This is a genomic window from Virgibacillus halodenitrificans JCM 12304, assembly GCF_001310895.1.
In the GTDB taxonomy this organism is placed as follows: domain Bacteria; phylum Bacillota; class Bacilli; order Bacillales; family Amphibacillaceae; genus Virgibacillus_Q; species Virgibacillus_Q halodenitrificans.
The window spans coordinates 1-55,712 of the sequence record NZ_BAZS01000005.1 but is presented as its reverse complement, the minus strand read 5'-3'; the positions used below and the strand labels follow the sequence as shown (position 1 = coordinate 55,712).

Below are 55,712 nucleotides of genomic sequence, written 5' to 3'. Positions count from 1 at the left end.
GGTTGAATTAGCAGCATTGAATTGCTGCTTCCAACCAATCGAATTATTTATGTTCATTAAGGTATACCACAGTACAACGGAACCTGATGGCATCGGATGTATAGTTACCCAATCCCGAAATGCATTTAATTCTTTTATAAAATTCATTGTCAATGTTCTCCTTTTCATTATTTTGGTTGTTGCTTAATTCTTGTTTTCTTTAGCTTGAATCCATTGCTGAATAGTAGAAGGTGAAAATAAAATCTTTCCACCAACTTTAAAATGAGGTATTTCTTTTCGCTTGGCCATCCGGTATAACGTGTCCTTGTGAATCCCAAGATATGCTGCCATTTCCTTCACACATACTGGTTTATTTTCCATGAACTCACCCCCTCTTTTGGTTTCTTCATATCTATAATCGTAGCAGCGGCTAAAAAGGGGGCATTTCAGATAAATTTTTGTTTTTTTAGGATTGGATGTGGCGGTTGTGGGAGGGCTCCCGTATTGTCGTGGGTTCTCTCATTTGGGTGGGCTTGTCTCTCATATTAGCGCAGGCTCTCTCATTTCAATAACGGCGTTTTGCAAAAATAAATGTTTGCTTTCATAACACCTTTTCATTCCCTTCCTGGATAAAAACCTTTATACTTATCTGGATAATATAATTTGTTCTCTGTAGTAATGACAGGAGAGGAGCGCTTAATAGGTGCTACTCTCCTTTAGTATCTGTTTTGGCCTTTCAGAGAGCAGTTTTTTAATATAGGTATGGAGAGGGTTTTTGGATGAAGGATAATCATACACCAAAAAAATACGAATATTTATCAGAGGATCCCAATGTAAAAACTTTGCCGATTATGCTTTCGCTAATTATTGGTGCTTTTTTTGCAATACTAAATGAGACGTTGTTAAATATTGCGCTAACAACATTAATGGAGGAATTTCATATTTCACTGCCTACTGTGCAGTGGATGGCGACTGGTTTTATGTTGGTAATGGGAATTGTTATACCTGTGTCTGCCTTGTTGCTGCAGTGGTTTACCACCCGCCAGCTTTTCCTGGGAACGATGACCGTTTTTTCTATCGGCACAGCGATCAGTGCAATGGCGCCCAGCTTTTCAATCCTATTGGTTGGTCGGTTGATTCAAGCTGTAGGAACGGGTTTGCTCATGCCAATTATTTTTAATGTGTTTTTATTAATTTACCCTCCACATAAACGGGGGAAAATCATGGGAATCGTTGGCCTTGTAATTATGTTTGCTCCGGCAATTGGTCCTACCTTATCAGGGGTGATCGTGGAGTACTTAGGCTGGCGCTATTTATTTATTACCGTGCTTCCATTTGCAGTTTTTTCAATTGCATTTGCTTACAAGTTCTTAATTAATGTTTCTGAAGTGACTAAGCCGAAAATTGATGTTCTTTCCTTAGTATTTTCTACGATCGGTTTCGGTTCGATTATCTATGGTTTTAGTGCTGCTGGGGAAAGTGATGCAGGTTTTCTTAGCCCTGGAGTGCTCATCCCAATTACCTTAGGAATTGTGGGGATCATTTTATTTTCGGTTAGACAGCTTAAGTTGGAAGAGCCAGTAATGAATTTAAGAGTGTTCAAATATCCGATGTATACCCATGCGGTTATTATGTTTTTGATTATCATCATGTCCATGTTCGCTTCTGAGATCATTTTACCGATCTATATGCAGGGACCGCTTGCGTTAACTGCTGCTACCGCTGGCTTAATCTTACTGCCAGGTAGTATATTGAATGGGATCATGTCACCATTTATGGGGCATTTATTCGATAAGTTCGGACCGCGGTGGTTGATGATTCCAGCAACTTTCGTATTGAGTGGTACGGTATTTATGTTTAGCCGGTTAGATGTGGATACACCAATATGGGTGGTGATTACCGGGTATATTCTGTTAATGCTTTCTGTATCTGCAATAATGATGCCTGCTGAAACGAACGGGTTAAATCAATTGCCCAAGCATCTGTATCCACATGGAACTGCGGTAATGACAACATTGCAGCCAGTTGCCGGAGCCATTGGTGTTTCTGTATTTATAAGCATCATGAATGCAAGGCAGCTTCACTTCTTGGGGCAAGCAAGTAATCCGCAAGATCCTGCAACCATTAAGCAGGCGATGGTTGCTGGTGTCGAGTTGGTCTACTTCATCGCATTTGCCATTTCAATTCTTGCTGTTATTCTGGCATTTGTCGTATATCGGGCTGTGCCACCTAAGCAGGAGGATGAGTTACAAGAGCAAGGCTAATCAATGATTTTGAAATAATTTAGTTAAAAAACCCCCGCCTATGCAGTATATGGGCGGGGTTTTTTTAGTTTATTTGATACCTTCATTCCATGTTATTTTTCCTTCCGATTATTTTCCCTCAGCTTAAATAAAAGCTCCAACACAAGAATAATGAGTGCCACTCCTCCCCCAACGACAATGCTGTTTGTCTGATCTAAACCAATAAGCAAGCCAATGAAGTAAAAAGCCCCTACTCGAGTTAACAATATAATGGCATGATCGAAACTGGTTTTTCCTACAAGATATTTCACAATCGCTTCAATGATACTATCAATTGTAAATAGATAGATAAGCACACCAATAGAAAAGAAAATGATATCAGTGATATCTACATGGAGGCTAAACATCGTATCCACCACATTCGCAGAACCCACGAGCGCAAATAATATAATTGCAAAAAGTACTGTAGGTGCCAATGCAAGCAATGCGGAAACCGTAGTAACCATGACTAACCCCATATTCTCTTCTTCTTTTTCCTTTCTGTTACTACGATAAATGAAGATAAACATCAGCAAAAAAGTTACGATGTATAAAATAAATAGCGTCTGTACAATTGGCATTTTAATCATCCTTTTAAAACATTTAAAGCAATCATTCTATGTTCTCTGTTCTGTTGAATTTTGAAAACAGTAGTATGTATGGTTACGAATTACCAGATAAAAAGTTTCAGCCTGCACACTCAATTTAGTTAATGGACACCCATAATTATTCCAATTTTTGTTAAACTAGAGACGTGTTACCAAAGAAATTGGAAGCTAGTACATAACGGGGAGGGGACCTCATGCGCGGTTATTCGAAGAGAAGTTACATATGGAAATATACAAAGATATTTATTTTTGCTACTGCAGGCCAAAGCCTCGTTCACTTACTATACCAGCATCAACCAACAGCAGATTTAATCGGAGAGATACTTACTGCATCGTTAATCACCACAGGCTTATGGTGGTTAATGGATATGAAGCCTTCTGAAGAGAAGAAAGAATATGAGTGAGGCTGAGTGATAATTTAGCTTTAATAAGGCTCGCTTATTTTCGAATTTAATAGAAGCTTGACTGTGCCTGAATTTTTATTGGACACTTATGAGGCGGATCTGCGCTATTTTGTCCATTAGACTGCTTCTATTGGACAATTTTCATGCTGAGCAGCGCTAGTTTGTCCATTAGACCGCTTCTATTGGACACTTCTGATACGAATCAGCGCTATTCTGTCCATTAGACCGCTTCTATTGGACAGTTTTCATACGAAACAACGCTATTCTGTCCATTAGACCACTTCTATTGGACACTTTTCATACGGAACAGCGCTATTTTGTCTATTAGACCGCTTCTATTGGACACTTTTCATGCGGAGCAGCGCTAGTCTGTCCGTTAGACGCGCCCCACACAAAAAAACGGACAGTCCAAGACTGTCCGCGATCTTTTACTAGTTGCCATTATTTATTCAAACAACATTTTTTATATTTTTTCCCGCTTCCGCATGGGCATGGATCATTTCGGCCTACTTTTACTTGCGCTTCCGCAGGATTTGAATGACCTTCATAATTAGGTAATTGGCGTAGAATTGATCTGTCAACATTTGATAATTCAATTGGCATGTGCCCCTTCAAATCCCATTGCCTTGTGTGATTCATGAGCCGAGATACTTTGTCAATCATTGCTTGCAATTGTTTTTTGCTATCAGCTTCGAAAATATCGTTGAAATAGTGTATAACCTCATTAGGACCTACGCCTTCCTGAATAAAATCTACTCCATCTGCAACAATCGTTTCTGCTTCATCTCGATCCACTTCGAAATTTTTTAAAATATGTGCTACCAATTGCTTGTACATTTGGTTTTTTTCTACATAACCTGGCTCAGCTGCTTGCAAAACCTGCTTTTTTGTAAATGGATAATATGGGACGTCTTTTCTCATTTCATGCTCCCGTAGGACACTTTCCGGGTCCTCTACTCTCCAATAGGATAATCCGGATGTACCAAGCTGCAGCTCATCATAATATTCGTTAGCATCAAAAATAACCTCAAGGTAGTCGTCAATATGAATTGATTCACCTGTATATTCTTTTAGCATTTCAGCAAGATGATAAATTTTCAACGTTCCATAAAAATAGAGTAGACCATGGGTAAGCTGGATCCATTCTGTATTTCTTTTTATAGCTGCTTTTATTTGAAAGTTTGTTTGCAATGATTTTATTTGTTCGATTATATCTGTTGGCACCGCGAGTATCTTTTTCCCATTATTCGTTCCAGTAAAGACAAATCCAGTAGCACGCAAATAACTATACTGCTCAGGTTCCAGTTCAGGTGCTGGAATGAAACCTCCATTTTTAGCTATTGTTTGTAATAGCTGAAATCGCTCCTTGTCCCAAATCTGACAAACCTCCTGCAGGCTTTCTGGAATCGTTTCATCCAACAAGTCTATAAGGTCAGCCTTCTTTAAGCTGCTTGCATTTTTTATATTCAAAAACTTTCTTATTTCTGTAAGCTCATCTTTAGAATAGTTGGCAAGTCCTTCTTTTAATATTTGTTTAGAATTTATTTCTTTCCACTGCTTATCTTCGTTCATAACTACCACCTCAATTACTGATCTACCTGCTATTATACATGAATTAGCGGATATTTTACAGTTAGGCTGTGTACTGACAACAATTGTAAAGTTTCATTTGCCAGCTATGTTACCATATAGATAATAAAACGGGGGGATTTATGATGAGCGGAACTTCTTTACTTGCAATGATAGTTGGTATTTTTGCCACTTGGATCATTCCTATCGTGCTGCTGGTTTTGGTAGTTTATTTAGTTAAGAAGGTAAACAGGCTGGAGAAAAAGCTACAAAAGCTTGATAGCAGGAAGCATGAAGATAATTTATAAAGATAGATGATGAGGAATCTGGTAACTCGGTTATTTTAATATTTGCGTGCTATAGGGTAATGTTTGTAAAAAACGGCTTCAGTAATTTCCTAAATCTCGTATATTCACAACACGAACTCGCCTTTTTGTGTTGTTTTTATTAGGCAAACCAATTTTCTTCTTGTAAAATGATACTCATCTTGTTTTTCCAAAAACTGTTTATGAGTAGTTTCTATGGAAAGCAACATACATCTCAAAATATCGGAGTGGAGAAAAAGTGATTTCATTCTTTTTAACCTTAAAGCGTTTATTGTCAGCAGTTTTCCGTCTAATGAAGGAACGCGTGTTTAAATCCTTATTAGCTACCTTAGCAATAATATTATTATCCGGGACACTGTTCTACAGTCGAATCGAAGGCTGGTCCTTCTTGGATGCCTTCTATTACGCATTTGTCAGCTTGATTCCAACAAGTGTAACTACCGGCTTGGTTCCAGAAGCTGCCATTAGTAAATGGTTTACGATGATCTACCTTGTTGTAGGTGTTGGCGTCATGCTGATGATTATTGTGATGATCGGATTTGCTGTCGTGAAATTTGAACTATCAGAAGAAAAAAGAGCTGAATTGAAAGAATCGAATCGAACTAGAAAAAAAGATTAATAGTTGATTGAGGAGCAGCGCGCGGCATGAACCGACTTATTGTTCGTCGCGCTAGCTTACTCATACTTGGAGCTCTCTCATTTTTGGGAGAGCTTTCTTATTTTGGCGTGTGTGTCTCTCATCTGAGTGCGTGTGTCTCTCATCTGAATGCTAGGCTCTCTTATTTTAACGTGTGTGTCTCTCATTTGGACGCGCGACTCTCTCATTTGGACGCGTGTGTCTCTCATTTGAACACGCGGCTCTCTCATCTGGACGTGTGTGTTTCTCATCTGAACACGCGGCTCTCTCATTTGGACGTGTGTGTTTCTCATTTGAGTACGGGGATCTCTCATTTGAACACGCGACCCTCTCATTTGAGCAATGAGCTCTTTCATTCAGGCACGCGACTCTCTCATTTCAGAACTCCTTCATCCCACCTCCTACAAAATATTCAATTTTCCCTTCCTTCCCATTGACACTTGCTAAGTTTTTCGTTCATATTTAACCTATAAGAAAACGCTCCAGCTTTAGGTTGAGGTGGAGAAAAAATGAAGGAGATTTATATGAAAATACATAGCATAGAAGTTTTTGTAGTTGAATTCCCATTAATCGAGCCTTTTGTCATCAGCTATGCCTCCTATGACAGCATGCCCTCCGTAATAGTTAAGCTAACGACTGAGGACGGTTGGGTAGGTTATGGTGAAGGGGTGGCTGATGAACATGTAACAGGCGAATCTGTGGAAAGTGTATTTCAGATTATAACGAAGACACTTGCTCCACAGCTTATTGGGCAAAATCCGATGAATTTGGAAAAAATACATGATGTCATGAACAAAGCTATCCTAGGCGCTCCAACCGCGAAGGCTGCAATTGATATTGCCTGTTATGATGTTGTTGGAAAAGCACTACATGTGCCTGCATATGTGTTGCTTGGTGGTCGTTATCATGAAAAATTCCCCATCACGCATGTGTTAAGTATTGATACACCAGAAAAAATGGCAGCCAGTGCAGAAGATCGTGTCGCTAAAGGATACACTTCTTTTAAAATGAAGGTTGGCTATGATGTAGCGGACGACGTGGCGCGGATCAAGGCTGTGAGTGACCGTGTTGGAAACAAGGCTGCTATCCGGGTAGACGTGAATCAAGGATGGCAATCGGCTGCTAAGACCTTACAAGCACTTGATGCCCTGAAAAACGTAGCACTAGATTGGCTGGAGCAGCCGGTCGTTGCCGAGGATATCGATGCACTTGCAGAAGTAAAAGCAAAGTCCTCTACACCAATCATGGCAGATGAAGCACTTGTCGGTTTTAAACAGATGCGCGAAATTATTGCGAAACGAGCAGCTGATAAAGTGAACATTAAGCTTATGAAATGTGGTGGCATGTACCCTGCCGCTAAGCTTGCCGCTATGGCAGAAATGGCTGGTATCGATTGCCAGGTTGGTTCCATGGTAGAATCCTCTGTTGGTTCTGCTGCTGGTTTTCATGTAGCCTTTTCAAAAAAAGCAATTAGCAGTGTTGAGCTGACTGGGCCATTAAAATTTTCCAAAGATATCGGTAACCTGCATTACGATGTACCTTTTATTCAATTAAACGAAAAAGCCGGACTTGGTGTTGATGTGAACGAGGATATATTACATGCATTAACTGTCTATTCCAAGGAGGTAAAATAATTGTGGAAGAATCAATAATCGAACACGGAAAGCTGCCAAAAAGCAGGGAACCATTTGAGCTTCGCCATTTAGATATGAAAAATATAAATGAAATTATACAGCTTCAGGAAGTAGTTAAACAGGCTGTGGCACAATCTAATGCCCTTCAACCTCTAAGTAAAGAGGAATTTAAAAATATTTTATCTGGAAATGGTTTTATGATTGGTATCTATGTGAAGGAAAACTTGATTGCCTTTCGTGCTATGCTCATACCGCCAATTGATGATCCAGAGCATCTTGGTTCCGATGCAGGTCTGACAGATGAGGCAAAACGTTCGATGATGTACTCGGAAATTTCGTCGTGCATCCCGAATTTCGCGGGAATGGCCTGCAGACCCAGATGGGAAAGGTTGTTATGGAAAAAATCGATAAGTCTCGCTTTCGGTATGTTGCAACAACCGTTGCCCCATTCAACATTCCCAGTTTGAAGGACAAGCTTGCTTTGGGGATGAAAATCATTGCTTTAAAGGAAAAATATAATGGAAAGCTGCGTTATGTACTTTTTCGTGATTTTAAGGCCAAAAGAGACACTCCAGCCATGCAATCAAAAACCGTTGGCATGGCCCAAACAAAATTACAACAGCAATTACTCCAAGAAGGATATCGTGGTATTTCCATTCAAGCCTCCGATGAAAAAGTTGAAGTGATCTATTCGAAATAGAGTGCTTCGAAGGAATTTTTTCATAGAATAAAATATCAACACAGAGGAAGGCGAGGATCAGAATGAGTAAGCTTCAGGAGCAAGTGATAAATACGTTTCATTACTTGCATGAACATGCGGAAATAAGCTGGGAAGAGACGGAAACAACGAAGTATATTGCATCCATTTTAAAGGATAATGGGTGTGAGGTAACGACGTTTAATGATTGTACAGGAGTTATTGGTTCATATGGAAATTTTAACAGTAATCTTCCGGTTGTAGCCATCCGCGCCGATATGGATGCATTATGGCAGGAAGTGAACGGTACATTCCAGCCAAACCACTCGTGCGGTCATGATGCACATATGGCGATGGTACTTGGATTATTATGGAAGCTGGAGGAAAATCCATCACTCAAAAATAACATCGCGATCAAATTTATTTTTCAACCTGCGGAAGAACAAGGTGCCGGTGCGCTAAAAATGGTGGAAAAAGGGGGAATGGACCAAGTGGATTACTTATTCGGTATACATCTCCGCCCACAGGAAGAAACCGCGATGGGACACGCAACCCCTGTCATTATCCATGGAGCCACAACCGTATATGAAGCAGAGATAACCGGACATGATGCGCATGCAGCAAGACCGCATTTAAATGTTAACGCAATTGAAGTGATTGCAGAAATTGTTAATCTGCTTGGAAATATCCATTTAAATCCACGCATCCCGTATTCAGCTAAAATGACAAATGTACATGCAGGTGGCAAGAGCACGAACATTATCCCAGGCCACGCCATTTTTGCCATTGATATGCGCGCACAGGATAATCAGGTCATGGATGAACTGGAGAAGAAAGTCGAAGAAATACTTGAGGCAATGCATCAGCTTTATGATGTGAAAGTAGCAATTACACATAAAGAAAAAATTCCTGCAGCTGAAACAAATCGGGAAGCAATTCAGATTATGGAAAAAGCAGCTGTTTCTGTATTAGGAAGAGAGCATGTGGATCCCCCACTTGTTACGCCAGGAGGCGATGACTTTCATTTCTACACCATCAAACGACCAGACTTAAAAGCAACCATGCTCGGTCTGGGATGTGACCTAAAGCCAGGGCTGCATCACCCCAACATGACGTTTAATGAAAAAGCCTTAATGAATGGTGTAGCTATTTTATACGCAGCTGTGAAGGAAGTTTATGGCGTTTAGGTGGATGGTGTGGGGTCTCCTATTTGAGTAGGGGCTCTCATTTGAGTGGGTGAGTCTCTCATATCGGCGTGGGGCTCTCTCATTTGAGTGGGTGAGTCTCTCATATTGGCGTGGGGCCTCTCATTTGGGCCCGCCGGTCTCTCATATCACGCCGTCCGCCTCTCATTTGAGTGGGCGCATCTATTATGGATATAATAAGATTATTAAACAGGAATAACACCAAGTTGCTTGGAGGTATACCAATGGAAGAAGCAGTATCACTTAGTACATTAAAAGTTTTAGTTGAAAATAAAATAAAAAAGAAAACCCTTATCAAGGTCATATGGAATGAGGAGCAAAAAATCACTTTACTCATTACACCAAATATGAAAATCAATTCCTTCATTTATGATCAAAAAGAGGGGTACTTATTTTATGATTTAGAAGGAAAGGTAATCGACCGGGATATTCCATGTGTTTTACCTGAGTCAGTAATGGCTGAGGGGAAAGTTTTGTTGAATTCGAAACTACAGATTAACCATCAGCCAATAACAGACGAAGATAAGACTTTTTTAATTAATATGGAAAATGATTTCTGATAACGAACATCATCCGGCCAAGTTCTTTTTAAATAAAGTTTTATAACCACAGTACATTTCTGTGTTCACCAGGAAATCCTGTACTGATACTAGAGGTTTTTTATCTTGTGAAAATGTTCAATAGGACATCCTGTACTGTTTATAACTAGCTTTTTATCTTGTAAAAAATAAGTTTATGCTTTTCTTGGCCAAATAAAATAGCTTATGGAGATGGCATTATCTATGATCACGATAATCCCCCAAACTCTAAGCGTTGCCCAAAGCTCTGTTGTGTCAACATCAGTACCAATATAATAGATCATGAACAGCAGCATTGCTCCCCCAATCATGTATGCCAGCACGTGCTGCAACGACCCCTTCATGCTGTGCTTGGCATAATCCATGCCGATCCTACGTTTTGGCTTCGGCCCTTCTCGCTTCACATAGTAAAGAAATCGTTCGTCAGCCCAGCGGATCATGCTTTTCCCGTACACGATGGAAATAGCAATATAAAGTGGTGCGATACTATGCGCGATAGTTGGTACAGCACCCCGATATATGTCTATACCAGTAACGATAAACAGCACCACATCAACTAAGGGAGTCATAGCTAGCAATAGTAGACCCGCTTTTTTCTGATTAAAAATATATCTTGTCACTAATCCTGCAATGATGAAAACCCAAAAACTAATTTCGCAAACAACAATCAACCATGCTACCAAGTTCACTTTCTAACCTGCCTCTCAGGAAAATTTTGTACATTCGTAATAGTATGTATTCCTTTCCATCATACAATATTTTATTAAAGAAGAGAATATTCCACGACACTCCTTTAAAGCAAAATGGTATCACTACGGTCTTTCCTGTGTTATAAAGGAAATAAAGATCCTCATCCAAAATTTCGTACATTGCTCTTCCACTTGCGCTCTACCATTCTAAGAAAAGAGGTGCCTCATATGCATGTTACCTTTAAATTGTTTTTCATTGTGCTTTGCGGTGTTTTTCTTGCGGCATGCACGGGAATGTCTCTCGGTAGTTCTACGAATAATCATCCAGATCCCAAACCTGCAGAAGAAGGAGATGGTTACATGTTGAAACCTGATGTAAAAAATATTAATGAACACTTAGAATACGAAGGACGCGACCTGAAAAAGATTTATTTTGCTGGTGGTTGCTTCTGGGGTGTGGAAGCATATATGAATCGCATTTACGGGGTATCTCAAGTTGTTTCTGGTTATGCCAATGGTAAGGGTAAAAATCCAAGCTACGAGGATGTCATTAAAGGCGATCAGAATTTTGCTGAAACGGTAGAGGTTACGTATGATCCAGAGCGTGTTTCCTTGGATACGTTGATTGACAGATTGTTCCAGGTCATTGATCCAACCTCTAAAAACAAGCAGGGAAACGATGTCGGGGTTCAATATCGAACAGGTATTTACTTTACTGACCCGGCTGAAGAAAAAGTGGTAAAATCAGCAATCGAGCGCGAACAGGAATATTATAAGGATACCATTGTAACTGAAGCACAGCCACTGGAGAACTTTTATAAGGCAGAAGAATTTCATCAGGATTATTTAGAAAAAAATCCAAATGGTTACTGTCATATAAACTTAAACACTGCAAATCAGTTTGCGATTGATCCAATTGAAATGGATAAAGAAATTGTGGAAAAGCTAAGTAAATAAATAAAAATCAAGGGCATACAATTTATCATTGTTGCCCTTGATTTATGGGTATTATTATATGTTGATTTCACATTAGTGCGGATTGTTTTGCTCTCCGGCGGATTAACCTGGCCTGCAGCCGATTAAAATCCCCTTCAATCACGCGTCCCCAAATCTACTCAACAATCAATTCATGATAATGTGCCCCTGCAATGCTCTCGACAAGTTCGGTATATTCCCTTTCAAAAGCAATAATAAAACACGTTGCCGGACCAGCTGATTTCATGATATCCTCCCCACAGCTAAGATGGCCGGCGGTTCTGTTCGTCCATTTTTGCCAGGTTGCTGCAATGCCTTTAGAGCCAACTGGCGCAACACCTTTTACGACAGCCATATCGCAAAGTTTTTTAAATAAGCGAAGTGGTGCTATTTTGTCAGCATGTTCAACCACTTCATTTCCTACCAACGGCACTCCAATTACAGCAAACCGCACATGCTTAGAGAGTACATCTAGCGCTGCACCAATAGATCGTTTCCCAATCACCGTTAATCCCAGGCCGGATTGCAGTCCAGGAAAATTACTTTCTGTGCTTCCTGTAATCGGTATTGCATCATAATCCAGTTCGTCCATCACCTGTCTTACTCCAAGCTGATAAGCATCCCAGGCTACTTCATCTGTAAAGTTTTGCATGACGACAGCATGCGGTTCGCCTCCGACTGCTAGTAAATCCATCATAGCAACACAGCATGCGTAATGCGCTACCACTGTGTTTGGAACATGAACCGCGTCCATTTCTTTTTCTCCGATCGCCCCACTATTATCAGAAGCAATCACCATTTCTTGTTTTGGTGTTAAAGGCAAAATAATGGCATTACTCATGTTGAGAACTGCTCCTATTCCTCTTTTTTCTTTTTATTGCTGCCACAGAAAACCTTAGCACTTCGGATATATTCTACATCCGGAATTTCCAGACGGGCATTGATAACTCGTGCTACAGCAAAAAAGTAATCTGACAGTCTGTTGACATATTTTAACGGAATTGGAGAAACTCCTTCTTCTGTTTTCATCAAAGTAACAATCATTCGTTCTGCTCTTCGTGCAACAGTGCGGCAAATATGAATGGTGCTGGCTGCATCTGAACCTCCAGGTAAAATGAAACGCTCCAATGCTGGTGCTTCTTCAATAAAGTCATCGATTTTATTTTCCATATACGTAATAGGTTCTTCGGTTAATTTATGCTCTCTTTCCTTTTTAATATTGGAAAGCTCGGAACCACAATCAAACAGTTCGTGTTGGATTTTTTCCAAATCATCGATAATATCCTTAAACATCTTCTGATCTAATTCACAGATCGCTTTGCCAACGAAAGAATTCAATTCGTCAATCGTGCCATATGCTTCCACTCGAATATCATCCTTATCCAGTCTACCTCCAATAACACTTGTCTGACCCTTATCCCCTGATTTTGTATATAATCGCATATATAACACTCCTTTTATTAATTGTATAAAACCTTACTTCAGTTGCTGTGCCACGCCATACCAGATAACATCCATCTTTTCTGCTCTTTCAGCTATATCCTGATACACCCAGCCTACTGCATCCCGCCACAATCTGTCACGTTTTTCTATTGGGACAATGCCTTTGGTAATATCTGTTCCGATGATGATGAGCTTTCGTTTGTCATTTGCCTTTTCCCACTCCAGCCATGCTTGAATCTCTTGGGCCATCTTTTCACGAATCGCTGAAGGCGTTGTCTCTTCATCCAGCAGCCTACCTACCCATTGCTCCACTCCCTCTAGTACGACGACAAGGAGATTCTCTGCTTCTAAAGGGGCTTCCAAACGAGCACTATCATAGGCAGAGCACCAATAGGATGTAATAGGGTAATGCTTTTTCACCCATTTTCGCTTTCCGTTATAGGCACCTCCTGTAACGAAGTGCATTGCTTACCCTCCTTCCAATCCGCCATATTCCAAAAAAGTCTTAATCCACGCTGATGGGCTACATGCCATTCCCAAAAATGTTTCTTTTCACGTGTGAAGGTTGATAATAACAGACGGATCACCCCACCATGTGTTACTAACAGAGTTTCGCGATGCTGTTCCTTATCGATCTGTTCCCTTAAAAGTGTCCAACCTGCCGCAACGCGTTCTTCCAATTCCGCAAAATGCTCTCCCCCAGGTGGCTTCATCTTAAAAGGATGATCGATCCACTCACGATATACTGTTACATGGCAGAGGGTCTCATATGTTTGCATTTCCCATTCACCAAAATGCAGCTCACGGAATGCTTTTCTTTCAAGTGTAGGTACATTTGGCGCGAGGCAGTCTGCTGTTTCCCTGCAACGTCTTAAGTCACTTGTTACACAGAGATCAAACCTCGGTAAAGCATCAGCTATGTCCGTAAGCTTTTGTTTCGCTTCCGTTGTAATCGGTGGATCACTCCAGCCCAAATACCTTTTTTCAAGATTTGCTTGTGTCACACCATGGCGAAAGAGTGTAACAGCAACACCATTATCCATAAAGCCAATTCCATCCCTTCTGAGCTTGCACCCAACGTATCACCAGTGATACCTCCGAAATTGTTCACTAATTTTCCAGCAATGCCATAGCCTAGCAGGACAAGCGTAAGAACCAAAATGCCATAGCCTAAAAGCAATTCTTTAGCATAAAACAGAAGAAACAGACCCATTAATAAAAGAAAGAGAACGTAAGCAAGCCAAATGCCTTTCCTGGCCCCTTGCTTGAAAAAGGAAGCCATTCCTGACTCTCTTGCTGCAGGCAATGCTTGTAGATATGCACCTAATATCATTTTACCAAGAAAAGGAATGAGTATGACCCATACATATATTTTTTCGTTAAAACCAATTAATTCATATAAAACAATAAATCGAACGAACAGAAACACGATGATAGAAAGGACACCAAATGCGCCAACACGTGGATCCTTCATAATCTCTAAGCGTTTTTCTTTTTCCCGAAAAGAAAAGTAGGCATCACTTGTATCGATCCAACCATCTAAATGGATACCCCCAGATAAAGCAATGAGGACGAGCCATAAAACAAGTGCCACTAGTATGTCCGATAAAGGGAGAGTTTGTGCGATGAATAAAAATAGTGCGTAAATACTCCCTTGGATAAGCCCCAGCAACGGAAAACTATATAATGCATACGATAAATGCTTCTGCTCCATTGGTAGCTCTCTGCGTAAGGGGATGGTCGTAAAAAATTGCAAATTAATCCCGATGCCAATAAAGATATCTTTCAGTCTAGTAAGCATGATTTTCACCCAGACTGATTGCTAATAGCTTTTGCCAATCAATATATTTTTCCACTTGAGCAGCAAGTTCCTCATAATCCTCCTCTGCAGCATGCCGGATTTCTGCTCACCATTTGCACCAAGCTCATCTTCCTCCTTGATGTGATGCATTAAACCAGGAATTACCCCAAGTACAGGTAACCCTGTATGTCGTTCGATCCACTCTCTGCCAGAAGAAAAGGTGGTCATATCACCATGAAATTTATTAATAATTAATCCCTTCACTCGTTTCCTTTCTTCAGGTGCCAGCAGCTCCAGTGTGCCTACAATGCTTGCAAAAGCCCCGCCTCTGTCAATATCTGCAACCAAAATAACAGGAACATCAGCCAGCTCGGCAATCGCCATATTCGCAAGGTCCCGGTCCTTTAAATTCATTTCTACAGGACTGCCTGCTCCTTCGATCACCAACAGATCATACTTCTTCTCCAGTTCAGATAGGCCTGTTTGAACGGCTTGTTTTGCACGATCATAATATACCGACTTAAACGTACTTCCTTGAAGCTTTCCTTGAGCTTTTCCCAAAAATAGTACTTCTGTTTCTTGCTGCGGATATGGTTTTAAGACAATTGGATTCATATATACAGAAGGCTCAATTTTAGCCGCCTGTGCCTGCTGAAATTGAGCAATACTCATTTCTATATCCTCTCCCAATGGGATCGTAAAACTGGACATGTTCTGGGCCTTGAAAGGAGCGACAGCATAACCTTTATTTACATATAACCGGCACAGCGCCGTTGCAAGCAAACTTTTCCCTACATTGGATGCTGTTCCTTGAATCATGATTCCTTTCATCTTTTTTCTCCTTTCATGCAGACAGGGATCCCTGCTTCTACGAGATAAGCGCTATCCGCCTCCCCGACAATTTGTTGGTGCAGCTTGCCAAGAATATATTGATAGCGCTGAACAAGCTCGGTGGAGGAAGGAATCTCGTGAACAACCTCATTGGATACGAGAATGATGGCTGCGCCTGTTTTTCGTAAATTGCTTACATCTTTCCAAATTTGCTGAATCACTTGCTCTGCATCTTCCATTTTTCTCAGGAATAAATAATTATTAAGTAGTGTTGTTACACAATCCAGTACCAAAATATCTTTCTTTCCAAATGAAGAAGCAATTTCATACACATCATATGCACATTCCCATGTCTCCCAATATACATCGGAAGCATGCCTGTCCTTCTGATGCCGTAAAATACGCTCCGTCATTTCCTTATCTGATGCCACACCACAAGCAATATAATGGAGTTTTGTGTTTGGTGATTGCAAATGTAGATCTGTTGCGATTTTTTCTGCAAATGAACTTTTGCCACTACGTACGCCGCCGGAAATGAGAATCATTCTTCCTTCTTCCATTGTACGAGAGCCTCCATCAATTGATTGTTTTCTGCTTCCTTCTTCACTGCTGCACGGAGCCAATTCCCCTCCAAACCAGGGAAATTATATGTATGTCTTAATACAAGTCCTTTTTCTAATAAAAAATAATATAAGCTTTCTTGTGATGCAGCTGCTGGATCCTTCAGCAAATAAAAATTTACTGCAGAAGCGCTATGGATATAATCGGATCGCTGAAGAAAATGAAACACTCTATCTCTTTCTTTTGTAATGAAATTGGTCGTATCCTTCACATGTTCCTGCTCCAGAAGGCAAGCAACTCCTGCTTTTAATGCGATACCATTGAGTGCCCAGTGAGGCTGCCGTTTACCGATTTGCTCCACCACTTCCGGATGTCCGACAAGATAGCCGAGACGTAACCCGGCAATATGGTACATCTTTGTAAGCGAACGAAGAACGAGTAAATATGGGGAATTACTGGCTTTCTGAATAGCTGTGGCAGGTGGACTAACAAAATCATAAAAAGCTTCATCCAGGATCAGCAATGTTTTTGCTTCCTCACATGCTTCTATTAGCCAATTCATTACATGTTGATCAAATGCGATTCCGGTCGGATTATTCGGATTACAAAAGAACACTGCGTCTGCAGCTTGTAACTTCTTATGTAGTACTTCTTTATCCAATGTAAAAGCCGGTGGTTTAAGCTGATAATAGGAAATATTACAATCCTCAACGCGGCATGCCGTTTCGTATTCCGAAAAAGCCGGCTGGGCAATAAGAACGTTTTTACCATGAAGAAAACGGGCGATCAATGTAATCAGCTCAGCAGCGCCATTTCCTGGTAACAGGCTTGCAGGCTCTATCTTTTCCTTCCTGGCTATTTGTTGCTTCAATTCGGCAAAATGCGGATCTGGATAATCATACACCGCTTGCAGCCATTCCTGCCAACATGCTTGAATGGAAGCTGGCGTGCCTAATGGATTGGTATTTACACTGAAATCAATAACGTTGTCTGGTGCTTCCATTCCTAGCGCCTCATAAACATGCTGTGTGTTAGCTCCATGTGCTGGTAAGTACAATGCAGCCCCCTCCTATCCATAACAAGATAAAAAACAGCCAAACCGTATGTGTCATGATGCGATTCGTCTGTATAATATGTTCTTTTTGCAGTTGGTGAATGGCTTGTCCCATCCGTTCACGCTCCGATTTTATTCCTTTATAATAATTCACACCACCAAGCTGGACACCGAGAAGGATTGCTACAGCTGCTTCTCCCCAGCCACTGTTTGGGCTTGGATGCTTCTTCGCTTCCTGTCTAAGCTGCGATAATGCCTGTCTTTTTAATAGTATGTTTGAACGATTGGCCATCATCATGCAAAAGCCTGTTAATCTGCTGGGGATCCAGTTTACAACATCATCAAAACGGGCCGAAGCCCAGCCAAAATAAAGATACTGATCATTTTTATACCCAACCATGGAGTCACATGTATTCACTGCACGATACGCCATGGCCAGCGGTGCACCACCAATACATGCCCAAAATAGTGGTGCAGTAATACCATCACTACAGTTTTCTGCCACCGTCTCCACTGTAGCTCTCGTAATTTCACCTTCATCAAGATTCGCTGTGTCTCTGCCAACAATCATAGAGACACGCTGCTTCGCCTTCTCCATGTTGCCATCCTTCAGTGGTTGATAAACACCAAGCGCAGCTTCCTTCAAACCTTTTTGAGCAATCGTTGTAGCAATAAGCATTGCTTCTACGGCGATCCCTAAAATACTATGTATCTGATAAGCAGCCAGGACAATGCCCCATGTAACAAGGAATACGATTACTAAAATAAGTACGAGCAGGACGATTCCCTTTGCTTTCCGATGTTTTCCTTCGTTAAGAAATCGCTCCAGCCGCAAAATAAGCGAGCCAATCATTTTCACCGGATGTGGCCATGTTGGTGGATCGCCAATGAGCCGGTCAATAATCAGGGCAAATGTGATGCTAAGTAAGTTATGCAGAATCATAATTTCCCCTCTTTTTATAATTTTTGAGTGCTTTTTTTGTTTCTGTATACACACTCTTTCCGATCAATTCTCCAAGCTCTGTTGCTGTTCCCGCATAGGGCAAATCTGCACCTGATTGTGTTGCAGCAATCAATATACTGTCTGTTGAGGTTCCCGTAGCAACTGTATTTGTACGTTTATCCCGAATATCCAACTCTTGAAGCACTTTTGCCTTTGCCTCAGTTGCTGTAATCACAGCCTGAATAAATGCTTCTTCAGATAGCTTTCCATTTATAAAAATCCAAGTGTTAATCGTCCCTTGAGGAACAGGAGTAGTAGCTGCCTTTACTGCTGTACTATCCGTCGCGTTACCGACACCTGCTGTTACTACCGTTAACAACGAAAAGTTCTCTTTTTCCCAGCTTCCATAAGCTGCGTCCTTTAATTGAACAGCAGTCATCATACCAACTGTTTGTGATGTATCAAATCCATGCTTTTCCAAGTAGGCATGCATATCCTCATAATGATCTGAACAATCATAGTCCTTGGAAACATGACGATTCACAAACTGCTGATACCAACCAATTCCTGCTCCACATACACCGGAAGAAAGCGTACGTAGCGGTTTCGGAGAACGCAAAGCAATGTGATCCTCCCTGCATTCAAGCATAGAAGCATTGATGATAACCTGATGATTCGTCTTATCCTCATATTTAGGCACAAGATGCATTTGTGGCTTCGCTATCGTTGGATGTGCATGCTTTTTAATATCTGTTCGATAAACATCCTTCAACATCGCTTCGGTCACAACTCCATCCGGTGCGTGTAAAGCCATTGTCTTTCCTTGTGATAATAATAGCAACCGATCACAATACAAGCTTGCCAGATTTACATCATGAAAAATAGAAATAACGGTTAGCTTTTGCTCGATTGCCCTTTGCTTCAGTAAATCCAATAATTCCTTTTGATAGGCTAAATCCAAATGATTTGTCGGTTCATCAAGCAACAGTATTTCCGGTTCCTGGGCCAATGCCTGTGCCAAAAACACCCGTTGCTGCTCACCACCAGAGAGCTCCTGCACCGATTGATCCTGAAAGGAAACAATTTTTGTCTGCTGCATTACTTCCTGAACCACCTGTTCATCAGCTGCTGTCCATGTCTGGAAGAGCCCTTTATGATGTGCATACCTCCCTAACGCTACTGTTTCCTTAACGGTATATGGGAAGGCATGTGAAGTAAGCTGTGGCAGGACAGCCATTTTTTTGGCAAGCTCCTTCCGTGAGAAATCACTTATATGTTGCTCGCCAATTGATATGGAACCCTCTATACAGGGCAGCAATCCACTAATCATTTTTAATAATGTTGTTTTGCCACTTCCATTCGGTCCTAAAATACCGAAGAACTCTCCTTTGCCTACAGAAAAATGAATGTCCTGGACAATCGGTTCTGCATCATACCCTCCTGCAACTTGTTCAAGATGCAACATTACAAACCGCCTCTACTTCCTTTTCGTTGTTTAATTAAAATCATTGCAAATACCGGTGCACCAATCAATGCGGTAATTACACCAATCGGCAACAGACGCGGGGAGATGATCGTCCGGGATACTAAATCAGTTAAAATCAAAAATCCTGATCCCGTAATAATGGATAATGGAAGCAAATGGACATGGTCCGGCCCCCATAAAAGCCGTGTTAAGTGTGGGATCACCAGCCCAACAAAACCAATGGCTCCTGAAACAGCAACAGCAGCACCTGTTAATATCGAACCAGCAGCTAAAATAACCAGCTTTCTTTTTTGTACATCTACACCTAAATGCTGTGCCCGTTCTTCCCCAAACGACATGGCATTCAACTCTTTACTATTGATCATAAGTAAAAGCGCGCCAATGACGAAAAAAGGAATAATTATCCCAACATAGTCCCAGCCCCGCATGGATACACTGCCAAGCAACCAGCCAATAATTGCTTCCAGCTGATCACCTGTAAGCGCAATCATCAAGGAAATAAATGACCCCAGAAAAGAGCTGAATATAATTCCCGTTAAAATAATTGTCTCCACTCGCATCGTTTTTTCCACTTTACGTGCAAAGAACAGCACAATTAAAATCGTAAGCAATGCTGTTGCAATACTGAAAACCGGTAATGTATAGAGTCCTAAGAATGGGAGACTAATGTTAAAAAATATAGTAATAACCGCACCAACAGATGCTCCCGAAGATACCCCGAGAATGTACGGATCTGCTAATGGATTTCGCAGCAAGCCCTGAAAGGCCGCTCCGGCAATTGCAAGAGAGGCTCCTACCAGACCTGCTAATAGCACCCGAGGTAAGCGAATTTGAAAAATGATATTTTCATACATCGGATCCACCTGATCAGAAACCGGAAAATGAAACAGATGGGCTGCTATCACATGCACAATATCCCCCACCGGCACCGTCACACTGCCAACAGATATGGCAGTAATAGCGGCAGCGATCAGGAATAATATGGATACGGTATATGCTACTATATATTTACTCTGCAAAAACGTCCGGATAGACAACCTTCGCAAGCTCCTTTGCACCCTCAACCAAACGTGGGCCTGGGCGGCTAATCAAGTCTGAATGAATATCATATACAGCTTCGTTTTTTATTGCAGTAACACTATCCCATCCATCACGACTCAATACGGACTCCTCGGCATTTTCCTCGTAATGACCATATGTAGTTACAATCACATCTGGATTAAGCTTTACAATCGACTCTGGATCGATTTGTACCCAACCGTCCTGTTCTTTTGCTGCATTTTCTGCATGGATGATCTGCAATAAATTATTGAAAAATGTATTCTTCCCAGCTGTGAAAATTTCCGGGGCAGGAGACACTTCAAAGAAAACAGATTTACGATCTTCCTCACTAATCGTTTTTGCCTTTTCTTCCAGTTTCGCAAACTCGTCTTTCATGTTACCGACAATTTCCTCAGCCTTTTCCGTTGTACCTGTAATCTCGCCTATTTGCTGGATCGATTCATATGTCTGATCAACATTCTGTGCATCTGCAACGACAAATACACTTATTCCTGCATCACGTAACTGCTGCAGTCCCGCCTCTGCATTATGTGCACTGGAAGCATGTGCAAGCACAAGGTCTGGCTTTAGACCAATGATTTTTTCAATATTTAATTCCATGCCACCGATTTTTTCCTTTTCCTGTACGGCTTCCGGATAATTATCATGATCAGATACGCCAACAACCTCTTCATCTAATCCTAGCGCAAAAGCAATTTCCGTGTTACTAGGAATTAATGATACAATATGTTCCGGCTTTTCTTCCAGGGTAACTTCCTTGTCAATTGCATCCGTTAAGGTAACTGGAAAATCACCTTGACCGGTTTCTTCTGTTTGTTCTGTGTTTGTTTCCTCGTCTTTTGCTTTGTTCGAAGCATCGTTGTCACCAGAATCACCTGAGCCACAACCGACCAAAAGCCCGATGGATACGATTAATACAAATAAAAATGATAAAAGCTTTTTCAATCTGTTCTCCTCCTTTAAGTTATATACCTGTGAGAGAAATGATTATGTAAAGGATGTGAACGCGCAAACGATCTTTTCTACCAATGGAAACCCCATATACGGCTCATCTACCAAGTCATTATTTCCTAGGAAATGAAAAAAACATCTCCAGGAAATGAAGATGAATGGTAAAAGAAAAGGTTTTAATTAACATGCATACCTGTTCCTTTACACCCTCCTATTCCTCGTAGGCTGTGGTGCATCGGGGTTGCAGGCAGGTCTCCTGACTTATGGTCATCACTCGCTGTGACCCTTCCCATACTAATGTACAGTGGTAACACACAGCTAGCTCGCAAATACAGTGGCGGGACCGCGTTGGCTTCTCACCAACTTCCCTTTTACGATTTCTAAACAGAAATCACCTGCACCCTATGAATAAAATTGTAACTGCCTTCATTATACATATTTTTGTGGAGTATGTCATTTTATAGTGGAACATTTGGGTGGGCTGGATGGGCGTGCGGGTGGCTCTCTCGATTTGGGCGGGCGAGTCTCTTCATTTGGATGCGTGGGTCTCTCATTTGGGTGCGTGGGTCTCTCATTTGGATGGGCGGGTCCCCAAATCGGCAAAAAAATAAGCCATTAAAGCTATCCATACCTTAATGACCTATCTATCAATATTATTTTTTGCTTTCAAAATCCGATAAATATTTTCTAAATCAGATGCTGTGAAAAGCGTGTTCTCCTCGGCTAGTTGATTCTTGAAAAATGCAGCTAATTCTTCTTTTTCAATACACACATTTACATTTTGATTTTCCGAGTAATTAATTACTTTATTTTCCTCGTCAGATGAATAACTATAATATACAATCGGCGTCACAAAATTGGATTTCTTATTTTCCTTCAGAAGAAGCTTTCTTAATTCCAATGCTGTTCTCATCACTTGAGCAGCTGGATTACCATATGACAATAGCCTTAATTCAAGCTGACTTCTTCCATCGACTTTTCTATTTTTGTTTAACATCTTTTTAATAACAAGGGTTTGTTCTTTCTTTAGTTCATAGCTTGAAAACATGTTATCCAATAAAATAGAAAGTGTTTCATCGTTTTGGTTATTTTTAGTGACACCATGTAATACTGTCCCCGCCCAGTGCTTCGTTTCAATTACGTAAACACCCGTCGGCAGGAGTACTAAATGATCGATTTGCCTTGTATATAAATTCCCGTCTTCCCATATTGGTACAAACAAATTACCACCGATAATCATTTCATTGTACGTAATTACTCCTTCTCCAACCAGCTCATACTTTAATTCCTGTAACAGGTTGTGTGTCTCAACTTCGCCTCTATTAATAGAAAATTCCTGGAGTGTTTCAATATATTTGTCTTTATCATTTAGTTTCTGAACAAAATTATCATTTATTCTTTTAATTTCATCATGATAGTGCTGATATAAGCTACTTTCCAATTTCTCATATTCTGTTTTATGCGATTCATTCGCCTCTTGAATTGTTGCAGCAGTTTCTGAGTGGTTTCTCTCAATTTCTTCCATAAATATTTTATGTTGTTTTTTCTGTCTAAAAAACAAAAACAGACTAAGTCCAATTAATAAAATAATGATGGGTATGTATATTAATTCCAATCCAAAAACTCCTTCCATCTTCATTTTACGACAAATGAAGGAATTTTTCTGCAAAAAAGGTAAAATCATATATAAATAGAATAAAAGTCCTATTATATAAACGATAGATTTAATTTTTCTGTATTAATGTTTAAACTTATATTCGAATATAACTATGCAGTTTCCAGTAGAGATTTATTCATTATTTAATCACAATTCCCTTCTCTTGAAATTCTTTTTTTATTTTTTTCGTTGGTTCTTGTAAATGAATTAAATGTTTATTCTTTTTCATAAAAAAATATTTGTATATAAATTTGACAGCCAAATATGCATTAATTATTGAGAAGAAAGCAAAAACGGCAAGCATCATTATATTCGTTAGGTTTTCAGATTTACTAATTACAATCTGAGCTATTACATAGCCTAATGCAGGAGCAATAACTATTAAACTACTATATTTAACTACGTTTTTCCCCGCTTTTCTTTTGTTATCTCTTATATTAGAATAACTTTTAATATAATAGATGACTAACAGGACTACAATTAAAGTATATATAGTAACAGATGTAACATAAAAATAGGTGGCTCCTATATTTAAATCGTAATAACTCATCTTCAAAAAAGTCACAAGATGGATGATTGAGGCGACTGTTCCCAAAAAACCAGTAAACAAAATAGCTTCAAATTGTACAGTATATGGGTTTTTAAATAATATTCTTAATGCCCAGATATGAATAAAACAGATTAAAGGCATGGTTATAATCCAGATAATATGAACTCGTGGCTACAGTAACGGCAGCAATGCTGTATCTAAAAAGATAATTAAAAATATAGTTATTCCAGGCTTAATATTAAATGTATCAATAAAAGATAACATCTTATTAAATTGTAAAGGTAACTGCTTTCTGCTTAGGTTTTGATCAATTCTCATTTATGCCCTTCCTTCAACGAATTTCTTTTTATAATACGTTACTTAAACTAATTAGCAATGGTTTTGTCTGACTTAACCGTATGAAGATTAAAGCATAAAAAACCTTGAATAGCATTTAGCCAGCCAAGGTTATAAAATTTTTTAGAGCTATATAATTATCTTTTGTGAGATTAATCTCTGTAATCAAACCTTCAATTAGCTGTTGCTATCTCTTTCTTCTATTAATTCTAAAAAAAGATCTTGTAGTTCTCCTTCTGTGTCGTTAGAATCAAGCAGTAATTTGAGTTCAAACGGACAATCATTTAAAGTTGAGCTTCCATCAATTACACCTAGCATGTTAGAAATGGTATCAATCATGGTTTGTTCAATTATTCTCATTAAAGTATCTTTATTTTCATCAGTTAAACTTTCGTAAAAACCAATAGCGTTTTTCCAATATTCATCTGTTTTAGAAGTAACATTCGTTGTTTCATACAAATTTTTGTATAGTTGAAGGTTCTCTTTAACTATAGACTCATAAAGCGATTTAACAAAAATATCATTCATTTTACATGTTTTTTCAGTTACATTATTAAAGTAACTGCACTCCAACTTGCTCAAAAAATTTCACTTTTAGCCTCTCTTCTTTCTCCACATACATAATTAAGGCTTTGTCATCTTTTTTTATACTTGTTACATTATGAAAGTCCCCTGTAAACACAATTAAATCATTAAATGTTAAACTTAGACTAACCATTTGTTGATATACATCCATTGTTAAAATCACCTTAAAGTTTTGTCCATCTTTATATGTATAAATTAACTCCCCATCATCTGTATTGCCTGTGATACTTATTGGCTCACTTAGAAAAAGTTCTAATAGATCATATTCATCATACTTTATAAACATCCTATTCATCCTTTTATTAATTATTTCGGTATAACTGTAATAACATCGCCTACTTCATTTATAATTACTTTGATATCTTGGGTTCCGTGAATAAACGTTCCGCTTCTATTACCTGGTATCTTTTTAGTATTCGCTATAGCATCTTCAATAACTGAAGGTGGAATATCTCTTGGATCTACGTATTTTTTGATAAAGTCACTAAATTCCTTTGTTTGCGGTTTATACCCTAAATCTTCAGCTTTTTTAATTGCTCTATTTGTTAAAGTAGCTTTCACTTCAGGAATGTCAGGTGCCATTCTTTCCAAAGCATGCTGCGAATACTTTCTCTCATTTATTATTCCTCCACCTACTGACATACTCCAACCAATTTCACCCATACCCTTACCAACCTTCCCCACATCCGCTGCTTTCTTCGCTCCTGCTACATCATCCAGTGGTTTCAGTAGTTTGAATGGGGTTGGGAGTAGAAAAAATCCTGATAAAGCACGTTCATTTATCGCTGCTTCACTATTCATAACGGTGGCGATGTCATCCGTAAAATAGTGGTGAGCCATAGTCGCATAACCAGCAAGACCATCTGGTGTACCTGCTAATGAGGAGTTTCCACCAACTACTTTACGTTTGTCCCAAAACGTAATTGGTCCATAATCAGGTTGTTTAACATCGTCAGCGTTGAAGCTGACATCTTTTTCATCCAAATTCTTTAAATACTTAGATATGGCTTCTTCCTCTTGGACAGAGAGCTTATTTTGTTCAGCTAGCTGCTGATACTCTACTGATGTCTCTATCTTATCAAAATTCATGGGGGTCTTACTAACTGAATGACCACGATAGGAGAGAGGAAACATCTTATGCGGGAGCTGCATGGCCATATATGGCGCGATATATGCAAAATTTGACTGAAGCTTTTCAAGTGCGCTCTCCAAAGGATAAATTTTTTCCATCATTTTATTGTGAGTTTCACTTGTCTCTAAAGCAAATCTGTTATACTCCCCAACCTGCACCTCACCACTTTTAAACTTTCCACTCAGCTCTTCTATGTAGTTTTTCATCACCAATAGATCTTTCTCTACTTTTTCAAGTGCTGCGGTTTGGGTGCGGTCCAGTTCATGAAGATTTTCTAATGTATTATTCGTTTTCTGCTTCCCTGTCTGGACAGATTTAACAAGCTCACCTGGGTCAATTTTAGTTAGTGTCACAATGTCTTTCACTTCATCCAGTGCTATATTTGCCTCGTCACTGAGACCTTCAGCCACTCGCTTCACCTTATCCAATCCCTCTTCCACATCATTTTCCAGATATTCTTGCTTTATATAGCCTTCGGAAGATGATTCAAATGTTTGTACACTTTGCTGCATTTGTTCTAGAGTTTTTTCAAAATCAGCTAAGAATTGGTACATATCATCAAAAGTGGAAGTGCCCTGATTAGCGACGTACGAACTGGACTGACTCGGAGGAGATAAAGAAAACACGATGAACGGAGTGAATTGATGTTGCCTTATCGTACGGAGAGGAAGGAAGTTGCGCTAGTCGCTGGGCACTGGAACTGGACGTATCTCTTGCCATAAACATGATGACAGTCATCATAAAACCCTCGAATTGCTTCCCCACCCGTACCTTTTAGAGAATTCTCCAAGGATACAATGCCACGAACTGCTTTTTGGAGCCCTGTGATCTTGTCCTGAAAGGCATCTATTTGTTTTGTTGATGTTGTAATATTATTCTTGAGACTTTCCACATCCAATACTTTCAAGTAAGCTCCCCCCTTTGCCCTCCACTACTTTTGGTGAATGGAAGTAGCTACAGATTCATCCGTTTCCTTCAGGTTTTCCACAGCTTGAACAGTTGCTTGAGCATTATCCAGTAAGAGTGTTTGATAGGATGTGACAAGTTCTTCAAAAGTTTTCTTCATTGCTTCTAATTTATCTACCATTTCAAGTGAATTGTCGCCTTTCATTTCCGCAAACGATACTTCAAATCCTTGGATAGATGTTTTTAATTCCTCCAGCGCTTTTTCAACGGGGGCGCTGGCTAACTTTATTTCTGTGCTCATTCCTTCGTTAACTCCTCTCTCTTCTGCTCAAATAAAGCATCAATATTTGTCTGCAAAGAAGAAACCGTCCGCTCCCATCCGGCGATTTCCTCCTCAATGGCCTTCATTTCACGCTGTAGTTCTCCCATTGTTGCGCTCATCTGTTCATTCGGTATAGCCATATAGCTGACATGGAGCTGCTCTTTACGAAAATTATCAAAAGCTGTCGCTAATTCCCCGTGCCATGTGGTTGTACCCAGCTCGGGTTGCATGCACAAGCTCTTCTTATCCACAAAATCACTTTTACAAGCCGTTAATTTTGTAGCTGTTTGCTGTAGCCGAGCAAGATCCTTTTTTCTTTCCTCTATTCGCTGTTCAAGCAAATGGACGGAACCCTGCAAACTTAAAATTTGGATGCTAATCCATAAAAGAATACTCATTTATTTCTGCCCCCATCCGTGCAATTAGGTATAAATATGCATACATTTTTTCTCAGATACTATTATTATACGTAAAATGGGAAATTTTTCTAAGATTAAAAAGTACCTCTTTTTAGAGAAAATATGTAATTCCACAAGTAAATGTAGTTAGAAAGTCCTAACACTTCTATTTGGATTCTTTGTACCATTTTACTGCCTTTGCTTCTATTTCTTTTACAAAATCATTTTTCCCCTCTATATACCTTTCCATATCAGTGGGAAATTGTGTTGCCAAGTGCTGCTTTAGATTTCCATAGCTTTCGCTTATAGCCGGATTTACTCGCAAGTAATCTCTGAATGCCAGATGTCTTATCGCTTCGGGGCTATCGATTTCAAAAATGTGAACATGATGAGTTCGGTCTTCTCCTCCTTTACGAAAAAACCGGCGCATCGGTATGCCGTATTCTCCCATCGGCTCGTATCCAATACGCTGCATTCCCTCATTATATGTATCTACTAGAGTGATATTCTCTACTACTGGCATGATATCGATAATAGGCTTGGCTTTTAGACCAGGTACAGATGTACTCCCAATATGATAGATATGCACTAACAGATCTCCGAAAATTTGTTGTAGCTTTATTGCTTCTTCATTAAACTTGTCTGCCCATGTTGGATTATAGGGACATACTTGTACTTTTCTCATTGTAATTACTCCTTTTACGCATTAGTTTGTCTCTTATTCTTTTCTATTTTTCTCCGAGTATACATTGTACCTTTTAGTTTCTGTTTTCATTGTATAATATAGTAGTTAAATAATGGAGGTTGGAACATGCGCTATATTATCTTTTTATTAGTTGAAGTCATCATTTTTAGCAGTATTATTCTTGTTCAATTCTTTTTATCTCCATATATTGGTGCACCTTTTTCAGTAATCGATATCATTGCTGGCATTATGATTCTTTTTCTTCTGGGTTTGCTCTTCTATTTCTTAACAATTTTATTTCAGAAAAAAATGCAATCGATACCAATAAAAATAAAAATAGTTCTATCGATCCCATGCTTTCTTCTAACATCATTGGCTCTCGGCATTGGTCTAAGTTTTTTAGGCATCGGCTAATATGAAAGTGATGCTTGGTACATTTGCCCTCCCTTCTGCATAAAATAGGGTGATGAAAATTGTGAAGGGATGATAATATGCATCATTATTATTACACATGTCCATATATGAACTTTACTAATCTACCAATTGATTACACCAGACAATACGGTTATCCTGCCTATCCACACGGTTATGTACCATTCGTACCAAATGACAACTTACCATTAGAGGAAACACGCTTAAAGGATTATGGAAAACAACCGTATGTAATTAATATTGAGGAGGCAGCAAAGAGGAATAATAACTTCCGCACTGCAATTTGGACTGGAGATAACTTACAGGTAACTGTGATGAGTATTCCTGTGGGCGGCGATGTAGGATTAGAAGTCCATCCAGATGTAGATCAGTTTTTACGAATTGAGGAAGGGCAAGGCGTTGTTCAAATGGGCAACACGGAAAGCAACTTGAATTTTCAACGACAGGTTACTGAGGATTATGCTATTATGGTGCCTGCCGGGAAATGGCATAATCTAATAAATACAGGAAACATACCATTAAAGCTGTATACAATATACGCCCCGCCTGAGCACCCATTCGGCACAATCCATCGTACACAAGAAGAGTCGATGGCAGCAGAAAATTACTAATCATCTGATGTAAAAAACATCAATCCTTAGCGATTGATGTTTTTTCATTTTCCCCCTTCAGCTTATGGTAAAATATAACATATAAAGAAATAGAATAACTGTTTAAAGGGGGGGAATTATATGCGCGTGCTGCTGGAGCTTTTCCGTATCATCCTTATTTTTGGCTTGCTTGGTGGATTAATCTGGGAAATAATTAAGAACGTTTACACCCTAAATGAAGCGACCGAATTATACGGTTGGATGGCTGGTTTGGCTATTTATGTGCTTCTATTTATATTATACAGAAATAAATTCCAGTTCTCCGGATGGTATAAAGGAAAAGGCCGGGAAAAGCTTTCGCGAACTGCTACCGGCATTTTATTAGCTTGTGCAGGAATTCTATTTTTACTTCCGTTTGGTTTAGCCTATTATATTGGAATTTGACAAAAGGCTTCGGTAAACGAAGGCACGCAGCTTATAAGTCTATGCCTATTGTGCACTCGCAAACCGAAATATACTCCATCTGCTGCGTTTCGTAAAAGCTGTCTCATTTCGACGTGCTTATGGTAAGCTTTCACATACAATTCCATCCCCATCCCGACCATCTAAACGATGCGGATCTTTTGCGGGGCCACCTGCTGCTTCAAAGAAATCTTGCGCTTGTTGCTGTGTATCAAAATCTCCACAATCTCGGTCTGGTCCGTTTGGATCATATTTCAAAGTACTTGAAGAAGAACCTTTTTCTCCCTCATTGGCTTCATTTTCAGACGCTTTTTCCTCTGTAGAACTGCTATTATTATTCCCAGAAGAATCTTTTTCTGTGCCTCTTCCATAATAAAAGCCATCATCACGGACATAGCCATCACGCGACCATATCCCTTTTTCTTTATTTTTAGCTCTGTTTTGTGCCTTCATATATTCTTGATAATATGTATATGGTGGGTCATATACATAAGCAAGCCTTGCCAGACCTTCCTCCAGCAGCATTTGATTGAACATTTTCCCGTCCACCCAAATGTAAGCTAAAAGCCGACCATATTTATCCCGCTTCGGCCCATCGTACTCTACTTCGATTTGCTTACCAGAAAGCTCTTGCTTGGCAAAGCTGCTCGCCTCGGGGCCAAATGGTTGTACTGGCTTGGATGGGTGTTTGGTTTCCGGTGTATCGACAAGTAAAAGACGCACTGTTTCTTCCTGTCCATTTAATTTTATTTTAACCGTATCCCCATCTACTACTCTCGTCACCTGAGCGTCTGGTCCGTGATCTGCCTGTTTTTGTGGTGTTGCCGTCTTCTTAGCTGACTGCTCTTGCTCCTCTGCTGCAGATTCGTTTTCTTGCTTCACTGACTGCTTTTCTTTAGATGCTTCCTTCTCCTCGTTCTGTGCTGTATCTTGCTCAGATGTAGGTTTTTCTTTCTGTTCTAAGTTCGCTATTTCTTTCTCAGCAGCTTTTTCCGCTTCCAGTTCGTTATTTTCTGCTTTATCAGTCTCCTGCTCTTGAACCTCAGCCTGTTCACTACCAGCAGGAAAAGGCATTGCTCCTGCTGCAATAAGAGAAACGACGAGCACAAGAATTGCCACCTTGCGATTTACGATATGTAGAAGCTTTACATTACCTTTAAATAATGCGATCACTGCTGCCACAAAAGCGATCATCATAATGACTTGTGCACCGTTCCATAATGAATCAACAAGTGACCCTTGAAGCACTACGGGCAATACGCCCAATAGTAAAAAAATATATCCAATACTTGCAATCACTTTCTTCCATGTCGTGTCAGACCGAAAACCTGGCACTTGTTTTATAAAATTCTTCACGTTATGTCCCCCTAAATAATGAAAATATAAATGCTCTCTGATGAAATTGGAGTATCATATGTGATTAGTTTACCAGAAATTACTTTCAACGTGTCCATCGATTACTTTAACAGTTTGCAGTAAACCCTATTTTTTCTTATTCCGTTTATTTTTCAACTTGCAATTCTGTTTTTAACAAGGTAATATATAATTGTGAAATAATTCACAAACCAATCGCTTAAGGGAGGAACTATTTATGAAAGCTGCTGTAGTGAGTGCTAAAAACAAAGGTCGGTTGGAAATTAAGGAAATTGAATTACCGAAGCTAGCACCAGGGCAAGCCCTTGTAGATGTAGAATACTGTGGTGTGTGTCATACTGACTTACACGTTGCGAAAGGCGATTTTGGAGAAGTTCCCGGACGTGTACCAGGCCATGAAGGTATTGGTATTGTTAAAGAAGTTGCAGATGATGTAACAAGCATTAAAGTAGGCGACCGGGTCAGTATTGCTTGGTTTTATAAAGGATGCGGAACATGTGAGTATTGTTTAACTGGTCGAGAAACATTTTGTAGAGATGTTAAAAATGCCGGCTTTACTGTCGACGGAGCCATGGCTGAACAATGTATTGTCGAGGCTGATTATGCTGTAAAAGTTCCAGAAGGATTGGACCCTGCGCAAGCAAGTAGTATAACTTGTGCTGGTGTTACTTGCTATAAAGCAATTAAGGTTGCTGATATAAAACCAGGTCAATGGATTGCGATCTATGGTTGTGGTGGTTTAGGAAACCTAGCGATCCAGTATGCTAAAAATGTATTTAACGCAAAGGTAATTGCTGTTGATATTAATGATGATAAGTTAGAGTTAGCTAAAGAAATAGGTTCAGATCTTGTTTGCAATCCGCTTACAGATGGAGATGCAGGTGATTGGATTCAGGAAAAAGTCGGTGGAGCACATGCTGCAGTTGTAACCGCCGTTTCCAAGGTTGCTTTTAACCAAGCTGTTAATTCTGTCCGTGCTACATCCAAAGTGGTTGCCGTAGGTCTTCCACCTGAAACAATGGACTTGGAAATTGTAAAAACGGTATTAGATGGTATCCAGGTAGTAGGATCTCTTGTAGGGACAAGAAAAGATTTACAAGAGGCATTCCAATTTGGGGCTGAAGGGAAGGTCATTCCTATTGTAGAAACCAGATGCCTGCATGAGGTTAATGATATTTTTGAAGAAATGGAACAAGGTAAAATTCAAGGAAGAATGGTTATTGATATGCACAAGAAATAAACGATAGACTAAAGGAACCTGCTGTGTTCAGGTTCCTTTAATCTATCGTTGATCACTCACCGTCACTTTCGACCAAATTGAGGTCCAGTCCTTTTCTCTTATTCTTTTCTCATAAATAGCCATACGCTCTTTTGTCTCTAGAAAATATGGAGTTGGGTTTACTTCCATCTTCAGTACGTCAGTGAGCCCCCAGGGTGCAGCCAAGACAACCTCATTTTCCTCATCCAGCTTCAGTCCAAGTGCCGTTACTGTTTCGGGAAATTTAGAAATAGCATCCTCAGCAGAAGTATAGGCAGGAATCTGATTCACCATATGCATTCTTGCTTCATTTTTAACCGACCAAGGAATATGGGGCATCAAACTAATTAATTTTTCCTCCAGCTGCTTTTCTATCTGCTCATCCAACTGGTTTGGATTAAAATAAATAACATCTACATCCGCGGTACGTGTTGGTTCATCATACCCACTTAATGCATCCCAAATTTTTGCTCGAATGTAGCCAGCACAAACCCACCAATCCGGTAAATTTAATGTCTTTACCACCTGCAGTATTTCCTTCACTTCTCTATCTGAATTCAATAAATGTACAATATCCTCTTTGGATTTTAGCATTTGCTTCCCCTTTTCCTAAACTGACTAATAAAGCCATACCTCAAAGCCTTTACTATTTATTATTATAAGTACCGCAACCAAGAAGATAATATAAACCCCTATCATGCTGATTGTGTAAACATATTGCCTTTGATTACTAGCATACTTCCACTCCATAAATGCCCGCAGGCCCTCAGAGAGAAAAATCAGTAAAAATATAAGCGTCCATGGTGCCAAGTACCAAAAATCACTCATGTCTCGGCTCACATTTATAAATAAGGAGACAACCATTAGACTAAAAACAACAATACGGAGAGTCCAATCCCATTTTTTATGTTGTTCATTTAGATGATTATGAGAAAAACTCTTTCGCTTCTCTACTTTAAAGACTTTCCGCATGAGTCTATCAATACCAGCGAGGAATAACCCGATTAAAATCATGAATAGAATAAACTTCCACCAATCAAATTCAATGTATTCCATTATCCTCCTCCTTCACAGTTTTATATTGAGCCGAGACACGCGGAGCGCTAACCGCGACATAGTGAGCTCTAATCGAGACACACGATGCTCTTGCCGAGACATATCCCATTCAAAACGAGACTGTCTATCCAGCAACCGCGACACAGTAACGGCTAACCGAGACAACGCCTTTACCAACCGCGACAAAATAGTCTCCAACCGAGACACCGACTCCCCCATCCGAGTCAGAGCCTCCCACCAACTTCCCTATCTTTCGGCAGCTACAGGCATATATTTTGTGAAATAAGCACCTAGCATGAGGAAGATAACGGTGAGCGTCCAATTCACTATCCCCATAAAATTGACCCAATAAGCGAGCAAATTTGTAATTGCAATAAGATAGAAGCTTATAGGTGTGAGCAGCGTCTTCCAACCGATAATACCATTTTTCTTTCTCTTGTGAATCAGATAATTAATAGAAATTAAAAGAGCAATAAGTAAAATAACAGACAAAATGGTTGGCACTTGAAAATCCCTCCTTTTTAACAGACTTAAACATCATTGGCTTTCATCTTAATTAACCCGTTACTACAGCATATTTTTTCACTTTATCTTCTTTATCAAAATCAATGACTAACCATTCACTATCAATAGAAATTAGCCCTCGCTCGTTTCCAAGATGATAAACGATATTATTATCATTTTTAAAATACTCTGTAATAGTCGGCTCCCCTAGAAGGGTGACAACTTCTTCCCTTGTTTTTCCATCGATCTCATGGTCAGTTAATAAATCGTCCACCATGTACACTCTTTTTCCCGTGTCGTCCTGCATCCATTTTTCAGAAGTGAAGTGCGTCTCACCTTCATTAACACCGAGCATGATCATATAGATTAGAACAGGAGCACTTCCAATGAGGGCAATTCCCGCAAAGGTGCTTTTTTGCTTCCTTCTTCTGTTTTGCTCTGTTTTCTTCCATAAAGACCACTGAAATAAAAGGAAAGCAATAAATGGAAGCATAATAAAACTTATACTAACTACATTGTACGTTGAATGCATAAGATGAATGAAAAGAATATATCCAACCTGCAGAAGAAGATAGAATCCCCCATAAAAATAAAAAATTCGCCATAACTGGTTTGGCTTTTGTTGCATAATCATCCCCCCAATACTTCTTTATTAAAAAAAAGTAAAGCACAGGCTCATCTCTCTTCCTAATCAAACACAGCTGCTTTGTTTGGGTCCTTCGAAAATTCAAACAGCATCTTAATCTGCTTTTCTGTATTTCTACCTGTTGAAAGAGTTGGCAGGTCGTCTTCAGCAAAGAATTTCACATCTTTTGTTTCTATTCCTGTTTCAGCCTTACCTCCAGCTAATTCACAATGCATAAAAATTTTGTAATAATGATAAGGTTGGACTGGGTGGTCATGTTTATTCATATCCAGTAAAGCAACTAATTTCCTCGCATGTGTTTCGTAGCCTGACTCTTCCTTTATTTCTTTCACTACATTTTCAGCTGGTGAAATACCTACATCACAAAAACCACCAGGCAATGACCATTTATTATCCACTTTTTCCTTTACTAGCAAAATTTTATTATCCTTAAAAACAGCCCCGCGAATATCCACTTTAGGAGTTTGATAGCCTGTTTCATTTGTAAATAGTTCTTTAATCTTTTCCATTTCCAGGTCCGTATACTCTTCTATAATTTCGGCACTGATCTCTCTTAACTCTTCATACCTCTCAATATCATATATATCCTTTGAAAAAGTTAATCCAGCTTGAGAGAGGGATTGAATCCGTTTCGCCCATTCCAGCCATTTATCACTCATATCAATCACCTTTTTCTACAAAATGTAAAAACTTCCAGTAAATAAAACATTCCCATTCGGATTGCCCGAAAATTATTAGTCCCACTTACTCTCTAATTCTCTCTCAATTTCTTCGTTACTTATCTTGTCTCCCTCTTCCTCTTCTTTAATATGAAAATGATTGGCGATCCCAGCCAATTGGTCCCTTAAGCTTAGCAATAAATAAATCCCATAAAATAGACACCCGGCGATAATTCCAAATGCAATAATTCCACCAGGTAATCCCAGCATAAATAAAATAAGGCCCAGAAGCGTGCTTACTAAAATAGACACTATTAATTTCATATGTATAACCTCCTTACTACACTCGCCACAGTCTACTAACCCTACGATAAAAAAACAAGCCCTATAGTATTTAGCTAGAGTTGGAATAACGAGATCGTCAAGTTGATTTTTCACTCTTATGCCAAAAAATCACAAACGAACTTTTCTTTCTTGTCTGTATTCCTTCCATGCTTTTATTATTTGATACCCATCGGAAGACATACCACTGTAAGCCTTATACCAGGTGGGATAAATAATTGGGACCGCTGTACAAAGGAATTGCCATGCATTCACAATTGCTATTGCTGTTACGAAATTTTTAAGTTGATATGGAAAGTCAAAAAACAGCAAAAAAATGGAAGCAAAAACAATCAAAAGGGACATAGCAGGACCTCCGGCAGAAATAGCGATTCGCTGCATAGCATTTAACTTGTTATAGTTTTTAATAGAACAAAAGCCAAAATATGCCCACTTAATATGGAAATCCATCCTACCAATATGAAACGTCTTTGTATTACTCGGCTCAATTGGACCGAGAAAAACCATTGCCCGCTCTTTTGAAATCAGTATGCCACCTATTCCATGTCCAATCTCGTGAAGCAACGTCGTTAATGGTAGCACCACTATCCAGAATATAACTATTAGTACGATCTCTATAGCTTCAAATCCCATCATGCTTCCTCCCCTCAATCCTCCACATTCCATCAAACAGCAAATACGTAACAAATCAGATGAAACGACAATATCTCAAGGAAATAAAATTCTCCCCTTCTTCATTTCCGTACCCTCGTTTTTCATATTGGAAGGTAAACCCTTTTGCTTCATAAAAAGGGATACCCATTGTATTTCCTTTTTGGACGGAAACCCATTGCTTACTGGCTCCAAAACTTTTCTGTTGCGCAGTAATCGCATTCAATATTTGCGTGCCCATTCCTTCATTTTTCCTATCGGGATCCATATATAATACATAGACCTCTCCAGTAGCCTTATCAATCATGCCTCCACCACCAGCGCCTAACACCTTGTCACCATTGACAGCGACAAAATAGCCACCCCAATATCTGTTAGTTTCCTTCACTTCTTTTAAAATGCGATTTGTATTATAAAACTCGTCCACGATTCTATGTATGTAACCCTCAGGGTGTGAAGAACCATACGTTGCCCAGTAACCATCCGTACATACTTTTGCTATCCCGTCAACATGGCTTTCGTTTGCTTTTATAACTTCTATTTCCACTTTTTCCACTTCCTTCTATCAATAGTTGGGAAGCCATCTACCACACCCTGCTTATTTTGCATTCAGAAAATAAACCAGGTTGTCTGTCCACTCCTCGAATTCATAGATAAATCCTTTTCTAGTACATTCAAATTCCATTCCTGCACTTTCCGCTAATTTGATGGATGGTTTGTTATCAATATTTATATGTGCTTCTATACGATGAAAATGGAGTTCTTTAAACGCAAGTCTCAATGCTTCTTTAACTGCTTCCTTACCATAGCCGTTTCTCCAATATTGGTTATGAATGGTGTAACCGAGAAGCCCCCATTGGAATTCGTCTCTCATTAGGGTACTTAGCTCAACCTTACCAATATGCTTGTGATCAGATTTTCGAAAGACACCAAAAACATAAGCCTCATCTCGATCAGCTAATTGTTGAAGCTTGGCAATTACATCTTCATTAAATTTTTGTGGCGTCCAACCATGCATATCCATCTTATTTCCATCGTATTTATGCTGGGAAGGAAGTCTGTTTCGAAAACCTTCCATCCAGCGTTCATAATCCTGGTTTTGAAGTGGTCGAATTATCAATCTATCTGTTTCTGATTTAATATTGTGTATTTCTGGCTTCAATAAAACATCTCCCTAGTGTGAATTTCTCTATAATTCCCCTTTTAAAATTTCCTTTTTTCAACAAAACTAATTTAAAAACCCTTTTATATCCGCTAAAAGAGATGCATCGCTCCAATGTACGTAATGGCCACTTTTCACTGGGCGATAAATGATTGGCAATCGATCATTTCTTTGAATCTTTTTTATGTATTTACATGTATTTTCTTGCTCCTCCATATCAACACCTGTAAATGTGGCATATGCCAAATAGGTAGGTACCTTAATATGTTTAAGCAATCTCGGAATATTAAGATTGTAGTAACCAAACAGAAGATTTAATCCATCTGTCGTCATGTTTACGTTTTCTTTCAGAGCTTTTCTCACATAAGAACTTTCATCAATAGCAACCAGCTCACAAAACTGTTTCACACGTTTATCAAAATCTTCATCTTCCTCATTTGAACTTGCAAACAATGGTCTCAGTAGTTTTAGAAATGAATTTCCAAATAGTGCCGCCATGACGTTTAATACAGGAAAGGAATAGGCAAAAACACCAAATTCTGTCTTAGGGATTCTTGGCATAGGCTTGTGACCTTGATCAAGCAGAACAAGCTTCTTTATTTTTTCCGGATAATGTTTTGCGAAGGCTAACAAAATTCCTCCTCCTAAGGAATGACCTATAAAGCTTGCTTTATCAATATTTTTTTGATCCAAATACGCTTTTAACCATTTTGCCATAGCTAGTGAAGTGACTCTACCTTGTATCCCGAGTCCCCTGCCAAACCCTGGCAAGTCCAACATATGGGTCTCGAAATTATCTTGCAGATAGTCAGCGATAATAAGCCCTTCATTCCCTGTAAAACCAGCTGCAGGAAGAAAAATCAATTTATCTCCCTTTCCTATTATTTCTGAATAATAATCATACAAAATAGCATTTTCCATCCTTATCTGACCACCTATTTAACAGTAATTTCCCTAATTTTTTAACCTACTTCTATATTTTTTCATAAATTTCGATTAGTGAGCCTGCAGGATCTCTAAAGTGAGCTACCTTAATCCCCCATTCCTTTTGATCCGTAGGTGTTGTAATAAACTTCACCCTGCTATTCAATTCTTGATATGTCTCTTCAACGTTTTTTACTTTAAAAATTAGAGCTGTTCTATCAACCTGCTCAGCATTCGAAGTATAATCCTCTCCTAAGGCTTCTACCATCTGTTTACAATCAAAAACACCCAGGGTAGCACTATTAAATTTGAAGTCAGCATAATTAGAATTTTCGTCTCCCCAAGTGACCTCAAATCCTAATACATCTCTATAAAACAAAAAGCATTCTCTGTAATTATCTACAAGTAACCGAGTGTGGGTAAATTCCAATAAAAGCACCTCATCTTTTTTACATTCATTTAAATTAGACCTTATAACGAAGAGGAAAAATTTTTGTTCATGTCCCTGTTTTCAATGAAATTTTTAATTACTATACTATTAATTTAACTTTAACATAAAAGGTAATATTTAGAATCCGCATTAAATCTTATACTTCTTAGAGATAATTTCCAAATACAGGTTAAGGATCTCCTCTTTACCTCGTTACTTATTATGTGACTGTGACATTGTAGGTTTAGGTATCCGAATTAAAAGGAAACACTTTTGTACACTTTTATTAACTATGCTCAAATTCAACCGTCGATTTTACCTATTTTAGTTACATTCTATTTCTAATAGAAGAACAATCGAAGGAGGTACAAGATGAAATACACAGGTGTAGGATTGGTTATGCTGGCAGCTATATGCTGGGGCATAAGTGGGGGAATTGCCGATATTTTAATGACGAGAGGCTGGAATCCTATTGTAATTTCATTTTACAGAGGAGCTATTGGGTTTATATGCTTTTTCGCATGGTTTATCTTTCGTTTTAGAGAAAATAAGAGCACATCCAGTCGTCTATACTTATGGTCCATAGTTGCTGGTATTGGTGTAGCAGGAAATTTCACGCTTTACTTTCTTAGTATCGAATCTTCAAACGTGGCCGTTGCAGCTACATTAATGTACACTGCACCTGTGTTTGTTCTATTAATCTCTTTTTTTCTACGTATAGAACGCTCCTCTTGGTTTAAATGGGGATGCATTTTTAGTGTGCTTGTAGGAATAATTTTACTTACAGGCACCTACAATACCAATTCAGGGGCAGTAAGTTTTCTCGGATTGGCAGCTGGGCTTTCTGCGGGTCTATCATATACTTTGTTTATATTCGGTTTTAAAAATGCCTCTTCCATAGGTAAACCGCAGACTACGTTAACCCTCGCCTTTTTTTCATTTTGTCTCATTCTTTTTCTATTTGTTGATAAAAATGAAGCCGCTACTGTATTGACGTCTGTCGATATAGGTTTGTTTCTTTTACTTGGAATCTTGGGTGCCGGAATTTCATTTATATTTTATGTAATTGGGATACGTAAGACTGCCCCTACAACTGCTTCAATGGTTGCCATGGTAGAACCAGTAACAGCTTCATTATTTGGTGTCTTGCTGTTAGGAGATCAACTGACTCTCATTCAATTTTTTGGAATGGTAATTATCCTAGCTACAATCACTATCCTTAGTGTAAAACAGTCTAATTGAGGGAGTCTAAAAAGTGTAAGTACTTACTTAACAACTTATAATCTACACTTCACTTAGGGGGAGATGAGCCTATATTGCAACGGCTTTGCAACAGACTTAGCCAATCTCCTCTTTCTAAAGGCTAATTCTTTCTGCGCCCTTGACTGTTTATTTCTCCGTTTCATGTAAAAACCTCGCTGTATGAATCGTTATGTATCTATGCGTACCTGCAATATCCTTCCCATCTATCAGTCTTTTTCTGGCAACTTTTCCATCAACACTAATATAGCGTTGCTAATGGACCGAGTAATAAAGAAATGAGAAACCAATTCAGACCCGATCTATTTTTACCTTGTGCCAATCCAGCATTAATAAGCATTAGCGTTCCCCAACCAACGAAATATTGATCTTCCACTGTATTCCTCCTCTGGCTATTCTTTTCTGAAGCTTTTACTATTGGCGCTTTTTAGATGGCTCTGTTGTTACATAGGTCTGTGCAATTAAATCATGAATGGTACGCTTATCTTCTCTTATACCGATCATAAACGCACTTATGATTAAACCTATTCCCAATGTTAAAATGTAGATGATACCTCCCAAAATATCTCTTAGTAGCATCGTACCAATACCGACCTTTTTTCCATCTACCCTAACAATACGATTGCCCGCCATTCTTCTACCTAGAGTGTATCCATACCAGATGATGGGTAATAAAATACCATATATTAGCCCTGCATAATCAATTGGATAGATGATTTCAGAATCATAGAATTTCCCATAAATAAAGTACGAAATAATTCCAACACCTATAAAAATAATCAGTGAATCTAAAACTCTTGCTAAAAATCTATTTTGAAAGCCTGCTGGATTAGTAATAGTCATATCTATATCTTCCTCCTTTTTTCATAAATTTATTTTTATGTCTCACTATCCTTAATCATCCAAACGGATAGAGCAGCTTAATGAATAGGAATACTAGCAAAGTAAGAACTCCAAACTTTAACGTGTTTATATATCTGCCTTCTTTTCTCGTTTTACTAGTAGCTACATCCCATCCAATCTTCATAAAAATAATTGCCATCACTGTAGGTATGCTATACAAAGCTTCCTCTGGAAGTAATGCTGCTCTACTAATGAATATCAAAATTAATATAGCTCCAAAAAGCATTGTGGTGTCACCATATGTTTTTTTATTAAAAAAGTCCCATCCTATTTTAAGTAAATATAGTAAAATAACTGCATAAACACTATAAATCTTGTCAATCTCCATGTAATTAATTATCAGAGATACAATCCAAAGTAAAATTGCTGTTACTAATAATTCTTTTTCAGTTTGCTTCATTCTACTACTCCCCATGCTCCAACTAAACTGCTTACTCACTAGAAAATTCAATGGTTTCTTCAAAGCTTTCACCTGCAACAGTCTCCCACATCACTGTTATTGTTATGTCCCCGACTTTATCAGGTAACACATCAACATTGTCATCAGGCAGACTAACGGACAATTGGAAAGTGGTCTCCTCTTCTTTTATATTTCTTCTATTACCAGATCCACCTACACTAAATGTTTCGGGATAGTTGATTTCATAAGAAAGACTCTTCAGTTGCTCACTGTCAATGTATTCCATTTCCCCCTTTCCTACTTGCTCGTTTTCACCTATTTCATAGGCTATCCTTGAGCTCCAATTTTGGCTCTCTCCATGAACATTTATCACCTTCTGATCAGAGCAACCGACGGTGAATAACAGGGGTAGTAATACAAAAGTTGAAATTAATTTTCCACCCATATCCAAACCTCCTTTAGGTTGGTTAGATAATAAAGTGTTCTCTTATCTTAAAAAAGTTACCGGGTAATAGTTAACATTTTAAATAATCAGATATTTAACCCTATGTTTAGCTATTTTTCTTATGTACATAGCAATGATTCAGCCTGATATATAAAGTGGGGCTATCTTAGCCGTTGTTCATCACTAAATATAGCCCTTAAAAATACTTACGAAATTTTCCAGTAAAAGGTTTCACTAATTAAGCCTTACCTTCTTCTTTTTATAAATAGGTACAATAAAATAGCAACAAGTAAAAGCAATACAACGTAAATCACTTTGGAGTAGATTCCCATATATTCTACGACTACTTCCCAGGAATTGCCTAGAGACGCACCTAAATTCACAAGAACAATATTCCAAATCAAAGTACCTAGCGTAGTGAATAAAAGAAACAAACCAACATTCATATTTGACATCCCAGCAGGAATAGAAATCAAACTTCGTATTAATGGAACGAAACGGCAGAAAAAGACTGTCCAAGGACCGTATTTATCAAACCATCTATCCGCCTTATGGATATCCTTTTTTGTTATTCGAAGAACGTGCCCCCATCTATCAACAATCTTTTCTAACTTTGCGACATCAAGTTGCAGACCTATCATGTACAGAATAATAGCTCCTACGACCGAACCAGCCGTTGCTGAGGTAATTACTCCTATTACGCTCAGCTTAGAGGTGGTTGTCATAAAGCCTCCGAACGTCAATATGACTTCAGACGGGATTGGGGGAAAAATATTTTCAAGGGCGATGAGAAACATAATCCCCATATAACCAAATTCACTCATAATATCTGTTAACCAATTTTCCATACGCTTCCCCTTTTACATTACTCCTCGTGCATCCGATTTTTTAGTTTACTCCAATGCTAGTTTAGTAGTTTTTGAATATATTTCGTCTTCCATATTGCAAAGCCAATTAAAGCTCCAATCATATTCAGGATAAAATCATCGATATCAAAGCTTCCTCTTCTTGTTACTAATTGAATCACTTCAATGAAAAATAACAAGACAATCATGGAAAGAACAAATCTACCTAGTCCTGCTATTTTCTTAATAAGAAATGGCAGGTAAATACCCATTGGCAAAAACATAAATAAATTACCAACGAGGTTTTTAATCGGAATATTCCTATTCATACTATTATCAACGAACGCCGTAAAATATGTATTAATCGTTTTAAAGGGAACAAAATTTGAAGAGGTTTTCATGTATTCCAAAAGCGTTAGGTCTGTATACAAATAACCTCTGTTCCCTATAAACAACAGTATTACCAATGCAACTAGATAAAACATAAAGCTAATTTTTAAAATAACCTTTATGAACTTTTCCACTTTCTTCCTCACTTCTATCTGAATTATAGTTGATTTATTAATAACAATTAATGTAAAGCTCCAGCTTCATACTTTTTTTCCTGCCATGCCCATTCTTACAACGTGGTTTTTGTATTAGAAAGAGAAGTGATGAAAGGGCGAACGAGTTGCTGTACCGTAAAGATTCCCACTGCATAAAAAAAGATGTTAACAAGTGATGGCTGATCCATATTTTTAACAGTCACTAATGTAAAAATAAGAACTAAACTTATAATCACGTCTATTGCCTGGCTTTTTTTAGTAGAGTATTGTTTTTCATGACAATTGGGACATCTCATCCCTTTCCTAAGCCTAAGCTGTTCTATAGTTGTTTGGCCATACGTCCATTTATAGTTACAGTTCTCACATACAGGCACATATATCCCTTCTTATCTCAATAATATCTACCAAATTGTCTGATCCTCAAGAACTTATTTAATTAAAAAGTGCGTCCAATTTTTGAGAAATTGTTATTATTGACGTTATTTAACTTATCATTTATTTAAATCTGAAAGCAACATCCCATACACAATGCTATCTGTCCATTCCCCTTTATTCCAAAAATCTTGTATAAAATGAGCTTCTTTTCTCATACCTATACGCTCACATAATTTTTTTGACGCTTCGTTTCTAGCATCAAGGTTAGCTTGTATTCGATGAACATTAAATTCATTGAATAGATTTTCGGCTAAACTTCTTGTGGCTTCAGTTGCATAGCCCTTACCTGACACTGTATTTAAAAAACTGAAACCAATTTCAACAGTATCCTTCATATCGGTGTACCATACTGATAGATCACCAATTACTTTAGTACCATTTACAACTGCCAAACTCAATACTGATTCCTTTGTTAGTGCACTATTATCTAACTTCTTATTAAACTCTTTCTCAAGATTTTCGACTGTCCACCTATCATGCAAAAGATATTTACATGTATTATTGTTATTGTAAATATTAAATACATCATCTATATCATTATTTTCAAATGGCCTAATTAATAATCTTTCAGTGTAAATCTTCAAAGAAACTCCTCCTTTGAATGTGAAATATTTAGTGACTTAGCCGCCTCTTTAGTCTGTTAAATATCATACAATAGAAAATCATGGGCTCTTTTTATTCAAATGTAGGCCCGGTGAGTCCTTCCCAGTATGTAAATTAAACCATTCGTATATTCTTAGAGATGGACAAGCTTACTTAATCGGCTTTCGAAGGTTTCTTTTAACTCTGTCGCCAACTCCTCTACGGCTAAAACCTTTCTCATTCCTTCCACATTCTTTTGGCCCCGGAAGTAAATCTCATTGCTATAAAGAACAGATTCCTGTTTTGGATGAGGATCCAATAATGTAATTCGAGAATCCTGACGCACAATGCCTTCTTCTAAAACCCGGCATAAATAGCCGGTAAAACCTGTTTGTATCATTCTCTTTAGTAGAGAAGGATTATTCGTTCTCTTTGTAATCGTACTGCATGGAATTCTGCTTTGAGTGATTTGGATGACTGCCTCTCCAATACGAAAAATATCCCCTAAATGTACATCTTTTTCAAGCATCTTCGTAACAGTTACATTTTCACCAAAATTCGCTTGAGGCAAGGGCTTTCCAAATTCCTTTTCCCAATGCGCATAATGTTCAAAGGGATATACACATACGGCACGATCAGGCCCACCATGATACCGCAAGTCTGCAACATCATCTCCATGGAAGCCCCCCTTGTGTAAGAATGCTTCATCTGTTGCTTGTTTACAAATTCCCGTTTTTATTTCTTTATCCTCCTCGTACTTCATTACTTTCGGTAAACCAATAGAAAAACCCTTTAACTCTCTTACTAAAGTATCTTGCAATTGCTTGCACACCTCCAGATTGATAGTTTATTGCTTGTTCCCATAAACGCGCCATCTAATTGAATAACTCATCAGCTTCTTAGCTACTCTGCTTAAAAAGTAAGAAACTCATAAAATTAATACATTTAGATATAATCTATAGATGTATTGGAAAATAAATTACTACTTCCTCCTCACCATTAACCATAGGATGATAGGTTTCCACAATATAAGACTCTAAATTCCTTTTATAACCCTTGTCATATGCCCACTTTGATAAATATCTATATAGGTTATCAATATTAATTATTTTCCCCTTGGTCGTGAGATATGTTTGGGAGGTTTCAATATAATCCATTCCAACTGGAATATTTTTCAGAGACTCATTAACAATAATTCCGACATAATAGTGACCTTCCTGATGTTTAGCATCCCTTTTCGGTTCAAAAAGAGCTATTTCAGTACCCGAATGATTTTCAACTTCATCTAAACGAGTTAGAAATTCCCGGGCAAGTTTTGGAACTTCTGTATCGAGGTTGGCATAGACTCCACTACCTTTTATTCCTACAACTCTAAAGATTTCGTTAACCTTTCTGCATTCCATCGGTCTCCCCCGTTTCTTTGTAAATACTCAAAATATGATTATTGCAAAAATCATAAAATTTATTATAGATTCGTTTTACTTAATAGGTTTCCTGAACAAAATGGCTTGATTTAAGCATACCTTTTATTTCATAATTTGTACTTACCTATTCTGAAAGAACATTTATTTAATCTTATAAAAGCATATGCACAAAGGTTTACAATCTAAGTTTCCTCAATTATAACATTTCCCGTGTTTACTCCAATGTTTATATTTTGGCATCCATTTTCGCTTTTCCAGCCTCATCCCAGAATCCCCCCATGAAAAAAGCTAACATTCTTTTTCAGAATGCTAGCTCCAGAATATGTTTGAAAAACCTCGGGAAATAAAAGATGCCTAATAACTATTCCCATTCTTCTATTAAAGCATCGGTATTAGCGATTAAAGTGTTGTATGCATTTTCGGATAGTAGTGTCTTTTCCTGCATACGACCAAGCAATGACTTATAGTCTCTTAAGTGTTTGACGATTTTATCACCGAATTGTTTATCCTCGAAATGACTCACTACTTTCAGGTGAACTGTAAGCTGGTGAACAGCTTTACGGTCAATCTCCCCTTTATCAAATAGTTGCTCTACGAGTGCCTGTAAATCGGCAACATTTTCAGCTTTTTCTATTGGTTTCACAGATTGTACGTCAGGCAATTCACTTCCTTTTTCAAAACCAGCAACGTTCCCAAGTTTTTCATAGTTTTCTTGGAAAGCAACAAAATTCGCAATGTCATTGCTCGAGGTATTCCAGGACTTAGAGGCTAAAGAACGTAATTCATCGGCAATATCTTCAGTAATAACGTCCTCTCCAACCAAATCCGGATTATCACTCCAAATGGCTAATGCTGCACCTTTAATAAAAGGTGAATCATCATCCACAGTATTTGCTTGGAATTTTCCAGGTGTCCATTCTTCATATATTCTTTTATCTTGATTTAGATAATCAAATGAATGTTGCTTACGTCCATCATCTGGTTTTTCATTCCTTAACACATAATAGAAATAACTTGCATTCATATTGTATATATCCTCATGACCTCTTTTCACAAATGCGCTTAGTGGGGCAATGCTGCGATTCCAGCCCATTTGTGACCAAAAATCAATTCCTATATAATCGTGCATATCTACTTTTTGCTTTGGTTCAACTGGTTCCCACGAATTTTTATCTATTTCTCCATAGTAAATGGCATCATTAAAAATTCTCGGCTTGAATCCACCCTCATACACGTGGGCTGCTATATCATTAATGTAGTTAGCCATTGCGTCTTTCCATATATAATTTTCACCTAATGTTTCCTTTGCATACTCATTTAAAACTGGCTTATAGTCTGAAATAAATGGGTCCCTATCGAATTCCATATATTCATCAGCGCCTATATGGAAATCAGTACTACCCTCAAATAGATCCATGTATTCAGTATAAAGCTTTTTGACATACTCTACTGCTTCGGGATTTGTAATATCTAAAGCGACCTTGCTATGGTTTCCGTATTTATCAACTTGTCCAAACTCTGGATGAACTTTTAAAATATGCTCTGTATGCCCTGGTGTATCTAAAGAAGGATGATTTTAATTCCATATTTATTGGCTTCTGCTATAATTTCTCTGATTTCATCTTTTGTTAAATAGCCATCTTTTGAAACGATTGCAGGATCTGTTTCACTTTCTATTCTAAAGCCCATATTTTCCGAGAAGTGAAGTTGAATCGCATTCATTTTAAAATAAGACATTTCCCTTATATGTTGGATAATCCATTCTTTGGTTATATATTTTCTTGCCATATCTAAATGAACTCTGCGTTCTCTTAATTCAGGATAATCAATAATTGTTCCAGAAACCAGCGTATTGTTGTTCGTAATCATTAAATGCTGAATTGTGCGTAAAGCATGCAACGCGGCATTTTCCGAAGCAGCTACTATCTTTACGCCATCATCGTCAATTTCAATCTTATAGGCTTCTTCACTATTACTTTCTTCTGTAATTTGGCTGTTGTTCGCTAATGTTATAACAATATCTTGGGGTGTTACTTCCGAATTCTCAGCATATACTTTCTCAATTTCTGATTTTGCAGGAATTCCTTTTTCTAATAACTCAGCTGATACTAATTCTACAACTTCTTTAAGTCGTTTATTTTCTATGTATTTATCCGTAGCTGGAATTACAAGTCTAGTAGATTCATCCATTTTCCAGGTCGAATAATTGGAATCGGTTTCATACGATTGTAGAATTGGTAATACTGAGCTTGCTAATTCCTCATTTAGTGATTTTTGCTCCTCAGCAAAAGCTGGGGTTACAAGTGTAGAGAAGATAACGAAAAATGACAAAACAACCATTGTAATATTTCTCAAAGTAATTCCTCCTAATTTTTTTGAGAATTCATCCTCATTTAGTACAAACCATGTACAAAACAGCGAACGCTTCTACAGTAGCTTTATACTCAATTCACCACCTCTAATTTGAAATACATAACTAAAAAAAATTTACTTGTCAGCATGTCCATTCGAACTAGTAATATGTAAATTAGTATAATTATTTTAATGTTAGCACTCCATTGTGGGGAGGACAATGGTCATTTTAACTCATTATTTTCACACTCACCTTCATCTCTTAGTTAATACTAAAGAAGAGCAAAATTAGAATTGAAAATCACCATCTTGCATTAGCAGGATTTCAGTCCCATCTTTTTTAATTCCCGTAACTTCCATATCTTCGCTCCCAAAGGTAACATTGACTAACAAGATTGAAGTATTAAGTCCTGCTTCCTTCAACTCTTTCTCTGATAGGTTGCTGCCATTTTGAAGATTGGATGGGGAGGCGTTGCCGATTCCAATATGGCAGGCTGTATTTTCATCGAATAAGGTATTGTAAAAAAGAGTATCTGCCTGGCCAAGAGGCGATTTATTAGAGACTAAGGCAATTTCACCTAAATAATGTGAACCTTCGTCTGTTTCGATAAGATTCCGTAACACTTCATCTCCCTTTGCGGCATAATAGTCGGTAATCCTTCCATCCTTAAAAACCAGGTAAAAGTCATCGATGATGCTTCCCTCATAAATAAGTGGTTTTGTGCCCACTAGCTTACCGTTCACCTTATTTTTATGGGGTGCAGAAAATATTTCTTCCGTAGGTATGTTTGGAAAGAAAGGGAGCCCTTCTTCATCTATAACCCCACCACCGATAAAGCAATGATTTTCAGGCATGCCAATTAATAAATTAGTTCCTAGACTATTTTTAAAATGCAATGCTTCAAATTGGTTGTCATTTAGAAATTTTTTCCGGGACTCAAAAGCTCTGTCATGATTTGTCCAGTCTCTTATTGGATTTTCTCCATCTGCCGAGCTCCCTGTAAGATCACTTGCCATAAGGATTGTAGCGCTTCTTCTTTACGCAAGTCGGGAAATACTTTGGTTGCCCATTGGAGAGATGGAACAGTTAGAAGACACCAACGCAACTTGTGAGATCTAATCTTTGCGTGATGCTCCTGCAATTTCGTACGTGAGGCCTTTTGGAACCGACTCATTCGTTCTGTAGAGACATCCTTAAAGACATCTAGGTTTTCAGAAATAATATGGATGTAAGCAACTCCAGCATCGTCCCACTCATTAAAGCGGGCAGCCTCCCAGTCAGGAATATGGTCGATGGCATCGTCTGCTGCATGTAGATAAAATTCTTTAACAGACTGTTCATCTGTCCAATCCATCACTACATTAGAAGCTCCTGCCCCATATGCTGCTTTTTGGATTAGATGTACAAAAGGGGCATTTTTAATATCACTATGAATAATGACTAATTGATTCTTCTGCACATTTACACCAGCACGCACAGCTAGCTGTGCGTATTTTTTCAACTGTTCTTCGCTTACAAGCTCATATATTCCTTTAATCATCACACATAGCTCCTTACTTTTTTATTGCATACAAGCCATCTGACTAAAAATCGCATTATTAAAATAACTTTTTACACCCAGAGCTCCAGATCCTGGCCCTTTTTTAAACAATGTAAGTTAATAATAATGATATAACTAAACTTTGTATAACCACCACAAGAAAAGTTTTTTTATCGAGTCTAGTTCTATTTACAATTAATCTTTGTCCTATGTAACTTAGAATTAAAACTATAAAAAAAGTAATAATTAAACTGAAAAGGAATTCCTGTAACAAAGCTAACTCTCCGTACTTTTGTATTCATTAGAATTACCCAAAAAAGCTCTGTTAAGGAGCAATCCTCATACAACAAATGCGAATATGTTGGAATTTGCTCTTTATAGATACTTCTCCATTCGGATATCTGACCACATACTCCCTTGATAATAGGTGAAATCTTTTATAAGTCCAATCTGCTTATAACCAAGCCTCTGATATAATTTCTGACCTGCTTTGTTAAATTCAAACACACCTAATTCAATACGTTTAAGCCCTTGTGCCTTCATCTGTTTTTCCAAATATTGAATCGCTGTATAACCTATGCCTTTCCCCCGGCCATCCGATTCACCTATCGTTATTCCTAACCATCCAGTTCCAGGAACCTTTCTATAAAGATGGCTTGGATCAATCATATAATTCATCTCACCGATCAAATAGTCATTATCGTATATTAGATAAATATATTGGTGCTTTAAACGATTTTCCAAAGCTTCTAACGTAAGGGGTTCTTGACGTTCTAATTCTGATTGATCTTGGTTTGGCCGAGTTAAGTAAACTAAATCAGGATCATTTTCCCAACGATTAAAAACATCTACAATTGCTGGAGATGGTTTTGTTAATTTTATAAAATTAATACCCATTGTACACTTCCTTTACTGATCAACCAAAAAATCTTAAATAATCGTTGTTTTATGGTTTTCTATGACATAGGACGTTCTACGGAAAAAGGATTATCATTAAATTACTTTGCAATTCCTTATGCTGCAATACCACTAGTTAGGTAAAGATGGGCTCCTTATTTAACTTTGATATTAACAGGGACAAGTGAAAATAGATATTAGATGCTACAAAGCCCACCAGGAGGAATTTCCGCCTAGTAAAAGAGCATCTATAGCCATATATTTTTCTTTAATTTTGTCGAGCACCTTTTTCCTATCTTCTTCACTCAACATATCAATTTCCTTTATAATTATTTCGGGGAGGGGCATATAACGCACCTCCATTAAGTTTTGCTCTTATTTCCCCTTATATGTTCGGTAACATAAATGTTCCTGTGGTTCTAAAAATATTTACTATAAAAGTCATGTCTTAATTTCCCACTAAGATGCGCATAGATCCTTGTTGTTTCACTTTTTTCATGCCCAAGAAGACTTTGAATCACTTCGAGTGGAGCGCCATTATCACCCATATGCGTTGCATAGCTGTGCCTCAATTGGTGTGGGTGAATCGTTTTTTTGATACCAGCCCTATTGGAAATACGTTTAATAACATATCTTAGTGAATCCACACTCATACGACTCTTGGGGTTACGTTCAGTAACGAATAAACAATCTTCCTCATCATTGCGTTTCTCAAGATACCTTTTCAACCAAATACTACAGCGTATATTAAAATAAACTTCCCTTTCTTTATCTCCTTTCCCGTGTACGATGACGGAATTTCCTGGGAAATTAATATCTTCCCTGTTTAACTTTGCAACTTCTCCAATTCTGCAGCCAGTTGAGTAGAAAAACTCGAATAAAGCATTTTCCATCGGAGTGTGACACCCTTCGCGAAGATGTTCAATTTCAAGTTTGGAAAGAAACTTTGGAATTCTTTGACCTAGCTTAGGTTCTTTAAGTTTTGCAGCTGGATTCTTCGAAATATACCCTTCCTCATGGGCCCATTTAAATAACGACTTAATGAATCGTATACGATGCCCTAAACTAGAGGGTTTTAAGTGTTCTCCTGCTTCAATTAAGTATTGCTTCAAATGATCTGTGTTAATTTCATTCATTCTACTATCTCCGAAATAACGCTTTAAAAGGTTACACTGAAACCTGTACATTTTCAAAGTAAGCGAAGAATAGCCTTCAATTCTCTTATCAGAATGATACTTCTCCCATGCTTCAGACAACAACAATTTTCCACGCCTCCATACTATGAATCAATTAAACTGATTCTAGTATGGTCTACTTAAACATCATTTATTCAACAATAGAAGCAACATTCCTAGATTGATGGTGAAAATTCAGTTTAGGCGCCTTCTCTATTTAAGATAAGCGCCCATTAACTTAATAAGAATCCTTGAACTGTAACGAACAAAGTAAATAGAGAAGTTACCAAGAGTAGCCAACCATACGCCTTTCTATCTTCTTTAAATTCCTGAATACTCATTACTAGAAACATTAGACCTAAGGACAACATCATATAATTTTGGAATTGAAAATTTCCTGTAATAAGTCCATATGCTGCAAAAGCAATGCCTAATACAGCAAATATAAATTGTAGAATTCTTAGCAACAGATCACCCCTTCTAATTCACCAAACTGGTCCCAACAATGGCAAATGGGGAGCTATCATTTATTACAGACCGCCCTTTAGCTAAACAAAATTAACGTTTCTCTAAGCCTTTTTCTTTTCTAATTCCAGTCTTTTTCGTTCCAACTCTAATCTTTCTTGTTCTTTCACCTTAAAATGTTTGTTGGTAGAGTAGATGCCCATTATCAAGCTAACTACCACCACAATTGCTATCAGTATAATAAATAATTCCAAGCTTTTAAAGCGATTTTCAACGAACCATTTAAACATCTTCAGTGATTGGAGTATAATGCAATCGGGCACAAATCTTAAAGAAGCTGCTGCCTATATTGTAAAACAGGCCCAGATTGTGAAGTAGTTCGTGTCTGAAAGTAGTGGGTTAGTTATTATTGGGGGTAGGATATGTAAGGATATTACTCAATTCATCAAGAGCAGTTTGTGACCAATAGACATTATAAGTTTTGCTCACTTTCGAACTCCCTAATTGTATTCCGAAGATATTTTAGTCCTTGCTCTTGATTGTAAATACGTCCATTTATGCGATCTTCTTGACTTTTCTGTACTTGGCGGATGAGTACCTTATCCCCGGTAAATAGGTCTAAATCAAATTGATCAATGGCTTCTTTTTCTCGTTTCATGTTTAGATATCCAATAAAATCATATACTTCAGCTGCATCTTCTTCGTGAATATTGTCAATTAACTGTTTTAACTCTTCACGATTAACGCTCATTTTAAACACCGCCTTGTATTTACTAACATCATTATATCATGTGAATGCATCATTTACATAACTCCTTCTAGTGTCTAAATTTCCTCCCCTTTTCCTATGTTTAAACTGAATTACTTGTAACTTCAACATAATGGTTCAATTTTGCACTTTATACGATAATCGTACCTTTTCTGGAATAATTTTATTAAATGATAAACTCAGATGTTTTCTTTTTGTTGAAAAAAGGGTATAGTAAGATTAGATGTTGAATAAAATGAAAATGACCGAAGATGTGCAACCATCTCCGGTCTAACAATAGCTTGATTCCCTACAAGGGGGATCGGCACTGTTAAGAATGGAAATCCACCCAAAATGAGCCGTACACTCAAGGGTGGATTTTATTTTTTGTCATTTTTGTCTGACATAATTGCAACTATTAACGCTCCGAAGCTAATCATCACGATTAATCCCTCTGCAACTGTCATTAGCACCACCCCCTTTCGGGAGTGCGCCGATCCACCCTTGATTCAATCAATTATGCTATTGTTCTTTAATTATAGCACCGAATAACCTACACTTGAATTATTTGTTAAAAATAATAAAGCATATTCCTAAAATATAGAAGTTACACTTACGATTTCCCGCAACTGCACCCTTTTCTGGAATAATATTATAAGATCTAGATGTCCGTTAGTTAAACAAGTTCATTTAGACGACAATTTAAATATCCTTCAATATCTGGTGCACCTGTTGGATTGTTTAATATTTGATCCACCCAACTATCTCTCTCAAAACTAAGCACCTTTAGGTCCCAACAACAGGCTATCAGTCCTTTAGGAGTAACATATTCAAAATTACCAGGTTCCTCATGTGGTCCAACATAAACATGGTGCATTAATTCATTTTCATTTGTCCACCAATCAATAAAAATAAAACTTGCACCCTCTCCTTCATGAACACCGATAAAACCTGCTCCATAGTGTGTATTAGTTACACTTGGAACGGGGAGTATATCCATTGCTGTCTCCTTTGCCCTTTCCACAAGTTTTTTCCTCGGATAATCTCCTGTAGACGAAATGCCATACACCTTCATTTTCCACCCTTCATACTCCCATAATTCCAAGAAACTTATAGGCCTAGGAGTGTACGCTTCCTTTAAATCAATCAAAATCTCTCCATCCCCCTTTTTATTACCAGGATCCGTTATTCCAAAAATGGCCCAATTCAGGCACAGTGGTGGTTATTCAACAACTGCGCCCGATTGCAGTACACATTTATTGATTATCCAAGACATCTTTTAATACCTCTGTACCTTCAGGTGATATATCAAAACCGTTGTTTTCGTGACCAACATACATTACTCTACTTTTTTCTCCTGCATTACCAAGCACAAGATGTAATCCGTGGGTTTCCCCATTTTCATAGCGAATTAAAATATCATAATCAGGCTTTTCAGTATCGACATTAACCTTCTGTTCCCTACCTTCTGCATTTTCCAAAGACTCTTCAAACCTTGATATGGTTGAGTCTTTATCAATTGTTGCAATATAATTTTCGTTTATTCCACCATAGCCACTAGATTTGGAAATGGAAATCGATGAAATATCATCTAACATAGTCATTTCCTTTTCTTGAGATTGGCAAGCAAATAAAAGTAAAGCACAAAAAAACAAAGTAAGTGATAAAGTAATTTTCTTCAAAAATATCTCCCCTAATCAAATTTACCAGCTAATTTTATGCTACAAAATGGCCCGTTTGTTGCACAATAGACTTTTAATAACTTACCATAATTCATACCTTTTTTCACAAGCATTTTACCCGTTATTCTAGATTCCTACTTCAAATCATCAGTAACTTTAAATACTGCACTATATATACCTTGAACATTATCTCGTATAATTTCACTATCCTGGATAGGGTAGGAAAATTTCCAACTACGGTATTCTTTCTCTCCGCCTACATACAAAATTCCAGAGATAAAATTTTGTGTATCGTCAATTTTTTCAGCTGTTTGCTCGTAAGATTCCGGATTCTCCATTTTTATAAAAGGAACATGACTTGCTTTTGATTCTACAAAAAAGAATGGCATTTCTTTATCTCTGTACATTTCAATATATTTTTCTTTGGACGCTTCAGATAAATGCTCCTTCATAATAAAAACTGCATCGTATTTATCAGTTGGAGTGTTATAGAGTTCTTCTAACGATATTTCACTAAAGTTTAACTGTTTCTCTCTCACATCAGGTTCTTTGCCGACCACTGCCAATTCTAATGATGTCCCCTCATAAGGTTCTTCCATGTTTTTAGCATGTGTTTGACAAGACACCAAAAAAATAACATTTAGCAGCAGAACTACCTTATATAGTTTATGGATAATTAATCCTCCTTTTCAGTTCTCCGCAATTACCTAATCCCATGTTATGGCATAGAAGTCCACCACTAATTTTCATCCTTTTTCTTATACAAACTTATTCCCAATATAAAAAGCAAAATAAGAAATACAATTGTAGTAAGCAAGCCAATGTTATTCCAATTTATTTCACCTGAACGGATTATATCCTAAGCGATCATACCTACAAATACGCCTAACATTGCAATTGAACTACCCACCACTTATCGACCTTACGGTGTGATTGAAGTGGGAGATTCCTAAGAACACCAACCTAACGGTTAGTTTTGGATTAGGCTATCCCCGCAGTTCCTGCGGTTAATCGTAATGCTTCGTTACGAAGATTGATACTTGCGTTAATATCTCTTTGGTGATGCGTTTTGCACATCGGACACTCCCATGCACGCAAAGCAAGATTTTTAACGTCTTTATGCTTGTGACCACAATTGGAACACAGCTGACTTGAAGCAAAACTTTTAGCTGCAGTCACAACTTGTTTTCCGTACCATTTCGCTTTATATTCAAGCATTTTTCTGAACTCGGACCAC

General features: G+C 38.2%; 76 protein-coding genes, 2 pseudogenes and 1 riboswitch (1 of these 79 running past the window's edge). Of the genes and pseudogenes, 15 read left to right on the top strand and 63 right to left on the bottom strand.

What is annotated here, in order from left to right; translation table 11 throughout:
- On the bottom strand, window positions 1–147 hold the beginning of the coding sequence (locus tag JCM12304_RS04415; protein WP_060678694.1) for a DnaD domain-containing protein. Its footprint begins 801 nt before the window's first position; 147 of the gene's 948 nt are visible here — the first part of the coding sequence; the start codon lies at window positions 145–147; its stop codon lies off the left edge, out of view.
- Window positions 148–183: 36 nt separating this feature from the next.
- Window positions 184–360 (bottom strand): helix-turn-helix domain-containing protein, encoded by a 177-nt coding sequence (locus JCM12304_RS04410; RefSeq protein ID WP_060678693.1) that lies wholly within the window; start codon window positions 358–360, stop codon window positions 184–186.
- A 398-nt stretch (window positions 361–758) separates the two neighbouring features.
- Here JCM12304_RS04410 and JCM12304_RS04405 point away from each other — a divergent pair, with 398 nt between their 5' ends.
- Window positions 759–2,243: an MDR family MFS transporter gene (locus JCM12304_RS04405; protein WP_060678692.1), complete on the top strand. Its 1,485-nt coding sequence runs from the start codon at window positions 759–761 to the stop codon at window positions 2,241–2,243.
- Window positions 2,244–2,335: 92 nt separating this feature from the next.
- Here the strand turns inward: JCM12304_RS04405 and JCM12304_RS04400 are convergent, their stop codons facing one another.
- Window positions 2,336–2,842, bottom strand: coding sequence for a hypothetical protein (locus JCM12304_RS04400; protein WP_019375670.1), 507 nt, complete (start codon window positions 2,840–2,842; stop codon window positions 2,336–2,338).
- Window positions 2,843–3,063: 221 nt separating this feature from the next.
- On the opposite strand from JCM12304_RS04400, the gene JCM12304_RS04395 reads away from it, so the two are divergent.
- Window positions 3,064–3,273 carry a hypothetical protein gene (locus JCM12304_RS04395; RefSeq protein ID WP_019375669.1) on the top strand — a complete coding sequence of 70 codons (210 nt, stop codon included), beginning with the start codon at window positions 3,064–3,066 and terminating at the stop codon, window positions 3,271–3,273.
- Window positions 3,274–3,714: 441 nt separating this feature from the next.
- On the opposite strand, the gene JCM12304_RS20280 is transcribed toward JCM12304_RS04395, so the two are convergent.
- The gene (locus JCM12304_RS20280; protein ID WP_060678691.1) at window positions 3,715–4,845 is read right to left on the bottom strand and encodes an SEC-C metal-binding domain-containing protein; all 1,131 of its coding nucleotides are present in this window, start codon (window positions 4,843–4,845) and stop codon (window positions 3,715–3,717) included.
- Window positions 4,846–4,988: 143 nt separating this feature from the next.
- Between JCM12304_RS20280 and JCM12304_RS19290 the strand changes: the two genes are divergently transcribed.
- The 7 genes from JCM12304_RS19290 (at window position 4,989) to JCM12304_RS04355 (ending at window position 9,901) form a co-directional block, all read left to right on the top strand.
- A complete protein-coding gene (locus JCM12304_RS19290; RefSeq protein ID WP_157360428.1) occupies window positions 4,989–5,150 on the top strand; it encodes a hypothetical protein in 162 nt (53 codons plus the stop codon).
- Window positions 5,151–5,406: 256 nt separating this feature from the next.
- A complete protein-coding gene (locus tag JCM12304_RS04385) occupies window positions 5,407–5,787 on the top strand; it encodes an ion channel (RefSeq protein WP_060678690.1) in 381 nt (126 codons plus the stop codon).
- Between the two features lie 542 nt (window positions 5,788–6,329).
- Entirely contained in the window at window positions 6,330–7,439 is a 1,110-nt protein-coding gene (locus JCM12304_RS04375) for a mandelate racemase/muconate lactonizing enzyme family protein (protein WP_060678804.1), read from the top strand.
- A gap of 2 nt (window positions 7,440–7,441) precedes the next feature.
- On the top strand, window positions 7,442–7,906 hold the full coding sequence (locus JCM12304_RS04370; RefSeq protein WP_060678688.1) for a hypothetical protein: 465 nt from the start codon (window positions 7,442–7,444) through the stop codon (window positions 7,904–7,906).
- A complete protein-coding gene (locus tag JCM12304_RS04365; RefSeq protein WP_172675250.1) occupies window positions 7,903–8,139 on the top strand; it encodes a hypothetical protein in 237 nt (78 codons plus the stop codon). Before JCM12304_RS04370 ends, JCM12304_RS04365 begins: the two co-directional genes overlap by 4 nt.
- Before the next feature lie 62 nt (window positions 8,140–8,201).
- A complete protein-coding gene (locus JCM12304_RS04360; RefSeq protein ID WP_060678686.1) occupies window positions 8,202–9,323 on the top strand; it encodes a M20 peptidase aminoacylase family protein in 1,122 nt (373 codons plus the stop codon).
- A 242-nt stretch (window positions 9,324–9,565) separates the two neighbouring features.
- Window positions 9,566–9,901: a hypothetical protein gene (locus JCM12304_RS04355; protein ID WP_060678685.1), complete on the top strand. Its 336-nt coding sequence runs from the start codon at window positions 9,566–9,568 to the stop codon at window positions 9,899–9,901.
- Window positions 9,902–10,074: 173 nt separating this feature from the next.
- Here JCM12304_RS04355 and JCM12304_RS04350 read toward each other — a convergent pair whose 3' ends face one another.
- A complete protein-coding gene (locus JCM12304_RS04350; protein WP_060678684.1) occupies window positions 10,075–10,608 on the bottom strand; it encodes a hypothetical protein in 534 nt (177 codons plus the stop codon).
- Between the two features lie 228 nt (window positions 10,609–10,836).
- Between JCM12304_RS04350 and msrA the strand changes: the two genes are divergently transcribed.
- Window positions 10,837–11,565 (top strand): peptide-methionine (S)-S-oxide reductase MsrA, encoded by a 729-nt coding sequence (msrA, locus tag JCM12304_RS04345; protein ID WP_019375660.1) that lies wholly within the window; start codon window positions 10,837–10,839, stop codon window positions 11,563–11,565.
- A gap of 154 nt (window positions 11,566–11,719) precedes the next feature.
- Here msrA and JCM12304_RS04340 read toward each other — a convergent pair whose 3' ends face one another.
- The 22 genes from JCM12304_RS04340 to JCM12304_RS04240 all read right to left on the bottom strand — a co-directional run bounded on the left by JCM12304_RS04340 (window position 11,720) and on the right by JCM12304_RS04240 (window position 28,286).
- Window positions 11,720–12,424 carry a hypothetical protein gene (locus JCM12304_RS04340; protein WP_060678683.1) on the bottom strand — a complete coding sequence of 235 codons (705 nt, stop codon included), beginning with the start codon at window positions 12,422–12,424 and terminating at the stop codon, window positions 11,720–11,722.
- A 14-nt stretch (window positions 12,425–12,438) separates the two neighbouring features.
- Window positions 12,439–13,026, bottom strand: a complete 588-nt coding sequence (locus JCM12304_RS04335) for a cob(I)yrinic acid a,c-diamide adenosyltransferase (protein WP_060678682.1) — start codon at window positions 13,024–13,026, stop codon at window positions 12,439–12,441.
- Window positions 13,027–13,059: 33 nt separating this feature from the next.
- Window positions 13,060–13,491: a bifunctional adenosylcobinamide kinase/adenosylcobinamide-phosphate guanylyltransferase gene (locus tag JCM12304_RS04330; RefSeq protein WP_060678681.1), complete on the bottom strand. Its 432-nt coding sequence runs from the start codon at window positions 13,489–13,491 to the stop codon at window positions 13,060–13,062.
- Window positions 13,443–14,030, bottom strand: a complete 588-nt coding sequence (locus JCM12304_RS04325; RefSeq protein WP_256200759.1) for a histidine phosphatase family protein — start codon at window positions 14,028–14,030, stop codon at window positions 13,443–13,445. Before JCM12304_RS04325 ends, JCM12304_RS04330 begins: the two co-directional genes overlap by 49 nt.
- The gene (gene cobS, locus JCM12304_RS04320; RefSeq protein ID WP_060678679.1) at window positions 14,027–14,827 is read right to left on the bottom strand and encodes an adenosylcobinamide-GDP ribazoletransferase; all 801 of its coding nucleotides are present in this window, start codon (window positions 14,825–14,827) and stop codon (window positions 14,027–14,029) included. Before cobS ends, JCM12304_RS04325 begins: the two co-directional genes overlap by 4 nt.
- A gap of 21 nt (window positions 14,828–14,848) precedes the next feature.
- Window positions 14,849–15,658 (bottom strand): cobyric acid synthase, encoded by an 810-nt coding sequence (locus JCM12304_RS04315; RefSeq protein ID WP_060678678.1) that lies wholly within the window; start codon window positions 15,656–15,658, stop codon window positions 14,849–14,851.
- On the bottom strand, window positions 15,655–16,218 hold the full coding sequence (locus JCM12304_RS04310) for a bifunctional adenosylcobinamide kinase/adenosylcobinamide-phosphate guanylyltransferase (RefSeq protein ID WP_060678677.1): 564 nt from the start codon (window positions 16,216–16,218) through the stop codon (window positions 15,655–15,657). The genes JCM12304_RS04315 and JCM12304_RS04310 overlap by 4 nt, the downstream gene beginning before the upstream one ends.
- On the bottom strand, window positions 16,200–17,276 hold the full coding sequence (gene cobD, locus JCM12304_RS04305) for a threonine-phosphate decarboxylase CobD (protein ID WP_082387976.1): 1,077 nt from the start codon (window positions 17,274–17,276) through the stop codon (window positions 16,200–16,202). Before cobD ends, JCM12304_RS04310 begins: the two co-directional genes overlap by 19 nt.
- On the bottom strand, window positions 17,251–18,216 hold the full coding sequence (cbiB, locus tag JCM12304_RS04300) for an adenosylcobinamide-phosphate synthase CbiB (protein WP_060678676.1): 966 nt from the start codon (window positions 18,214–18,216) through the stop codon (window positions 17,251–17,253). The genes cobD and cbiB overlap by 26 nt, the downstream gene beginning before the upstream one ends.
- Complete coding sequence (locus JCM12304_RS04295) at window positions 18,203–19,681, bottom strand: adenosylcobinamide amidohydrolase (protein ID WP_060678675.1); 1,479 nt, start codon at window positions 19,679–19,681, stop codon at window positions 18,203–18,205. The genes cbiB and JCM12304_RS04295 overlap by 14 nt, the downstream gene beginning before the upstream one ends.
- Complete coding sequence (locus tag JCM12304_RS04290; RefSeq protein ID WP_060678674.1) at window positions 19,681–20,748, bottom strand: FecCD family ABC transporter permease; 1,068 nt, start codon at window positions 20,746–20,748, stop codon at window positions 19,681–19,683. The genes JCM12304_RS04295 and JCM12304_RS04290 overlap by 1 nt, the downstream gene beginning before the upstream one ends.
- Window positions 20,711–21,709, bottom strand: coding sequence for an ABC transporter substrate-binding protein (locus JCM12304_RS04285; RefSeq protein WP_060678673.1), 999 nt, complete (start codon window positions 21,707–21,709; stop codon window positions 20,711–20,713). The genes JCM12304_RS04290 and JCM12304_RS04285 overlap by 38 nt, the downstream gene beginning before the upstream one ends.
- A gap of 235 nt (window positions 21,710–21,944) precedes the next feature.
- Window positions 21,945–22,129: riboswitch (cobalamin riboswitch) on the bottom strand.
- Between the two features lie 226 nt (window positions 22,130–22,355).
- Window positions 22,356–23,330, bottom strand: a complete 975-nt coding sequence (locus JCM12304_RS04280; protein WP_060678672.1) for a nuclease-related domain-containing protein — start codon at window positions 23,328–23,330, stop codon at window positions 22,356–22,358.
- Window positions 23,331–23,511: 181 nt separating this feature from the next.
- The gene (locus JCM12304_RS04275) at window positions 23,512–24,063 is read right to left on the bottom strand and encodes a hypothetical protein (protein WP_060678671.1); all 552 of its coding nucleotides are present in this window, start codon (window positions 24,061–24,063) and stop codon (window positions 23,512–23,514) included.
- A gap of 30 nt (window positions 24,064–24,093) precedes the next feature.
- Window positions 24,094–24,240: a hypothetical protein gene (locus JCM12304_RS19285; protein ID WP_157360426.1), complete on the bottom strand. Its 147-nt coding sequence runs from the start codon at window positions 24,238–24,240 to the stop codon at window positions 24,094–24,096.
- Window positions 24,241–24,435: 195 nt separating this feature from the next.
- Window positions 24,436–24,786 (bottom strand): hypothetical protein, encoded by a 351-nt coding sequence (locus JCM12304_RS04270; RefSeq protein WP_019375643.1) that lies wholly within the window; start codon window positions 24,784–24,786, stop codon window positions 24,436–24,438.
- 25 nt (window positions 24,787–24,811) lie between these two features.
- Entirely contained in the window at window positions 24,812–25,129 is a 318-nt protein-coding gene (locus tag JCM12304_RS04265; RefSeq protein ID WP_019375642.1) for a hypothetical protein, read from the bottom strand.
- A 20-nt stretch (window positions 25,130–25,149) separates the two neighbouring features.
- The gene (locus JCM12304_RS04260; protein WP_060678670.1) at window positions 25,150–26,529 is read right to left on the bottom strand and encodes a T7SS effector LXG polymorphic toxin; all 1,380 of its coding nucleotides are present in this window, start codon (window positions 26,527–26,529) and stop codon (window positions 25,150–25,152) included.
- Between the two features lie 98 nt (window positions 26,530–26,627).
- The gene (locus JCM12304_RS04255; protein WP_060678669.1) at window positions 26,628–26,882 is read right to left on the bottom strand and encodes a T7SS effector LXG polymorphic toxin; all 255 of its coding nucleotides are present in this window, start codon (window positions 26,880–26,882) and stop codon (window positions 26,628–26,630) included.
- Window positions 26,883–26,906: 24 nt separating this feature from the next.
- On the bottom strand, window positions 26,907–27,182 hold the full coding sequence (locus JCM12304_RS04250; RefSeq protein ID WP_060678668.1) for a YwqI/YxiC family protein: 276 nt from the start codon (window positions 27,180–27,182) through the stop codon (window positions 26,907–26,909).
- Window positions 27,179–27,601, bottom strand: a complete 423-nt coding sequence (locus JCM12304_RS04245) for a YwqH-like family protein (RefSeq protein WP_060678667.1) — start codon at window positions 27,599–27,601, stop codon at window positions 27,179–27,181. Before JCM12304_RS04245 ends, JCM12304_RS04250 begins: the two co-directional genes overlap by 4 nt.
- A 166-nt stretch (window positions 27,602–27,767) precedes the next feature.
- Window positions 27,768–28,286 carry a GrpB family protein gene (locus JCM12304_RS04240; RefSeq protein WP_060678666.1) on the bottom strand — a complete coding sequence of 173 codons (519 nt, stop codon included), beginning with the start codon at window positions 28,284–28,286 and terminating at the stop codon, window positions 27,768–27,770.
- A 126-nt stretch (window positions 28,287–28,412) separates the two neighbouring features.
- Here JCM12304_RS04240 and JCM12304_RS04235 point away from each other — a divergent pair, with 126 nt between their 5' ends.
- From JCM12304_RS04235 to JCM12304_RS04225, 3 genes are all read left to right on the top strand, one after another.
- Window positions 28,413–28,700: a hypothetical protein gene (locus tag JCM12304_RS04235; RefSeq protein WP_060678665.1), complete on the top strand. Its 288-nt coding sequence runs from the start codon at window positions 28,413–28,415 to the stop codon at window positions 28,698–28,700.
- Window positions 28,701–28,807: 107 nt separating this feature from the next.
- Window positions 28,808–29,329 carry a cupin domain-containing protein gene (locus tag JCM12304_RS04230; protein WP_369813132.1) on the top strand — a complete coding sequence of 174 codons (522 nt, stop codon included), beginning with the start codon at window positions 28,808–28,810 and terminating at the stop codon, window positions 29,327–29,329.
- Window positions 29,330–29,449: 120 nt separating this feature from the next.
- Window positions 29,450–29,752: a hypothetical protein gene (locus tag JCM12304_RS04225; protein ID WP_019375634.1), complete on the top strand. Its 303-nt coding sequence runs from the start codon at window positions 29,450–29,452 to the stop codon at window positions 29,750–29,752.
- Between the two features lie 117 nt (window positions 29,753–29,869).
- Here the strand turns inward: JCM12304_RS04225 and JCM12304_RS19485 are convergent, their stop codons facing one another.
- On the bottom strand, window positions 29,870–31,126 hold the full coding sequence (locus JCM12304_RS19485; RefSeq protein WP_060678663.1) for a thermonuclease family protein: 1,257 nt from the start codon (window positions 31,124–31,126) through the stop codon (window positions 29,870–29,872).
- Between the two features lie 235 nt (window positions 31,127–31,361).
- On the opposite strand from JCM12304_RS19485, the gene adhP reads away from it, so the two are divergent.
- A complete protein-coding gene (gene adhP, locus JCM12304_RS04215) occupies window positions 31,362–32,384 on the top strand; it encodes an alcohol dehydrogenase AdhP (RefSeq protein ID WP_060678662.1) in 1,023 nt (340 codons plus the stop codon).
- Window positions 32,385–32,426: 42 nt separating this feature from the next.
- On the opposite strand, the gene JCM12304_RS04210 is transcribed toward adhP, so the two are convergent.
- From JCM12304_RS04210 to JCM12304_RS04160, 11 genes are all read right to left on the bottom strand, one after another.
- A complete protein-coding gene (locus JCM12304_RS04210) occupies window positions 32,427–32,996 on the bottom strand; it encodes a nucleotidyltransferase family protein (protein ID WP_060678661.1) in 570 nt (189 codons plus the stop codon).
- A gap of 24 nt (window positions 32,997–33,020) precedes the next feature.
- Window positions 33,021–33,458, bottom strand: coding sequence for a DUF4181 domain-containing protein (locus tag JCM12304_RS04205; protein WP_060678660.1), 438 nt, complete (start codon window positions 33,456–33,458; stop codon window positions 33,021–33,023).
- A gap of 246 nt (window positions 33,459–33,704) precedes the next feature.
- Window positions 33,705–33,962 (bottom strand): hypothetical protein, encoded by a 258-nt coding sequence (locus tag JCM12304_RS04200; protein ID WP_060678659.1) that lies wholly within the window; start codon window positions 33,960–33,962, stop codon window positions 33,705–33,707.
- Window positions 33,963–34,014: 52 nt separating this feature from the next.
- Window positions 34,015–34,590, bottom strand: coding sequence for an outer membrane protein assembly factor BamE domain-containing protein (bamE, locus tag JCM12304_RS04195; protein ID WP_060678658.1), 576 nt, complete (start codon window positions 34,588–34,590; stop codon window positions 34,015–34,017).
- 59 nt (window positions 34,591–34,649) lie between these two features.
- Window positions 34,650–35,267, bottom strand: coding sequence for an NUDIX hydrolase (locus tag JCM12304_RS04190; protein WP_060678657.1), 618 nt, complete (start codon window positions 35,265–35,267; stop codon window positions 34,650–34,652).
- A 75-nt stretch (window positions 35,268–35,342) separates the two neighbouring features.
- Window positions 35,343–35,591: a hypothetical protein gene (locus JCM12304_RS04185; RefSeq protein WP_060678656.1), complete on the bottom strand. Its 249-nt coding sequence runs from the start codon at window positions 35,589–35,591 to the stop codon at window positions 35,343–35,345.
- A gap of 129 nt (window positions 35,592–35,720) precedes the next feature.
- Entirely contained in the window at window positions 35,721–36,242 is a 522-nt protein-coding gene (locus JCM12304_RS04180; RefSeq protein WP_060678655.1) for a hypothetical protein, read from the bottom strand.
- Window positions 36,243–36,297: 55 nt separating this feature from the next.
- Window positions 36,298–36,807: a GNAT family N-acetyltransferase gene (locus JCM12304_RS04175; RefSeq protein ID WP_060678654.1), complete on the bottom strand. Its 510-nt coding sequence runs from the start codon at window positions 36,805–36,807 to the stop codon at window positions 36,298–36,300.
- A 51-nt stretch (window positions 36,808–36,858) separates the two neighbouring features.
- A complete protein-coding gene (locus JCM12304_RS04170; RefSeq protein WP_082387973.1) occupies window positions 36,859–37,422 on the bottom strand; it encodes a GNAT family N-acetyltransferase in 564 nt (187 codons plus the stop codon).
- A gap of 66 nt (window positions 37,423–37,488) precedes the next feature.
- Entirely contained in the window at window positions 37,489–38,343 is an 855-nt protein-coding gene (locus tag JCM12304_RS04165; protein ID WP_256200758.1) for an alpha/beta fold hydrolase, read from the bottom strand.
- Window positions 38,344–38,395: 52 nt separating this feature from the next.
- Window positions 38,396–38,785: a glyoxalase/bleomycin resistance/extradiol dioxygenase family protein gene (locus tag JCM12304_RS04160; protein ID WP_071648504.1), complete on the bottom strand. Its 390-nt coding sequence runs from the start codon at window positions 38,783–38,785 to the stop codon at window positions 38,396–38,398.
- Between the two features lie 363 nt (window positions 38,786–39,148).
- On the opposite strand from JCM12304_RS04160, the gene JCM12304_RS04155 reads away from it, so the two are divergent.
- Window positions 39,149–40,018, top strand: coding sequence for a DMT family transporter (locus JCM12304_RS04155; protein WP_060678651.1), 870 nt, complete (start codon window positions 39,149–39,151; stop codon window positions 40,016–40,018).
- Window positions 40,019–40,277: 259 nt separating this feature from the next.
- Here JCM12304_RS04155 and JCM12304_RS19925 read toward each other — a convergent pair whose 3' ends face one another.
- The 24 genes and pseudogenes from JCM12304_RS19925 to JCM12304_RS04055 all read right to left on the bottom strand — a co-directional run.
- Window positions 40,278–40,412, bottom strand: coding sequence for a hypothetical protein (locus tag JCM12304_RS19925; protein WP_256200757.1), 135 nt, complete (start codon window positions 40,410–40,412; stop codon window positions 40,278–40,280).
- Window positions 40,413–40,450: 38 nt separating this feature from the next.
- Window positions 40,451–40,879 (bottom strand): RDD family protein, encoded by a 429-nt coding sequence (locus JCM12304_RS04150; RefSeq protein WP_060678650.1) that lies wholly within the window; start codon window positions 40,877–40,879, stop codon window positions 40,451–40,453.
- A 55-nt stretch (window positions 40,880–40,934) separates the two neighbouring features.
- Entirely contained in the window at window positions 40,935–41,339 is a 405-nt protein-coding gene (locus tag JCM12304_RS04145) for a hypothetical protein (RefSeq protein ID WP_060678649.1), read from the bottom strand.
- Window positions 41,340–41,370: 31 nt separating this feature from the next.
- A complete protein-coding gene (locus JCM12304_RS04140; RefSeq protein ID WP_060678648.1) occupies window positions 41,371–41,784 on the bottom strand; it encodes a hypothetical protein in 414 nt (137 codons plus the stop codon).
- Window positions 41,785–42,029: 245 nt separating this feature from the next.
- Window positions 42,030–42,632 (bottom strand): DedA family protein, encoded by a 603-nt coding sequence (locus JCM12304_RS04135; RefSeq protein WP_060678647.1) that lies wholly within the window; start codon window positions 42,630–42,632, stop codon window positions 42,030–42,032.
- Window positions 42,633–42,688: 56 nt separating this feature from the next.
- Entirely contained in the window at window positions 42,689–43,114 is a 426-nt protein-coding gene (locus JCM12304_RS04130; protein WP_202395581.1) for a VanZ family protein, read from the bottom strand.
- A 134-nt stretch (window positions 43,115–43,248) separates the two neighbouring features.
- A complete protein-coding gene (locus tag JCM12304_RS20275; protein ID WP_060678645.1) occupies window positions 43,249–43,548 on the bottom strand; it encodes a TIGR04104 family putative zinc finger protein in 300 nt (99 codons plus the stop codon).
- Between the two features lie 117 nt (window positions 43,549–43,665).
- Window positions 43,666–44,193, bottom strand: coding sequence for a GNAT family N-acetyltransferase (locus tag JCM12304_RS04120; protein WP_060678644.1), 528 nt, complete (start codon window positions 44,191–44,193; stop codon window positions 43,666–43,668).
- Between the two features lie 152 nt (window positions 44,194–44,345).
- Entirely contained in the window at window positions 44,346–44,954 is a 609-nt protein-coding gene (locus tag JCM12304_RS04115) for an MOSC domain-containing protein (RefSeq protein WP_060678798.1), read from the bottom strand.
- Between the two features lie 193 nt (window positions 44,955–45,147).
- Window positions 45,148–45,594 (bottom strand): effector binding domain-containing protein, encoded by a 447-nt coding sequence (locus JCM12304_RS04110; protein WP_060678643.1) that lies wholly within the window; start codon window positions 45,592–45,594, stop codon window positions 45,148–45,150.
- Window positions 45,595–45,976: 382 nt separating this feature from the next.
- The gene (locus JCM12304_RS20460) at window positions 45,977–46,258 is read right to left on the bottom strand and encodes an FIMAH domain-containing protein (protein WP_440130096.1); all 282 of its coding nucleotides are present in this window, start codon (window positions 46,256–46,258) and stop codon (window positions 45,977–45,979) included.
- A 249-nt stretch (window positions 46,259–46,507) separates the two neighbouring features.
- Window positions 46,508–47,955, bottom strand: a pseudogene (locus JCM12304_RS19920) (family 20 glycosylhydrolase); the annotation flags it as partial.
- Window positions 47,956–48,255: 300 nt separating this feature from the next.
- A pseudogene (locus JCM12304_RS04095) lies at window positions 48,256–49,508 on the bottom strand (aminopeptidase).
- Window positions 49,509–49,883: 375 nt separating this feature from the next.
- The gene (locus JCM12304_RS04090) at window positions 49,884–50,405 is read right to left on the bottom strand and encodes a GNAT family N-acetyltransferase (RefSeq protein ID WP_060678640.1); all 522 of its coding nucleotides are present in this window, start codon (window positions 50,403–50,405) and stop codon (window positions 49,884–49,886) included.
- A 204-nt stretch (window positions 50,406–50,609) separates the two neighbouring features.
- Window positions 50,610–50,768, bottom strand: a complete 159-nt coding sequence (locus tag JCM12304_RS19280; protein ID WP_157360425.1) for a hypothetical protein — start codon at window positions 50,766–50,768, stop codon at window positions 50,610–50,612.
- A 56-nt stretch (window positions 50,769–50,824) separates the two neighbouring features.
- Window positions 50,825–51,667: a site-specific tyrosine recombinase/integron integrase gene (xerA, locus tag JCM12304_RS04085; protein WP_060678639.1), complete on the bottom strand. Its 843-nt coding sequence runs from the start codon at window positions 51,665–51,667 to the stop codon at window positions 50,825–50,827.
- A 146-nt stretch (window positions 51,668–51,813) separates the two neighbouring features.
- Window positions 51,814–52,047, bottom strand: coding sequence for a YczI family protein (locus JCM12304_RS04080; RefSeq protein WP_060678638.1), 234 nt, complete (start codon window positions 52,045–52,047; stop codon window positions 51,814–51,816).
- Between the two features lie 102 nt (window positions 52,048–52,149).
- On the bottom strand, window positions 52,150–52,335 hold the full coding sequence (locus JCM12304_RS19480) for a hypothetical protein (RefSeq protein WP_172675249.1): 186 nt from the start codon (window positions 52,333–52,335) through the stop codon (window positions 52,150–52,152).
- Between the two features lie 182 nt (window positions 52,336–52,517).
- On the bottom strand, window positions 52,518–52,796 hold the full coding sequence (locus JCM12304_RS04075) for a hypothetical protein (RefSeq protein ID WP_060678637.1): 279 nt from the start codon (window positions 52,794–52,796) through the stop codon (window positions 52,518–52,520).
- Between the two features lie 377 nt (window positions 52,797–53,173).
- Window positions 53,174–53,260: a putative holin-like toxin gene (locus tag JCM12304_RS19915; protein WP_238538273.1), complete on the bottom strand. Its 87-nt coding sequence runs from the start codon at window positions 53,258–53,260 to the stop codon at window positions 53,174–53,176.
- 209 nt (window positions 53,261–53,469) lie between these two features.
- Window positions 53,470–53,943, bottom strand: coding sequence for a hypothetical protein (locus JCM12304_RS04070; protein WP_060678636.1), 474 nt, complete (start codon window positions 53,941–53,943; stop codon window positions 53,470–53,472).
- Between the two features lie 106 nt (window positions 53,944–54,049).
- Window positions 54,050–54,475, bottom strand: a complete 426-nt coding sequence (locus JCM12304_RS04065; RefSeq protein WP_060678635.1) for a YhfM domain-containing protein — start codon at window positions 54,473–54,475, stop codon at window positions 54,050–54,052.
- A 134-nt stretch (window positions 54,476–54,609) separates the two neighbouring features.
- A complete protein-coding gene (locus JCM12304_RS04060; protein WP_218185768.1) occupies window positions 54,610–55,101 on the bottom strand; it encodes a hypothetical protein in 492 nt (163 codons plus the stop codon).
- A gap of 355 nt (window positions 55,102–55,456) precedes the next feature.
- Window positions 55,457–55,712: zinc ribbon domain-containing protein (locus JCM12304_RS04055; RefSeq protein WP_157360423.1), on the bottom strand; the 256-nt coding region annotated here is incomplete at its 5' end.

Excerpts from the sequence above, each read along its gene's own strand:
- JCM12304_RS04315 (WP_060678678.1), bottom strand. The coding sequence starts at position 15,658 with ATGAAAGGAATCATGATTCAAGGAACAGCATCCAATGTAGGGAAAAGT.
- JCM12304_RS04240 (WP_060678666.1), bottom strand. The coding sequence starts at position 28,286 with ATGAGAAAAGTACAAGTATGTCCCTATAATCCAACATGGGCAGACAAG.
- JCM12304_RS04260 (WP_060678670.1), bottom strand. The coding sequence starts at position 26,529 with ATGTACCAATTCTTAGCTGATTTTGAAAAAACTCTAGAACAAATGCAG.
- JCM12304_RS04110 (WP_060678643.1), bottom strand. The coding sequence starts at position 45,594 with ATGGAATGCAGAAAGGTTAACGAAATCTTTAGAGTTGTAGGAATAAAA.
- JCM12304_RS04155 (WP_060678651.1), top strand. The coding sequence starts at position 39,149 with ATGAAATACACAGGTGTAGGATTGGTTATGCTGGCAGCTATATGCTGG.
- JCM12304_RS04410 (WP_060678693.1), bottom strand. The coding sequence starts at position 360 with ATGGAAAATAAACCAGTATGTGTGAAGGAAATGGCAGCATATCTTGGG.
- JCM12304_RS04335 (WP_060678682.1), bottom strand. The coding sequence starts at position 13,026 with ATGCGATTATATACAAAATCAGGGGATAAGGGTCAGACAAGTGTTATT.
- JCM12304_RS04180 (WP_060678655.1), bottom strand. The coding sequence starts at position 36,242 with ATGGGATTTGAAGCTATAGAGATCGTACTAATAGTTATATTCTGGATA.
- JCM12304_RS04150 (WP_060678650.1), bottom strand. The coding sequence starts at position 40,879 with ATGACTATTACTAATCCAGCAGGCTTTCAAAATAGATTTTTAGCAAGA.
- JCM12304_RS19285 (WP_157360426.1), bottom strand. The coding sequence starts at position 24,240 with ATGAGAATTGATCAAAACCTAAGCAGAAAGCAGTTACCTTTACAATTT.
- JCM12304_RS04250 (WP_060678668.1), bottom strand. The coding sequence starts at position 27,182 with ATGAGCACAGAAATAAAGTTAGCCAGCGCCCCCGTTGAAAAAGCGCTG.
- bamE (WP_060678658.1), bottom strand. The coding sequence starts at position 34,590 with ATGCAACAAAAGCCAAACCAGTTATGGCGAATTTTTTATTTTTATGGG.
- JCM12304_RS04395 (WP_019375669.1), top strand. The coding sequence starts at position 3,064 with ATGCGCGGTTATTCGAAGAGAAGTTACATATGGAAATATACAAAGATA.
- JCM12304_RS04190 (WP_060678657.1), bottom strand. The coding sequence starts at position 35,267 with ATGAGTGATAAATGGCTGGAATGGGCGAAACGGATTCAATCCCTCTCT.
- JCM12304_RS04140 (WP_060678648.1), bottom strand. The coding sequence starts at position 41,784 with ATGGGTGGAAAATTAATTTCAACTTTTGTATTACTACCCCTGTTATTC.
- JCM12304_RS04235 (WP_060678665.1), top strand. The coding sequence starts at position 28,413 with ATGCGCTATATTATCTTTTTATTAGTTGAAGTCATCATTTTTAGCAGT.
- JCM12304_RS04270 (WP_019375643.1), bottom strand. The coding sequence starts at position 24,786 with ATGAATGATATTTTTGTTAAATCGCTTTATGAGTCTATAGTTAAAGAG.
- JCM12304_RS04275 (WP_060678671.1), bottom strand. The coding sequence starts at position 24,063 with ATGCCTTTAATCTGTTTTATTCATATCTGGGCATTAAGAATATTATTT.
- JCM12304_RS04115 (WP_060678798.1), bottom strand. The coding sequence starts at position 44,954 with ATGAAGTACGAGGAGGATAAAGAAATAAAAACGGGAATTTGTAAACAA.
- JCM12304_RS04330 (WP_060678681.1), bottom strand. The coding sequence starts at position 13,491 with ATGCACTTCGTTACAGGAGGTGCCTATAACGGAAAGCGAAAATGGGTG.
- JCM12304_RS04210 (WP_060678661.1), bottom strand. The coding sequence starts at position 32,996 with ATGCTAAAATCCAAAGAGGATATTGTACATTTATTGAATTCAGATAGA.
- JCM12304_RS04360 (WP_060678686.1), top strand. The coding sequence starts at position 8,202 with ATGAGTAAGCTTCAGGAGCAAGTGATAAATACGTTTCATTACTTGCAT.
- JCM12304_RS04230 (WP_369813132.1), top strand. The coding sequence starts at position 28,808 with ATGAACTTTACTAATCTACCAATTGATTACACCAGACAATACGGTTAT.
- JCM12304_RS20280 (WP_060678691.1), bottom strand. The coding sequence starts at position 4,845 with ATGAACGAAGATAAGCAGTGGAAAGAAATAAATTCTAAACAAATATTA.
- JCM12304_RS04185 (WP_060678656.1), bottom strand. The coding sequence starts at position 35,591 with ATGAAATTAATAGTGTCTATTTTAGTAAGCACGCTTCTGGGCCTTATT.
- JCM12304_RS04295 (WP_060678675.1), bottom strand. The coding sequence starts at position 19,681 with ATGTTGCATCTTGAACAAGTTGCAGGAGGGTATGATGCAGAACCGATT.
- JCM12304_RS04310 (WP_060678677.1), bottom strand. The coding sequence starts at position 16,218 with ATGGAAGAAGGAAGAATGATTCTCATTTCCGGCGGCGTACGTAGTGGC.
- JCM12304_RS04075 (WP_060678637.1), bottom strand. The coding sequence starts at position 52,796 with ATGAGCGTTAATCGTGAAGAGTTAAAACAGTTAATTGACAATATTCAC.
- JCM12304_RS04340 (WP_060678683.1), bottom strand. The coding sequence starts at position 12,424 with ATGAGTAATGCCATTATTTTGCCTTTAACACCAAAACAAGAAATGGTG.
- cbiB (WP_060678676.1), bottom strand. The coding sequence starts at position 18,216 with ATGATTCTGCATAACTTACTTAGCATCACATTTGCCCTGATTATTGAC.
- JCM12304_RS04375 (WP_060678804.1), top strand. The coding sequence starts at position 6,330 with ATGAAAATACATAGCATAGAAGTTTTTGTAGTTGAATTCCCATTAATC.
- JCM12304_RS04405 (WP_060678692.1), top strand. The coding sequence starts at position 759 with ATGAAGGATAATCATACACCAAAAAAATACGAATATTTATCAGAGGAT.
- JCM12304_RS04400 (WP_019375670.1), bottom strand. The coding sequence starts at position 2,842 with ATGCCAATTGTACAGACGCTATTTATTTTATACATCGTAACTTTTTTG.
- JCM12304_RS19915 (WP_238538273.1), bottom strand. The coding sequence starts at position 53,260 with ATGACAGTTGCAGAGGGATTAATCGTGATGATTAGCTTCGGAGCGTTA.
- JCM12304_RS04245 (WP_060678667.1), bottom strand. The coding sequence starts at position 27,601 with ATGAGTATTCTTTTATGGATTAGCATCCAAATTTTAAGTTTGCAGGGT.
- JCM12304_RS04090 (WP_060678640.1), bottom strand. The coding sequence starts at position 50,405 with ATGGGTATTAATTTTATAAAATTAACAAAACCATCTCCAGCAATTGTA.
- JCM12304_RS04165 (WP_256200758.1), bottom strand. The coding sequence starts at position 38,343 with ATGGAAAATGCTATTTTGTATGATTATTATTCAGAAATAATAGGAAAG.
- JCM12304_RS19290 (WP_157360428.1), top strand. The coding sequence starts at position 4,989 with ATGAGCGGAACTTCTTTACTTGCAATGATAGTTGGTATTTTTGCCACT.
- JCM12304_RS04205 (WP_060678660.1), bottom strand. The coding sequence starts at position 33,458 with ATGGAATACATTGAATTTGATTGGTGGAAGTTTATTCTATTCATGATT.
- JCM12304_RS19280 (WP_157360425.1), bottom strand. The coding sequence starts at position 50,768 with ATGGAGGTGCGTTATATGCCCCTCCCCGAAATAATTATAAAGGAAATT.
- adhP (WP_060678662.1), top strand. The coding sequence starts at position 31,362 with ATGAAAGCTGCTGTAGTGAGTGCTAAAAACAAAGGTCGGTTGGAAATT.
- cobS (WP_060678679.1), bottom strand. The coding sequence starts at position 14,827 with ATGCTTACTAGACTGAAAGATATCTTTATTGGCATCGGGATTAATTTG.
- JCM12304_RS04355 (WP_060678685.1), top strand. The coding sequence starts at position 9,566 with ATGGAAGAAGCAGTATCACTTAGTACATTAAAAGTTTTAGTTGAAAAT.
- JCM12304_RS04130 (WP_202395581.1), bottom strand. The coding sequence starts at position 43,114 with ATGTTTTATCTAGTTGCATTGGTAATACTGTTGTTTATAGGGAACAGA.
- msrA (WP_019375660.1), top strand. The coding sequence starts at position 10,837 with ATGCATGTTACCTTTAAATTGTTTTTCATTGTGCTTTGCGGTGTTTTT.
- JCM12304_RS04145 (WP_060678649.1), bottom strand. The coding sequence starts at position 41,339 with ATGAAGCAAACTGAAAAAGAATTATTAGTAACAGCAATTTTACTTTGG.
- JCM12304_RS04225 (WP_019375634.1), top strand. The coding sequence starts at position 29,450 with ATGCGCGTGCTGCTGGAGCTTTTCCGTATCATCCTTATTTTTGGCTTG.
- JCM12304_RS19480 (WP_172675249.1), bottom strand. The coding sequence starts at position 52,335 with ATGTTTAAATGGTTCGTTGAAAATCGCTTTAAAAGCTTGGAATTATTT.
- JCM12304_RS04135 (WP_060678647.1), bottom strand. The coding sequence starts at position 42,632 with ATGGAAAATTGGTTAACAGATATTATGAGTGAATTTGGTTATATGGGG.
- JCM12304_RS04265 (WP_019375642.1), bottom strand. The coding sequence starts at position 25,129 with ATGTTTATAAAGTATGATGAATATGATCTATTAGAACTTTTTCTAAGT.